The sequence below is a fragment of the Kitasatospora sp. NPDC052868 genome, assembly GCF_044547105.1.
Classification (GTDB): domain Bacteria; phylum Actinomycetota; class Actinomycetes; order Streptomycetales; family Streptomycetaceae; genus Kitasatospora.
The window spans coordinates 138,644-195,269 of record NZ_JBITZW010000002.1; the positions used below are offsets into that span (position 1 = coordinate 138,644).

General features: G+C 74.7%; 49 protein-coding genes (2 of these 49 cut by a window edge). 21 read left to right on the forward strand and 28 right to left on the reverse strand.

All coding sequences use genetic code 11. The features are described 5' to 3' along the window. Positions 1-741 carry the 3' portion of a nitric oxide synthase oxygenase gene (locus tag ACIGZJ_RS04255; protein WP_396455847.1) on the forward strand. Its footprint begins 474 nt before the window's first position, so 741 of the gene's 1,215 nt are visible here — the last part of the coding sequence; its start codon lies beyond the left edge, outside the window; the stop codon is at positions 739-741. On the opposite strand, the gene ACIGZJ_RS04260 is transcribed toward ACIGZJ_RS04255, so the two are convergent. Further along, positions 684-1,382, reverse strand: a complete 699-nt coding sequence (locus ACIGZJ_RS04260; protein ID WP_396455848.1) for a TetR/AcrR family transcriptional regulator C-terminal domain-containing protein — start codon at positions 1,380-1,382, stop codon at positions 684-686. The two genes, ACIGZJ_RS04255 and ACIGZJ_RS04260, sit on opposite strands and share 58 nt — an antisense overlap. A 122-nt stretch (positions 1,383-1,504) precedes the next feature. Here ACIGZJ_RS04260 and ACIGZJ_RS04265 point away from each other — a divergent pair, with 122 nt between their 5' ends. The 4 genes from ACIGZJ_RS04265 (at position 1,505) to ACIGZJ_RS04280 (ending at position 6,211) form a co-directional block, all read left to right on the forward strand. Continuing rightward, entirely contained in the window at positions 1,505-2,653 is a 1,149-nt protein-coding gene (locus tag ACIGZJ_RS04265; RefSeq protein ID WP_396455849.1) for an acyl-CoA dehydrogenase family protein, read from the forward strand. A 31-nt stretch (positions 2,654-2,684) separates the two neighbouring features. Next, a complete protein-coding gene (locus ACIGZJ_RS04270; RefSeq protein ID WP_396455850.1) occupies positions 2,685-3,872 on the forward strand; it encodes a thiolase family protein in 1,188 nt (395 codons plus the stop codon). Positions 3,873-3,891: 19 nt separating this feature from the next. Then, positions 3,892-4,650: a beta-ketoacyl-ACP reductase gene (locus ACIGZJ_RS04275; RefSeq protein WP_396455851.1), complete on the forward strand. Its 759-nt coding sequence runs from the start codon at positions 3,892-3,894 to the stop codon at positions 4,648-4,650. A gap of 196 nt (positions 4,651-4,846) precedes the next feature. After that, positions 4,847-6,211: a S8 family serine peptidase gene (locus tag ACIGZJ_RS04280; RefSeq protein WP_396455852.1), complete on the forward strand. Its 1,365-nt coding sequence runs from the start codon at positions 4,847-4,849 to the stop codon at positions 6,209-6,211. Positions 6,212-6,313: 102 nt separating this feature from the next. Here ACIGZJ_RS04280 and ACIGZJ_RS04285 read toward each other — a convergent pair whose 3' ends face one another. Continuing rightward, entirely contained in the window at positions 6,314-8,440 is a 2,127-nt protein-coding gene (locus ACIGZJ_RS04285; protein ID WP_396455853.1) for a hypothetical protein, read from the reverse strand. 186 nt (positions 8,441-8,626) lie between these two features. On the opposite strand from ACIGZJ_RS04285, the gene ACIGZJ_RS04290 reads away from it, so the two are divergent. Further along, the gene (locus tag ACIGZJ_RS04290) at positions 8,627-9,196 is read left to right on the forward strand and encodes an HAD domain-containing protein (protein WP_396455854.1); all 570 of its coding nucleotides are present in this window, start codon (positions 8,627-8,629) and stop codon (positions 9,194-9,196) included. A gap of 389 nt (positions 9,197-9,585) precedes the next feature. Here ACIGZJ_RS04290 and ACIGZJ_RS04295 read toward each other — a convergent pair whose 3' ends face one another. Continuing rightward, a complete protein-coding gene (locus ACIGZJ_RS04295) occupies positions 9,586-10,542 on the reverse strand; it encodes a hypothetical protein (protein ID WP_396455855.1) in 957 nt (318 codons plus the stop codon). 65 nt (positions 10,543-10,607) lie between these two features. On the opposite strand from ACIGZJ_RS04295, the gene ACIGZJ_RS04300 reads away from it, so the two are divergent. Further along, complete coding sequence (locus tag ACIGZJ_RS04300) at positions 10,608-11,270, forward strand: TetR/AcrR family transcriptional regulator (RefSeq protein ID WP_396455856.1); 663 nt, start codon at positions 10,608-10,610, stop codon at positions 11,268-11,270. A 62-nt stretch (positions 11,271-11,332) separates the two neighbouring features. On the opposite strand, the gene ACIGZJ_RS04305 is transcribed toward ACIGZJ_RS04300, so the two are convergent. The 14 genes from ACIGZJ_RS04305 to ACIGZJ_RS04370 all read right to left on the reverse strand — a co-directional run bounded on the left by ACIGZJ_RS04305 (position 11,333) and on the right by ACIGZJ_RS04370 (position 25,913). Next, a complete protein-coding gene (locus tag ACIGZJ_RS04305) occupies positions 11,333-11,767 on the reverse strand; it encodes a VOC family protein (RefSeq protein WP_396455857.1) in 435 nt (144 codons plus the stop codon). Between the two features lie 135 nt (positions 11,768-11,902). Continuing rightward, positions 11,903-15,643 carry a BTAD domain-containing putative transcriptional regulator gene (locus tag ACIGZJ_RS04310; protein WP_396455858.1) on the reverse strand — a complete coding sequence of 1,247 codons (3,741 nt, stop codon included), beginning with the start codon at positions 15,641-15,643 and terminating at the stop codon, positions 11,903-11,905. Further along, entirely contained in the window at positions 15,643-16,038 is a 396-nt protein-coding gene (locus ACIGZJ_RS04315; RefSeq protein WP_396455859.1) for a hypothetical protein, read from the reverse strand. The genes ACIGZJ_RS04310 and ACIGZJ_RS04315 overlap by 1 nt, the downstream gene beginning before the upstream one ends. A 256-nt stretch (positions 16,039-16,294) precedes the next feature. Continuing rightward, entirely contained in the window at positions 16,295-16,699 is a 405-nt protein-coding gene (locus ACIGZJ_RS04320; protein WP_396455860.1) for a TadE family protein, read from the reverse strand. A gap of 113 nt (positions 16,700-16,812) precedes the next feature. After that, positions 16,813-17,250, reverse strand: coding sequence for a TadE/TadG family type IV pilus assembly protein (locus tag ACIGZJ_RS04325; protein ID WP_396455861.1), 438 nt, complete (start codon positions 17,248-17,250; stop codon positions 16,813-16,815). Between the two features lie 35 nt (positions 17,251-17,285). After that, positions 17,286-17,609: a hypothetical protein gene (locus tag ACIGZJ_RS04330; protein WP_387946017.1), complete on the reverse strand. Its 324-nt coding sequence runs from the start codon at positions 17,607-17,609 to the stop codon at positions 17,286-17,288. A 54-nt stretch (positions 17,610-17,663) separates the two neighbouring features. Further along, a complete protein-coding gene (locus ACIGZJ_RS04335) occupies positions 17,664-18,545 on the reverse strand; it encodes a hypothetical protein (protein WP_396455862.1) in 882 nt (293 codons plus the stop codon). Continuing rightward, complete coding sequence (locus tag ACIGZJ_RS04340; protein WP_396455863.1) at positions 18,542-19,522, reverse strand: type II secretion system F family protein; 981 nt, start codon at positions 19,520-19,522, stop codon at positions 18,542-18,544. Before ACIGZJ_RS04340 ends, ACIGZJ_RS04335 begins: the two co-directional genes overlap by 4 nt. After that, positions 19,519-21,132 carry a CpaF family protein gene (locus ACIGZJ_RS04345; RefSeq protein ID WP_396455864.1) on the reverse strand — a complete coding sequence of 538 codons (1,614 nt, stop codon included), beginning with the start codon at positions 21,130-21,132 and terminating at the stop codon, positions 19,519-19,521. Before ACIGZJ_RS04345 ends, ACIGZJ_RS04340 begins: the two co-directional genes overlap by 4 nt. Beyond that, entirely contained in the window at positions 21,122-22,444 is a 1,323-nt protein-coding gene (locus ACIGZJ_RS04350) for a hypothetical protein (protein WP_396455865.1), read from the reverse strand. The genes ACIGZJ_RS04345 and ACIGZJ_RS04350 overlap by 11 nt, the downstream gene beginning before the upstream one ends. A gap of 1 nt (position 22,445) precedes the next feature. Further along, positions 22,446-23,207, reverse strand: a complete 762-nt coding sequence (locus ACIGZJ_RS04355) for an SAF domain-containing protein (protein ID WP_396455866.1) — start codon at positions 23,205-23,207, stop codon at positions 22,446-22,448. Between the two features lie 157 nt (positions 23,208-23,364). After that, positions 23,365-24,306: a hypothetical protein gene (locus ACIGZJ_RS04360; protein WP_396455867.1), complete on the reverse strand. Its 942-nt coding sequence runs from the start codon at positions 24,304-24,306 to the stop codon at positions 23,365-23,367. Continuing rightward, entirely contained in the window at positions 24,300-24,860 is a 561-nt protein-coding gene (locus tag ACIGZJ_RS04365; RefSeq protein WP_396455868.1) for a hypothetical protein, read from the reverse strand. The genes ACIGZJ_RS04360 and ACIGZJ_RS04365 overlap by 7 nt, the downstream gene beginning before the upstream one ends. Positions 24,861-25,061: 201 nt before the next feature. After that, the gene (locus ACIGZJ_RS04370) at positions 25,062-25,913 is read right to left on the reverse strand and encodes a hypothetical protein (RefSeq protein ID WP_396455869.1); all 852 of its coding nucleotides are present in this window, start codon (positions 25,911-25,913) and stop codon (positions 25,062-25,064) included. Between the two features lie 285 nt (positions 25,914-26,198). Here ACIGZJ_RS04370 and ACIGZJ_RS04375 point away from each other — a divergent pair, with 285 nt between their 5' ends. From ACIGZJ_RS04375 to ACIGZJ_RS04385, 3 genes are all read left to right on the forward strand, one after another. Further along, positions 26,199-26,630 carry a pyridoxamine 5'-phosphate oxidase family protein gene (locus tag ACIGZJ_RS04375; RefSeq protein WP_396455870.1) on the forward strand — a complete coding sequence of 144 codons (432 nt, stop codon included), beginning with the start codon at positions 26,199-26,201 and terminating at the stop codon, positions 26,628-26,630. A 101-nt stretch (positions 26,631-26,731) separates the two neighbouring features. Continuing rightward, positions 26,732-27,184 carry a MaoC family dehydratase gene (locus ACIGZJ_RS04380; RefSeq protein WP_396455871.1) on the forward strand — a complete coding sequence of 151 codons (453 nt, stop codon included), beginning with the start codon at positions 26,732-26,734 and terminating at the stop codon, positions 27,182-27,184. A 290-nt stretch (positions 27,185-27,474) separates the two neighbouring features. Then, positions 27,475-28,665, forward strand: coding sequence for an MBL fold metallo-hydrolase (locus tag ACIGZJ_RS04385; RefSeq protein WP_396456225.1), 1,191 nt, complete (start codon positions 27,475-27,477; stop codon positions 28,663-28,665). 75 nt (positions 28,666-28,740) lie between these two features. Here ACIGZJ_RS04385 and ACIGZJ_RS04390 read toward each other — a convergent pair whose 3' ends face one another. Both ACIGZJ_RS04390 and ACIGZJ_RS04395 read right to left on the reverse strand, forming a co-directional pair. Beyond that, a complete protein-coding gene (locus tag ACIGZJ_RS04390; RefSeq protein ID WP_396455872.1) occupies positions 28,741-31,431 on the reverse strand; it encodes a DUF6493 family protein in 2,691 nt (896 codons plus the stop codon). After that, entirely contained in the window at positions 31,428-32,807 is a 1,380-nt protein-coding gene (locus ACIGZJ_RS04395) for an SWIM zinc finger family protein (protein WP_396455873.1), read from the reverse strand. The genes ACIGZJ_RS04390 and ACIGZJ_RS04395 overlap by 4 nt, the downstream gene beginning before the upstream one ends. Before the next feature lie 135 nt (positions 32,808-32,942). Here ACIGZJ_RS04395 and ACIGZJ_RS04400 point away from each other — a divergent pair, with 135 nt between their 5' ends. The 4 genes from ACIGZJ_RS04400 to ACIGZJ_RS04415 all read left to right on the forward strand — a co-directional run bounded on the left by ACIGZJ_RS04400 (position 32,943) and on the right by ACIGZJ_RS04415 (position 36,756). Continuing rightward, positions 32,943-33,857: an acyl-CoA thioesterase gene (locus ACIGZJ_RS04400; RefSeq protein WP_396455874.1), complete on the forward strand. Its 915-nt coding sequence runs from the start codon at positions 32,943-32,945 to the stop codon at positions 33,855-33,857. A 93-nt stretch (positions 33,858-33,950) separates the two neighbouring features. Further along, positions 33,951-34,601: a TetR/AcrR family transcriptional regulator gene (locus ACIGZJ_RS04405; protein WP_392931300.1), complete on the forward strand. Its 651-nt coding sequence runs from the start codon at positions 33,951-33,953 to the stop codon at positions 34,599-34,601. Positions 34,602-34,799: 198 nt separating this feature from the next. Continuing rightward, entirely contained in the window at positions 34,800-36,437 is a 1,638-nt protein-coding gene (locus ACIGZJ_RS04410; protein ID WP_396455875.1) for a BCCT family transporter, read from the forward strand. 139 nt (positions 36,438-36,576) lie between these two features. Further along, complete coding sequence (locus ACIGZJ_RS04415; protein WP_392931304.1) at positions 36,577-36,756, forward strand: hypothetical protein; 180 nt, start codon at positions 36,577-36,579, stop codon at positions 36,754-36,756. 148 nt (positions 36,757-36,904) lie between these two features. On the opposite strand, the gene ACIGZJ_RS04420 is transcribed toward ACIGZJ_RS04415, so the two are convergent. Next, a complete protein-coding gene (locus ACIGZJ_RS04420; RefSeq protein ID WP_396455876.1) occupies positions 36,905-38,623 on the reverse strand; it encodes a DUF2398 family protein in 1,719 nt (572 codons plus the stop codon). 228 nt (positions 38,624-38,851) lie between these two features. On the opposite strand from ACIGZJ_RS04420, the gene ACIGZJ_RS04425 reads away from it, so the two are divergent. Next, a complete protein-coding gene (locus ACIGZJ_RS04425) occupies positions 38,852-39,616 on the forward strand; it encodes a lysoplasmalogenase (RefSeq protein ID WP_396455877.1) in 765 nt (254 codons plus the stop codon). 71 nt (positions 39,617-39,687) lie between these two features. On the opposite strand, the gene ACIGZJ_RS04430 is transcribed toward ACIGZJ_RS04425, so the two are convergent. The 7 genes from ACIGZJ_RS04430 to ACIGZJ_RS04460 form a co-directional block, all read right to left on the reverse strand. After that, positions 39,688-40,305: a hypothetical protein gene (locus tag ACIGZJ_RS04430; protein ID WP_396455878.1), complete on the reverse strand. Its 618-nt coding sequence runs from the start codon at positions 40,303-40,305 to the stop codon at positions 39,688-39,690. A gap of 154 nt (positions 40,306-40,459) precedes the next feature. After that, positions 40,460-41,263 (reverse strand): exodeoxyribonuclease III, encoded by an 804-nt coding sequence (locus ACIGZJ_RS04435; RefSeq protein WP_396455879.1) that lies wholly within the window; start codon positions 41,261-41,263, stop codon positions 40,460-40,462. A 113-nt stretch (positions 41,264-41,376) separates the two neighbouring features. Next, positions 41,377-43,164 carry a gamma-glutamyltransferase gene (gene ggt, locus ACIGZJ_RS04440; RefSeq protein ID WP_396455880.1) on the reverse strand — a complete coding sequence of 596 codons (1,788 nt, stop codon included), beginning with the start codon at positions 43,162-43,164 and terminating at the stop codon, positions 41,377-41,379. Positions 43,165-43,303: 139 nt separating this feature from the next. Further along, on the reverse strand, positions 43,304-44,365 hold the full coding sequence (locus tag ACIGZJ_RS04445) for an ROK family glucokinase (protein ID WP_396456226.1): 1,062 nt from the start codon (positions 44,363-44,365) through the stop codon (positions 43,304-43,306). A 41-nt stretch (positions 44,366-44,406) separates the two neighbouring features. After that, positions 44,407-45,270, reverse strand: coding sequence for an ATP-binding cassette domain-containing protein (locus ACIGZJ_RS04450; RefSeq protein ID WP_396455881.1), 864 nt, complete (start codon positions 45,268-45,270; stop codon positions 44,407-44,409). Further along, positions 45,267-46,295, reverse strand: a complete 1,029-nt coding sequence (locus tag ACIGZJ_RS04455; protein WP_392931317.1) for an ABC transporter permease — start codon at positions 46,293-46,295, stop codon at positions 45,267-45,269. Before ACIGZJ_RS04455 ends, ACIGZJ_RS04450 begins: the two co-directional genes overlap by 4 nt. After that, positions 46,292-47,311 (reverse strand): sugar ABC transporter substrate-binding protein, encoded by a 1,020-nt coding sequence (locus tag ACIGZJ_RS04460; protein WP_396455882.1) that lies wholly within the window; start codon positions 47,309-47,311, stop codon positions 46,292-46,294. The genes ACIGZJ_RS04455 and ACIGZJ_RS04460 overlap by 4 nt, the downstream gene beginning before the upstream one ends. A 366-nt stretch (positions 47,312-47,677) precedes the next feature. Between ACIGZJ_RS04460 and ACIGZJ_RS04465 the strand changes: the two genes are divergently transcribed. Then, the gene (locus tag ACIGZJ_RS04465) at positions 47,678-48,781 is read left to right on the forward strand and encodes an alpha/beta hydrolase (protein WP_396455883.1); all 1,104 of its coding nucleotides are present in this window, start codon (positions 47,678-47,680) and stop codon (positions 48,779-48,781) included. Between the two features lie 103 nt (positions 48,782-48,884). Here the strand turns inward: ACIGZJ_RS04465 and ACIGZJ_RS04470 are convergent, their stop codons facing one another. Beyond that, positions 48,885-50,477 carry a PucR family transcriptional regulator gene (locus tag ACIGZJ_RS04470; RefSeq protein WP_396455884.1) on the reverse strand — a complete coding sequence of 531 codons (1,593 nt, stop codon included), beginning with the start codon at positions 50,475-50,477 and terminating at the stop codon, positions 48,885-48,887. A 425-nt stretch (positions 50,478-50,902) separates the two neighbouring features. Here ACIGZJ_RS04470 and ACIGZJ_RS04475 point away from each other — a divergent pair, with 425 nt between their 5' ends. The 5 genes from ACIGZJ_RS04475 to ACIGZJ_RS04495 all read left to right on the forward strand — a co-directional run. Then, on the forward strand, positions 50,903-51,790 hold the full coding sequence (locus ACIGZJ_RS04475) for an FAD binding domain-containing protein (protein ID WP_396455885.1): 888 nt from the start codon (positions 50,903-50,905) through the stop codon (positions 51,788-51,790). Continuing rightward, complete coding sequence (locus tag ACIGZJ_RS04480) at positions 51,787-52,275, forward strand: (2Fe-2S)-binding protein (protein ID WP_387945959.1); 489 nt, start codon at positions 51,787-51,789, stop codon at positions 52,273-52,275. Before ACIGZJ_RS04475 ends, ACIGZJ_RS04480 begins: the two co-directional genes overlap by 4 nt. Continuing rightward, positions 52,272-54,644: a xanthine dehydrogenase subunit D gene (pucD, locus tag ACIGZJ_RS04485; RefSeq protein WP_396455886.1), complete on the forward strand. Its 2,373-nt coding sequence runs from the start codon at positions 52,272-52,274 to the stop codon at positions 54,642-54,644. Before ACIGZJ_RS04480 ends, pucD begins: the two co-directional genes overlap by 4 nt. A 321-nt stretch (positions 54,645-54,965) precedes the next feature. Further along, on the forward strand, positions 54,966-56,456 hold the full coding sequence (locus ACIGZJ_RS04490) for an NCS2 family permease (RefSeq protein ID WP_396455887.1): 1,491 nt from the start codon (positions 54,966-54,968) through the stop codon (positions 56,454-56,456). A 135-nt stretch (positions 56,457-56,591) separates the two neighbouring features. Then, positions 56,592-56,626: the start of an XdhC family protein gene (locus tag ACIGZJ_RS04495; protein ID WP_396455888.1), read on the forward strand. It continues 1,156 nt past the right edge of the window; the window shows 35 of its 1,191 coding nt (coding positions 1-35); the start codon lies at positions 56,592-56,594; its stop codon lies off the right edge, out of view.

Genomic DNA, 56,626 nt, shown 5'->3' on the forward strand with positions numbered 1-56,626 from the left:
CCGGGCCGCCCGGCCGCCCGCATCCTCAACCAGCAGCTCGTCCGCTACGCCGGACACCCCGTCGAGGGCGGCTTCGTCGGGGACCCGGCCGGCGCCGCCCTGGCCGCCCGCTCCCGGGACCTCGGGTGGAAGTGCGGCGAGGAGCGGTTCGAGGTGCTGCCGCTGCTGGTCCAGGAGCGCCCGGGAGCCCGGCCGCAGTGGTACGAGCTGCCGGACGACACCACGCTGGAGGTCGAGCTGACCCACCCCGACCACCCCTGGTTCGCCCGGCTGGGGCTGCGCTGGTACGCGGTGCCGGCGATCAGCGACATGACGCTGGAGATCGGCGGGGTGCACTACCCCACCGCACCCTTCAACGGCTGGTACATGGGCACCGAGATCGGCGCCCGCAACCTCGCCGACGCCGACCGCTACGACATGCTGGCGGAGGTCGCCGAGCGGCTCGGCCTGGACACCTCCAGCGACCGCACGCTCTGGCGGGACCGGGCGCTGGTGGAGCTGAACGTGGCGGTGCTGCACTCCTTCCAGGAGGCCGGGGTGACCATGGCCGACCACCACACCGAGTCGGAGCGGTTCCTGCGGCACGTGGCCCAGGAGAGGCGGCTCGGCCGGGACACCCCCGCCGACTGGAGCTGGATCGTGCCCCCGGTCTCCGGCGGGCTCACCCCCGTCTACCACCGGTACTACGACCCGGTGGACCCTTCGCTGCGCCCGGCCTTCACGGCCCGCTCGCCCTGGTGAGCCCCGGGGACGGTGCGTTCGTAGCGTAGGGCGAGGCCGTCGAGGAGCGCCTCGAGCCCGGTCTCGAAGGCGCCCTCGTCGATCGCGCCGCGGTGCTCGGCCAGCCGGTGCGCCTCGCCGAGGTGCGGGTAGTCGGCGGCGTCGTAGAGCCCGGCGTCCTCGGGGAAGCCCGCGGCGAACGAGGCGAGCGCCGAGCCGGTGACGAAGTACCGCATCAGCGCGCCGATCCGGGTGGCCTGCCCGCGCGGCCAGCCGGCCTGGACGAGGCAGCCGAAGACGGCGTCGGCCAGGCGCAGCGCGTTCGGCCGCCGCCCGGGGCCCTGGGCGAGCACCGGGACGATGTTGGGGTGGGCGGCCAGCGCGGCGCGGTAGGAGCGGGCCCAGTCGCGCAGGGCCTGCGGCCAGGGTGCGGCGGCGTCCGCGAACATCGACAGGTCGACCTCGCCCATCACGCTGTCCACCACGGCGTCCAGCAGCTCGTCCTTGGTGGCGAAGTGGTTGTAGAGGGAGGGCCCGCTGACCGAGAGCCCGGTGGCGAGCCGGCGGGTGGAGAGGGCGTCCAGGCCCTCGGCGTCGATGAGTTGCAGAGCGGCCGTGACGATGCGCTCGCGGCTGAGCAGGGGGGTGCGCGGGCGGGCCATCGTCGCGGTTCCTCCGGTCGAGTGGGGTGTGGACCGATTCTGGCAGGCGCCTCTTCCCAGTGCGGCCCGGTCGGCGCTACAGTCCCGGTAAAACTTGCAGCGCTAGTTTAATCGAGGCCGCCATGGATCTGGAGCTGTCCGAAGAACAGGCCGCCGTCCGCGAGCTCGCGGCGGGGTTCACCGACCGCGAGATCGCGCCCCACGCCGCCGCCTGGGACCGCGCCGAGTCCGTCGACCGCGCGATCGTCGGCAAGCTCGGCAAGGTGGGCTTCCTCGGCCTGACCATCCCCGAGGAGTACGGCGGCAGCGGCGGCGACCACCTCGCGTACTGCCTGGTCCTGGAGGAGCTGGGCCGGGGTGACTCCGCCGTGCGCGGCATCGTCTCGGTCTCGCTCGGCCTGGTCGCCAAGTCCGTCAACGCCTACGGCAGCGAGGAGCAGAAGCGCCACTGGCTGCCCCGGCTCACCTCCGGCGAGGCGCTCGGCTGCTTCGCGCTCACCGAGCCCGGCACCGGCTCGGACGCCGCCAACCTCACCACCCGGGCGGTCCGGGACGGCGCGCACTGGCTGATCAGCGGCGCCAAGATGTTCATCACCAACGGGACGTGGGCCGACGTCGCCCTGGTCTTCGCCCGGACCGGGGAGGAGGGCCACCGGGGGATCACCGCCTTCCTCGTCCCCACCGACCTGCCCGGCTTCACCCGGACGGAGATCCACGGCAAGCTCGGCCTGCGCGGCCAGGCCACCGCCGAACTCGCCTTCGACGGCGTCCGGGTGCCCGACTCCGCCCGGCTCGGCCCCGAGGGCAAGGGCTTCGGCGTCGCGATGGCCGCGCTCGCCAAGGGCCGGATGTCGGTCGCCGCGGGCTGCGTCGGGATCGCCCGGGCCTGCCTGGAGGCCGCCGTCCGCTACGCGGGAGAGCGCGAGCAGTTCGGCCGGCCGATCGCCTCGCACCAGCTGGTGCAGGAGCTGCTCTCCGACATCGCGGTCGACGTCGAGGCCGCCCGGCTGCTCACCTGGCGGGTCGCCGACCACATCGAGCGCGGCCTGCCGTTCGCCACCGAGTCCTCGGTGGCCAAGCTCTTCGCGAGCGAGGCCGCCGTGCGGGCCGCCAACAACGCGCTCCAGGTGTTCGGCGGCTACGGCTTCATCGACGAGTACCCGGTCGGCAAGTACCTGCGCGATGCGCGGGTGATGACCCTCTACGAGGGCACCAGCCAGATCCACAAACTGCTCATCGGGCGTTCGCTCACCGGCGTCAACGCCTTCTGACCGCCCCTCATCGGATAAGGAGCCCGACGACGTGCGTCCTGTCTACTTCGCCGCAGCCCGCCGCACACCCATCGGCCGGCTGCGCGGAGCGCTCGCCACGGTCCGCCCGGACGACCTCTCGGCCACCGTGCTGCGCGCCCTGGTCGCCGACCTGCCCACCCTCGACCCCGCCCGGATCGACGACGTCTACTGGGGCGCCGCCAACCAGGCCGGCGAGGACAACCGCAACGCCGCCCGGATGGCCGTGCTGCTCGCGGGCCTGCCCGACACCGTGCCCGGCGCCACCGTCAACCGCCTCTGCGCCTCCGGGCTGGAGGCCGTCACCATGGCCGCCCGGGCGATCGGCTCGGGCGAGGCGGACGTCGTCCTGGCCGGCGGCTGCGAGTCGATGACCCGCGCGCCGTTCGTCCTCCCCCGCCCCGACGAGGCGCTGCCGCACCGGATCGAGACGTACGACACCCGGCTCGGCTGGCGGCTCACCAACCCCCGGATGGCCGAGCTGCACGGCGTCCTCGCCATGGGCGAGACCGCCGAGGAGGTCGCCACCCGGTACGGCATCGGCCGCGAGCGCCAGGACGCCTTCGCGCTGCGCAGCCACCAGCTGGCCGCGGCCGCCCGCAAGGACGGGCTCTTCGACGCCGAGCTGATCCCGGTCGAGCGGCCCGACGGTGTGACGGTCCGCCAGGACGAGGGCATCCGCGAGGACTCCAGCCTGGAGAAGCTGGCCCGGCTGAAGCCGGCGTTCCGCCAGGGCGGCACGGTGACGGCGGGCAACGCCTCCCCGATGAACGACGGCGCGGCCGGCCTGGTGCTGGTCAGCGAGGAGGCGCTGGGCGACCTCGGGCTCCAGCCGCTCGGCCGGTACGTCGCGGGTGCCTCGGCCGGGGTGCACCCGGACGTGATGGGCATCGGCCCCGTCCCGGCGACCCGCAAGGCGCTGGGCCGGGCCGGCTGGTCGCTCTCCGACCTGGCGGAGGCCGAGCTCAACGAGGCCTTCGCCGCCCAGGTGCTCGCCGCCGTCGACCAGCTCGGGATCGACCCCGACCTGGTCAACCCGACCGGCGGGGCGATCGCCCTGGGCCACCCGCTGGGCGGCTCCGGCGCCCGGATCCTCACCACCCTGCTGCACCGGATGCGCCGTACCGGCGGCCGGCGCGGGCTGGCCGCCATGTGCGTGGGCGTCGGGCAGGGCACCGCCGTCCTCGTCGAGAACGTCTGATCCCCTCCAAGGAGCTGCTGTGACTCGTTTTTCAGGCAAGGTCGCCGTCGTCACCGGTGCGGCGCAGGGCATCGGCGCGGCCACCGCGCGGCTGCTGGCGCAGGAGGGCGCGGCCGTCGCGGTGGTCGACCTGACCGCCGAGCGGGCCGCCGGGACGGTCGAGGAGATCACCGCCAAGGGCGGGACCGCCCGCGCGTACGGCTGCGACGTGGCCGACTACGACGCGGTGGAGGCGGTCTTCGCCGAGGTCGCCCGCGACCTCGGCGGGGTGCACGTCCTGGTGAACAACGCCGGGATCACCCGGGACAACCTCTTCTTCAAGATGCCGAAGTCCGACTGGGACACGGTGCTGACGGTCAACCTGACCAGCGCCTACAACTGCAGCCACGTCGCGCAGAAGTACATGGTGGCGCAGAGGTACGGCAAGATCGTCTCGCTCAGCTCGCGCTCGGCCCTCGGCAACCGGGGCCAGGCCAACTACGCCGCCGCGAAGGCCGGCATCCAGGGGCTGACCGCCACCCTGGCGATCGAGCTGGGCCCGTTCAACATCAACGTCAACGCCGTCGCCCCCGGGTACATCGCCACACCCATGACGGCCGCCACGGCCGAGCGGGTCGGCGCCACGGCGGAGGACCACCAGACGGAGGTCGCCGCCCGGACGCCGCTGCGGCGGGTGGGCCAGCCGGAGGAGATCGCCTCCGTCGTGGTCTTCCTGGCCAGCGAGGACGCCTCGTACGTCAGCGGGCAGACCCTGTACGTCAACGGTGGGGCGCGCTGAAACACGACTGACGTTTCGTCAGACCATCGGCCCAGGCGGGGGGTTACCTTCGCCTGGGCCGGCCTTTACCTTTTCCCGTGGCCAGGCATGACCATGCCGACGGTACCAAATGACTATGGCATGATCATGCGGCACTCGATGGGATGGCCGGACCACCCGACCTGACCAGGTCGGGCCCTGCGTCCCAAGGAGTCCCATGGGCAGCTCCGCGCCCCTGCGCGCCCTGACCCTGCTCGCCGCCGGGGCCACCGCCCTGACGGCCGGCACCGTCGCCGTGCCCGTCGTCGGCACCGCCTCCGCCACCGCGCAGCCGGCGGCCGCCGTCCACGTCCGCCCCGCCTCCAGCGGCCACGTCAGCGCCATCGGGCGGACCGCGCCACTGCCCACCTCGCAGTGCGTCAGCGACATCGGCATCCACTGCTACTCGCCGCTCCAGTACCGGACCGCCTACAACCTGGACCCGCTCTACAAGGAGGGCATCACCGGCAAGGGCCGCACGATCGTCATCGTCGACTCCTTCGGCTCGCCGACCATCCAGCACGACCTGGAGACCTTCGACAAGCAGTGGGGCATCCCGGACACCCAGGTCGAGGTGGTCAAGTGGGGCGACGTCCCCGTCTTCGACCCCACCAACCCCGACCACACCGGCTGGGCCGGCGAGACCACCCTCGACGTCGAGTACGCCCACGCCATCGCCCCCGACGCCCACATCATCCTGGTCGAGACGGGCGTCGCCGAGACCGAGGGCACCACCGGCCTGCCCGAGATGATGGACGCCGAGAAGGCCCTCATCAAGGCCGGGCGCGCCGACGTCATCTCGCAGAGCTTCGGGGCCACCGAGAACACCTTCCCCGGCTTCGACAAGGGCGACTTCAAGTCGCTCACCGACCTGCGCTACGCCTTCAAGGAGGCCGCCGCCCACGACGTCACCGTGCTGGCCGCCTCCGGCGACGCGGGGGCCACCGACTCGCAGGCCAACGGCGAGGACCTGTACCCGTACAAGGTCAACTCCTGGCCCTCCTCCGACCCGCTGGTCACCTCCATCGGCGGCACCCAGCTCAGCCTGGACGACGCGGGCCGGCGGACCGCGCCCGACAAGGTCTGGCACGACAAGTACGGGGCGGGCGGCGGCGGGGTCTCCGGCGTCTTCGAGCGCCCCTGGTACCAGGCGGGCGTCGCCTCCGCCACGGGCAACCACCGCGGCACGCCCGACATCAGCATGAGCGCGGCGGTCGACGGCGGCGCCTGGACGTACGAGTCCTACGACCCGACCTCCGCCGGGTGGCACATCACCGGCGGCACCAGCGAGGCGACCCCGATCTTCTCCGGCGTCGTCGCGCTCGCCGACCAGCTCGCCGGCCACCGCCTCGGCCAGCTCAACTGGCGCCTCTACGGGCTGAACCTGCTGCCCTCGCAGTGGAGCGGCCTGGTCGACGTGACCACCGGCGACAACTCCTGGGACACCGTGACCGGCTACCAGGCCGGCAAGGGCTACGACCTCGCCAGCGGCCTCGGCACCATCGACGGCGCCCGCTTCGTCCACGCGGTGGCGGGGCGGTAGCACGGGTTGAGGTGAGGAGCAGGAAGTCGGCCGGGCCGACTTCCTGCTCCTTCGGCGTTCCGCCGTCGGGCGGGGGTGGCCGGCGGGTGCGGTCTGCGCTCGTCAGGCGTGGTCGGCGCCCGCCGCGGCGAGCTGGGCCAGGTAGCGCTCGGCGGCGCGGAGCTTGCGGCCGTCGGAGCCCGGGAGGTAGGCGCGGAGCTCGATGATCTCCGGGGCGATCCGGATGGCCTCCGCACGGTCCTTGATCGCGCGCCAGCACGCCTCGGCGTTGGTGGCCGCCTGCTGGGTCTCCGGGTGGTCCGGGCCCTGCGAGCGCAGCAGGGTGAGGGCCACCTCGCGGTAGATGTCCGCCGCCTCGGTCACCCGGCCGGCGAGGCGGGAGACGTGCGCCCGGACCTGCCTGACCTGGAGCACGGGGGCGGAGAAGGCGCCGTGCTCGGCGATCGCCTCCAGTTCGAGCGCGAAGGCGAGGTCGGTGGCGGCGGCGTGGTCCCCGGCGTCGGCGCTGCGGACGATCCGGCCGATCACCTCGCGGTAGTCGGCCCGGGGCGGCGTGGCGGGGGGGTCGTCGGTGGCGGCCTCGGTGGGGGTGTCGGTGGCGGCCGCTGCGTCGGCCTCGACGGGGGCGGGGGTTGCGTCGGCCGGGGTCGCGTCAGACGGTTCGTCGGCGGGCCCGGTGGCGGCCGGGTCGGCGTCGCTCGGCTCGGCAGCGGGCACGGCGTCGGTCGGGACGGCGTCCACGGGCTCGGCGGCCGTCGGCTCGGGGACGGGGGGTGCGGGCGCGGCAGGTGCAGCGGGCGCCGCCTCGGCCGCGTCCTGGAGGGCCTCGGGCACGGCATCCACCGGCACCGCGTCCGCCGGCACGGCGTCGAACGGCAACGCGTCCACCGGGCTGGTCTTGGCCAGCCTGACGCCGGCGGAGGCCGCCGCCCGCCAGGCGTACGCCTTCAGCAGACTGACCGGCCGGGCCGGAGGCGGCGGGGTCGGCGGGACGGCCGCCTTCAGCAGGCTGACCGGGCCGAGCAGCGCCGCGGCCACCGGCGCCGCCGCTGCCGCTGCCGAAGGCGTCGGCGTCGGCGCGGGCACGGACTCGGACCCGAACGCGGCCGCGGGGGCCGGCACGAACGCGGGCGCGGCTGCCGGGGCCGGCACGGGGGCCGCGTCCGCCATCGGCATCCCCGCCGGGGCCGCCGGCTTGTCGAGCGTGACGGCGGGCCGGCCCGGCGCGGGGTGCGGCGCCGCGGGCCGGGGCAGCACGGCGGGCGGGCGACGGCCCTCGAACGGGACGGAGTCCAGCAGCGGGCCCTCGGAGCGGCGTGCGGTGTTGCGGAAGAACGGGCGGTCCGGCGCATGGGTGGCCAGGATGGCCACGTCGGGCCGCAGCACCGAGTACACCTGCTGGCGCAGCTGCTCCGGCGTCAGGACGGCGTCCACGCCGGGCCTCCCGCCGTGCAGGGCCTCGATCAGCGCACGGGTGAAGGTGCCGATCTGCTCCGGGTCCGGGCTGACCACCGCCCAGAGCGGCAGTCCGTCGGTGAGCGGTGAGACGGGGCTCTGGAGGAACGGCCAGGCGTTCTGATCGGCACTCAGGTCGGCGATGACCAGGGTCGGCCAGTCGGCGGGCCGGTGGCGCAGCTCGGCGGCCACGGACTGCCAGGGCAGGCCGTCCTGCCGGACGCTGCCGGGCTTGGAGTCACGGAGGGTGAGGTGGAGCTGGCCGCTGCGCTTGTCCGCGACCAGGTGGCCGCCGAGGTGGACGAGCAGCGGTCCGGGGTGGCGGGCGGCCGCCCGCAGGTGGGCGAGGACGGTGTGCGGGTCGCTGGCGCCGGGCAGGTGGACGGCGTCCACGGCGTCGGCCGCGAGCAGGACCTGCGGTGAGACGGCGGCGAGCATCGCGGACAGCACCGGCGCCTGGGTGGGGCCTCCACGGCCCCAGGTGCGGCGGCCGGAGTTGCCGTAGCCGCCCTCGACGACGAGGATCCGCCCGCGCGGCCCGCCCGGTCCGAGTCCGCCGGGGGCGCTCACCCCGTGGGCGGGCGTGGCACCGGGCACGGTGAACGGCGGCGGTGTCGCCGCGGGCGGCGGGGCCACCAGGGGGATCCCGGTGACGGTCCATCCGGTCGGCGGTGCGACGGGCACGGCCGGGGGCTCGTACAGCGCGGCGGGGCCGGGGCTGTGCTCCTCGTACGGGTTGCCCGGCGGCCCCGGCGGCGGCACGGCATCCGCCACGGGTTCCGGACTCCCGGGGACCGCCGTAGCCTCCGCCATCTCTGGTCACCGCCCCGCCCCGCCGCTGAACGGCGTCTGATGCCCTTGCCCCGTGGTGCCGTCCACCACGTCTGTTTCCGCCACCCTACGAGATCCCGGCGCACCCGATCCAGGCCGGGTCGGCCCGACGGCCGCTACCGTACAGCGATGACGGATGCCGCACCGCCTCTTCTCTTCCTCGATGTCGACGGACCGCTCATCCCGTTCGGGGCGACACGCCATCAGTTCCCGAACGGGTACCCGACCTATCGGACGGCCGGCGGGCCGCCGGGAGCCGACCGCAATCCGCTGCTGGACCGGATCGATCCGGCCCACGGCCCCCGGCTGCGGGCCCTGCGGTGCGAACTGGTCTGGGCCACCACCTGGCTCTCCTCGGCGAACGAGGTCGTCGCACCGCGGCTCGGCCTGCCGCCGCTGCCCGTGCTGGACCTGCCGGACCGGACGGCGGAGCAGGAGGCCGCGGACGAACGGGCCGGGATCCACTGGAAGACCCGCGCCCTGCTCGACCGGGCGGCCGGACGCCCGTTCGCCTGGGTCGACGACGAGATCACCACCGCCGACCGGTCCTGGGTCGCGGCACACCACCCGGGCCCGGCCCTGCTCCACCGCGTCGACCCCCGAACCGGCCTCACCGACGCCGACTTCGCCGCCCTCCACACCTGGCGCACCACCCTGCCGGACCACGGCGGTGGGCGGGGGCCGGGCGGTCAGGCGTAGTCGGCCACCGGCTGCACGAGCCCGGCCCCACCCCGGTGGGGCCCCCGGAGGTAGCCCTCCGGAGGCGTGGGAAGGGCCTGCACACAGACGTCGCGGCCAGCGGCACGAACACCTCGCGCCCGTCGGCGGCCGCCTCCTCGATCAGGTCCAGCAGGTGCGACCAGGCCGGCGCCGAGGTGTCCTGCCGCTCGCCGTGAAAGCCCACCCGCCGCCGGCTGCTCACCTCGTACTGGTCGAAGCAGGTGCAGACGTCCCGGGACAGCGCGCTGCCGGCCGGGGCCGGGTCTGGTTCGTTCGCCATGCCGCACACGATACGGAGACCGGACCGGGAGGCCACCTCCACCCGTCGACAGGCGCCCACCGGAGCGAGGTCCAGGGGGGCCCGCTGGTCAGACCGTCAGCTCCCCGATCAGTCGGCGGTAGGTGTCGAAGGCGGGCTTGGGGGTGTAGTCGTCCCGCAGGAGGCCGAAGCGGTCGAACAGGCCGGTGCCCGCGCTGTCGGCGTCGCGCAGGTCGAAGAAGGAGTACCCGGTGAGGTTGAGCTCCTCGCGGAGTCCGGCCACCGCGCGGATCACGGTCTCGACGACCTCGGCCTGGCGCTGCTCGGTGCGGTCCGGTCCGGTGGGCCAGCCGTTCTCGCAGATCCGGATGGGCACCTCGCGGCCGATGCCGGCCTTCGGGAGGCTGGTGTCGCGGAAGGCGGTGACCACCGCGGCCACCGCGCCGGGCAGTCGGTCCGCCGGCTGGGGGTGGAAGACGTCGGGGAAGAAGTCCAGGCCGACGTAGTCCAGGGAACGGTGGAAGCGGTCGTCGGCCAGCGCGCCGAGGTCCGGCCAGAAGGTGTCGGCGGGGTCGAAGGTCGGCACCGCGTTGAAGCCGACGGCGATGTCGTGGCCGCAGGCCCGGGCCTCCTCCTTGGCCGCGATGACGCCCTGGACCAGGGCCCGGCGCACGTTCGGCATGCTGCCGTCGAGGGCCGGGAGGTCCAGGTTGGGCTCCTCGCAGAGTTGGAGCGTCGCCAGGTGCGGGCCGTCGGTCCGCACGGCGGCCCGGACGAAGTCCAGCCAGCCGTCGAGTTCGTCGCCCGGCTCGCGGAACGTGAGCACCAGGTCGAGCCTGCGGCCTTCGCCGAGGTAGCGCACGGGGTCGGCCGGGGTGGCGCGGGTGTCCGGGCCGTCGCCTGCCGGGTAGGGGCGGTAGGCGCGGACCAGCAGGGCCGGGGCATCGCCCTGGAGCCGACGCAGCGCGGCGGTGATCCCCTCCGGCCGGTCGGGGCTGACGGGGTGCACGATGCCGGTGTCGCTGCCCAGGGCGGCGCCCGGGTAGATCCCGAAGGTGAAGGTCATGGATCCCACCCTAGACGAAATTTTTGGTGTCACACCAATTTTGCTGCGACCCTATGATTCAGGCCATGGGACTCCGTGAGCTCAAGAAGCAGCAGACCCGGGCCACCCTCGCCGACACGGCGACCGGGCTCTTCCTCCAGCGCGGCTTCGACCAGGTCACCGTGGCCGAGGTCGCCCGGGCCGCCGGGGTGTCCGTGAACACGGTCTTCAACTACTTCCCCACCAAGGAGGACCTGTTCTTCGACCGGCAGAGCGAGGTGGAGGAGCAGCTCGCCGAGCTCGTCCGCACCCGGCCGACGGGCCGCTCCGCGGCCGGCGCCGTCCGCGACGGGCTGCTGGCGGCGCTCGAACGCGACGAGCCGACCCTCGGGCTGAACGACCAGGCGAAGCCGTTCTGGCAGGTGGTCGCCGACAGCCCCGCCCTCCAGGCCCGCGGCCGCGAGATCGCCGAACGCTCCGAGGCCGCGCTCGCGGCGGCCCTCGCCGAGGAGACCGGGGCCGCCCCGGAGGACCCGCTGCCCCGACTGCTCGCCGGGGCCATCGCCGGGGCCTACCGGGCGACCACCCACGAGATCCACCGCCGGGTGGTCGCGGGCGAGCCGGCGGAGGAGATCAGGCGCTCCGTCCTCCTCGCCACCCGGCAGGCCTTCGACCTGCTGCAGTCAGGACTCGACGGCTATCCGCCCCCCGCTGACCCGCGCCCGGGCCTCGGCCCGGGCGCCGCATGACGTCCACGATGCGGCGCCCGGCCCGGGCGGAGGTCGGGGTGCGCCCCCGCCCCGGGCCGGCTTCAGACCGAGGCTGCGGCGATGCAGAACTCGTTGCCCTCCGGGTCGGCCATCACGACGTGATGCCCGTCGAACACCTCCAGGACGGCCCCGCCCGCCTTCACCAGCCGCTCGGACTCCGCCTTGATCCGCGCCCACCGCTCATCGGGACCACCGTGCCCCGGCACCCGGACGTCGATATGAAGCCGGTTCTTCGCCGTCTTCGGTTCGGACACCGTGAGGATGGAGAGTCGGGGGCCGACGCCGTCGGGATCGCAGAGCCACGCCCCGCCGTCCGCGGAGTCGTCCTCCGGCAGGTCGAACTGCGCGAGCCACTCCTCGCGCGTCTTGAAGGGCGCAGGCGGCGGCTCGTCGATGTAGCCCAGTGCCGTCTTCCAGAAATCGGCGAGGAGCCGTGCGTTCGCGCAATCCAGGGTCAGATCGATTTTGGCTGCCATGACGGGACGGTACTGCCGACCTCTGACAGCCACCGACCGTCACCACGGCTCGCGATCCACCGGGTGCGCTCGGACGGCGCAAATGATCCGCCGACAGTGCTCACGGGGTTGAGGAACCTCCTCCCGGGCCGATGGTCACGCCCCCGACAGGAGGTCGCGGAGCAGGGCCACGGTGTCGGCGTCGAGTTCGCGGCCGGTGCGGCGGCTGAGGGCGTCGAGGCGGTTGACGGCCCGCAGCAGCTGGTCGCGGGCGCCGGCCGAGGCGTAGGCGTAGAAGAGGTCGCGGTGCAGGAGTTCGACGTCCGGGGCGACGGCGAGGCCGCGGAAGACGGCGGCCTCGGCGCTGCGGTGGTCGCCGTACTGGAGTCGGCGGGCGGCGAGTTCGTGGGCGGTGTCGACGATCGCGGCGATCATGTCCTGCCGCTCGGCCTCGGCCCAGCCGTACGCGGCGGGCGGCGCCTCCGCGAACGGTGCTCCCCGGACCAGGGCGAGGGCGTGGGCGAGGGCCGCGTCGGCGGTGGCGCTGGTGCTGCGCATGCCGCGGCGGTAGAGGCCGCGGAACTCGTCCCAGTCGCAGGTCACGGTCGGGGCGAAGGAGTAGCCCTCGGCGGTGTCGGTGGGCAGGAAGGCCCGGCCCTCGGGTGAGGTGCCGAACCAGGCTGCCAGGTCGCCGAGTTTGCCGGGCAGCGGGCTGGTGGCGTCGGCGGCGGTGGGGTGCGGGTCGAGGTGGGCCGCGCCGGGGTGCAGGTCGTGGTCCAGCGCGGTGTGGTCTGCGCCCGGGCGCAGCGCCAGGTAGGCGGCGAGCTCGGTGAGCCGGGGAAGCGCGGCGGGTTCGGCCGTGCCGCCGGCTCCGACCACGTCGACCGGGCCGAGCAGTCGGATGCGGGGGGCGGTGCGGACGGCGTGCGCCTCCGGGGAGCGGAGGATCGCGAGCAGGTCGTCGCAGTCGGTGCGGCCGGAGGTGGTGCGGGCCACCGGGGCGGCGGCCGGGCCGGGCTCGGGCTCGGCGGCCGGCTCCGGGCGGGCGGGGATCCGCGGGTCGGCACCGGTGGGCGCGGGCGCCGCATCGTGCGTCGGCGCGGGCTCCGGTACCGCAACCGGCACCGGCTCGACGGCGGGCGCCGGCTCGGTCGGGGCCGCCGGCGGGAGGGGCTGGACGGGGACGACCACCTCGGCGCCCGTGGGCAGCCGCAGGTTCTGGGTGGTCTCGTCCAGGTCGGCCTCCGGCTCCTCCTCCGGCCGAGTCTGCGGCTGCGGCTGCGGCTGCGGCTCGGCCTGCACCAGGGGGTGGCTCGCGTGCCGGCCGAGGCCGTTGACGAGGTAGCGGCCGGGCCCCGGCATGGCCGGCGCGGCCGGGTCGGTGCCCGCGAACGGGCTGACGCCGGTGCCGATCACCCGGGCCAACAGCCGCGGACCGGCCGCCTCCGCGCCGTCCGGGCCGTCTGCGGGGCGCTCCCCCGGGGCGCCGACGGCGGCCAGCACCGGGACGGGCGCGGGGAGTTCGGCCGGTTCGAGGTCGATGCCGGGGCCGTCCAGGGTCCAGGCGGGGGCCGGGTGCTGGGTGGTGTCGTCGGCGGCCCGGAGCAGCTCGGTGACCTGCTCGTACTGCGAGCCGGTCAGGCGCTGCAGCTTCAGGGTGAGGTGCAGGCCGGGGATGGTGGCCGGGCCGGTGCTGGGCAGGGTCCAGCGGGCGACCGGACCGGTGCCGCGCTCGGGCGCGCGGGTGATCACGGCGACGCAGGTCCGGGGGCGGGCGTCGAGCAGCCGGCCGAGCTCGGCGGGGATGTCGCCGCCCGGCTGGTGGGCGCAGAGCACGATCTCCGGGACCCAGGACTCGTCGGCCTCGCCCCGGCTGCGTGCGTCCCGCGGGCTGGCGGCGTCGGCGGCGACCAGCGTGGCGCGGGCCTTGGCGGTGCGCGGGCCGAGGGCGGTGAGGGCGGCCTCCAGGGTGGTGTGGCGGTGGACCCGCTCGGCGGCGGGACCGCTGATCGGCAACTCCTCGGCGAGGTCGACCAGGTGCAGGTGCAGGCGGTCGGCGAGCGGGCTGTGGGCCAGCTCTATGGCCAGGGTGCGCATCACGTCGCGGGCGTCGTCGGGGTGCCCGGAGAGGTGGAGCAGCCGGACGGTCTCCAGGTCGGCCAGGACCACCGAGCCGTCGGGTGCCGAGCCGAGGGTGACCAGCGCCGGGTAGGGCGCGGCGGTCTTCCGGGCCTGGGCGGGCGAGAGCAGGTCGCCGGAGTCGGCGGCGCACCACCAGACGTTGGGGGCGTGGGCGGCGCGGAACGGCGCGATCGGCGCGGCCGGGCCGGAGAGGTGGAGCTCGATCGTGCGGCCGGGGGTCAGCCGGGCGGCAACGATGGCGGGCAGCCGCTTGCCGCCCCGGACGGTGTTGCGGGCCATCGTGCGCAGGGCGCGGTCGAGCAGGTCGAGGCCGCTGTCGTCCTGGCGGGCCTTGAGCTCGGCCTCGAAGGCGGCGGCCGGGGTGGCGGGCAGGGCGATGCGGTGGCGCGGGCGGCGGGCGCGCAGCTGGGTGCCGCGCTTGTGGGCGACGGTGCCGACCATCATCGCGGCGAGCAGGACGCCGACGGTGGAGGCGGCGAGGGCGACGGTGTAGTCGTCGCTCGGGGCGTCCTGCGCGTGCGCGGCCGGGGCCGGCGCGTGGGCGGCGGGGGCCTGGGTGGCGGGCGCGGGGGCCTTCGTGGCGGGCGCCGGGGTGGCGGGTGCCGGGGTGGCCGGTGGCGCAGGCGCCTGGCCGACCGGCGGCTCGGGAGCAGGTACCGGCTCCGGAGCGGGAGCAGGCGCAGGCGTCGGCGCAGGCGCAGGCGCGGCCGCCCCCGGCAGCGTCAGCACCATCCCCGGGACCACCACATCCGGATCGGTGAGCGTCTCCCCGTCCGGCGCCGCGGCGCCCCGGTTCGCCTCGAAGAGCTGCGGCCACGCCTCGGCGTCCCCCAACTCCCGCTGGGCGATGGCCGACAGGCTGTCACCGGCGCCGACCGTCACGGTCGTGTGCCCGCCGGCGGAAGTCCCCGACTGGGGGACCGGTGCGGGCGCCGGGGCGGGAGCCGGCGCCGCGTCCACCTTCGCGTCGCCCGGCATCAGCAGCTCCCAACCGGGCTGGATCGGCCGGTCCGCATCGAAGCGGACACCCGAACCGTCCATCACCCGGCCGTCGTTGAGCTTGGCGATCTCCACCCACCGCTCGCCCGAGCCGAGTTGGCGCTCGGCGATGGACCAGAGGCTGTCGGCCGGCCGGCTGTCCCGCACGGTGTACGCGGGCTGCTGGTCGGCGGCGGGCGCCACGGCGGGCGCGGCCTGCGCGGCGGGCAGCGCGGCCCGCTGCGCCCCGATCGTCAACTGGGCCGGGGCGGAGGCGGACTGGGCCCGGTCCGGGGCGGCCGCGAAGGCCGAACCGGCCACCGGCAGCAGCGCGATCACCGAACCGACCAGGCCCGCCGCGACCCGCTGGCTCCAGCCGAACGCCGGGATCCGGCGGGCGATCCGCCCGCGCAGCTGCGCCGGGATCTCCAGCAGCACGGAGGCCGCGAAGCACAGCCAGCCGAGCCAGCCGACCACCACCAGCAGCCAGAGGAACAGCCGCCCGTCGTCCGGGCTGGTCAGCAACTGCCCGAGGCCGTCGGGTGCGAGCTCGCCCATCGCGGCGACCGCCCGGGTGCCGTACAGCAGCAGTGCGGGGACGCCGGCCAGCAGGCCGAGCAGGGTGACCAGTGCCGCGAGCGCGGTGATCACCGAGCCGCCCCGGCGGCCCCGGCGCGGCGGCAGCGGTGCCGACCGTCGGTCGGCTCCCGGGGAGGCGGGCGTGCCGTGCGCCGAACGTCGGGCGCGGGCTTGGTCCTTGGCGCGTGGCGCGGCCATCAGTCGGTCTCCGGTTTCTCGACTCCGTGGACGAGGGTGGCGCTGCCCTTGCCCTTCACCTTCCGCTTGCCGAGCTCGCCCAGCAGGACCGGCTTGTAGTCGGCCGTCACCGTGACGGTGACGACCGTGCCGTCCGGGGAGAACTGGACGTCGTCGACCGCCAGACCGTAGGCCCGTTCGTACTGGCCCAGGTAGCTGTTGACGGCGTCCTTGGCGTACTGCTCCTTGACCTTGTACCCCTCGCCCTGGAGCACGGCCGCCTCGTCGAGCTGCTGGCCGACCACCCGGGCGGCCTCCAGCGCGACGCCGTCGGTCCGCTCGGCCACCCGCAGGCGGCCGCCGGCGTCGACCACGAGGGCGATGACGAGGACCAGGAAGGCGGCACAGATCGCCACGAAGATCGCGATCGATCCCCGGTCCGACCGTCCGCGGCGCCCTCGGGAACGGCGGACGCCGCCGCCGGGCCCTGCAAGCCGTGCGCACCCCATCGCGCCCCCTCCCCTACCGCCGTCTCCCCCGGCTGCCCCGCCCGGGGCCGTTCCGTCGTCCGATCGGCGTCCCCCGACGCCCTCCGCTTGCGTCTCCCCCGCCCGGGCCGCCCCCAACCCCCGCCCCGGGCACCTCGTCACCGCCGGCCGCGCCACCCCGCCGTCACCGCCCCCGGTAACGGTCGACCACCGAGACGAACCGCCCGGTGAGGGTCTTCGTCACCGGCAGGTTCGGCCCGGCCACCAGGTCCGACAGCGAGACCGTGCAGCTGACCCGCACGGTGATGGTGGCCAGGTCGCCGGTCCCGGTGTGCAGCACCCCGTCCTCGGCCGCGACGTCCAACCTGCCACAGTCGACGCCCTGTTGGGCGAGGACCTCCCGGGCGGCCCGCTCCGCCACCGCGTCCGCGGCCGTCGCGTCCACGCTGCGGGCCAGCGAGACCGTCCGGGCCGAGGAGCGGGCGGCCGCCTCCACCGCGGAGGCCGTGGTCTGCACCCGGCCGGCCGCGATGGCGAGCAGGATCAGCGTGACGACGGCCGGAGCGACGATCGCCGCCTCGATCGCCACCCCGCCGCCGTCCCGCCCGCGGCCGGACCGCGTGAACCGGCCGGACCGCACCGACCGGACCGACCGCACCGCACGCGGCAGCCGGCCGGACCGCCGACGCGGCCCCGGCCCGTTCACGGCGCACCCGAAGACGGCACACCCGCAGGCGCCCCCGCCGACTTCGACGGACCCGGCCTCGGCGTCGACACGACCGGCGGCACGAACCGCTCCCGCGGCGCCTGCGCGGACTGCGTGATGGTGATGCCGGAGATGCCGGGGACCAGCATCGCCGACCGCACACTCACCGTGACCCGGATCAGCTCCGGCGTACTGCCGGCCGTGCCGACCTCGAAGTCCCGCCCGCCCTGCCGCCGGAGGAAGTCCTCGGCCTGCCCGACCGCCGCGGCGTTCTTGACCGCGTCACCGGCGTTCCCCTGCATCCGGCCCGCGTCCACGCCCTCGCGGGCGGCGGTGAGCGCGAGTTGGCGGCTGTACCACCACATCGAGCCCTGGACGACGAGCAGCACGAGCAGGAGCACGACCGGGAAGACGATGGCCAGGCTCAGGCTCATCGTCCCTCGGTCGCCACGGCGACGGGGTCGGTACGTCACGAGCCGCTCGCACCGCCCGCCGCGGCGCCACCGGCGGCGGCACCGCCCGCCGCGCCCGCACCCGGCAGGTTCGGATCCTGGTCGACCTTCTTCACGACCTTGTCCTTCAGCGTGTACAGCGCCACCGCCACGGCCCCGGCGACGAAGACCAGCGCGATGATGGCCAGGGCGAGTTCGATGCTGATCGCACCCCGGTCACCGCGGGCCCGGGCGGCCCGCAGGCGGCCCATCCGGAAGGTGAAGAGCAGCAGCGCGAACTGCACGGGCAGCAGGACAGGTCGAAGGAACCTGCCTGCCAGGTCTTTCAGGTGGACGGTCATCAGGACTCCCGGGAGATGGTGTGGTGACAGCTGCTCGCGACGTCCGCTGCCGGACTAGCCGTTGAGCATCTGGTGGAGCGCGGGGAAGACGATCAGGGCGGTCATCAGCAAGGTCAGGGCGGCCCCCGGCGCGACCATCCGCTCGCTGTCCGCGTTGGCCCGGGCCAGGTCCTCGGCCAGCAGCTCGCCGCGCAGGCCCTTGGCGCGGGCCCGCAGTGTGTCGTACACGGCCGCGCCGTCGGTGCCGGAGAGCCGCATGATGTCGGCGACGTCCTGCAGCGGGGTGAGGCCGAGCTCGGCGGCGAGCGCGTCCAGGCCGGCCCAGGGCGGCAGCCGGTCGGTGGCGGCGCGGTCCAGGGCGTCCCGGATCCGGCGGAACACCGTGCCGCGCCCGACCGAGGCGGCCCGGCGCAGCGCCTCGGCGGGCCCGCAGTCGGCGGCCCGCTCCAGCGCGACGAGTTCCAGGTAGGCGGCGATGCCGTGCAGGTACTCGGTCCTGGCCTCCTTGGCCTCACCGCGCACGATGGCGTCCGGGACGAACCAGAACAGCCCGGCCAGCAGCGGTCCGACCACCAGCGGCAGCGCGAACGGCAGTCCGACGTCCAGCAGCAGCGCCATCGCGGCCAGGTAGGCCGGCAGGACGAGGCCGATGACGGCGAACAGCAGCTTGTGCGCCATGAACCGGGCCGGGGTACGGCCGATCAGCGACAGTTCGCGCTGCGGGATGCGCACCCCGCGCAGGGCGAGGGAGCGCTCGCCGATCCGGTCGAACCAGCGCGGCCGCTCGTCCGGGTCGGGCTCCCGCTCGGCGGGCGTGCGGTGCAGCCGGTCCAGGGCCTGGCCCAGGTCGGGTGGCGCGGGCCGGAGTTCGGATATCAGCAGGGCGACGCCGCCGGCCGCGAGGGCGCCGGCCAGCACGGACCAGGGGGAGATCATCGGACCTCCCCGAGGCCGAGGAGGCGCTCGCCCTCGGCGGAGCCGTCGAGGCCCTCCCCGGGCGCGGACCGGCGGCCGGTGCGGCTGCGCCGGTCGGCCTCCAGCAGCCGGGGTACCGGCGGGTGCGAGGCGAGCCCGCGCATCCAGGCGATCACCGCGACGAACAGCGCGGCGACCACGGCGAGCACGACCTGCCCGAGCACCGTGCTGTACGGCCGGGTGTAGTCGGTGTTGAACGAGCCGATGACCACGACCAGCACGATGATGCCGACCAGCCAGCGGATGGTGGTGCGGTGCTTGGCCCGGTCGGCCTCGATGATGCGGCGCTGGCGGACCTCCTCGCGGACCGAGTCCGCCATGTCGGACAGGGCCCGGGCGAGGCCCGGCCCGCTGTCCCCGGAGCGCAGCAGCAGTGCGGCGAGCACCTTGTCGGCGGTGGCGTCGGCGAGGCTGTCGGCGAAGGCGCGCAGCGCCTCCTCGGGCCGCCAGCGGGCCTGCAGCCGGGCGGCCAGCTCGCCGATCTCCTCCTCCAGGGCCGCGGGGGCGGTGCGGCGGCTGGTGACGATGGCCTGGTTGAGGCCGACGCCGAGCAGCAGCACGTCCGCGATGCGCTGGGTCCACTCGGAGAGCGCCTCCAGCCGCTCGATCCGGTGGGTGTCCGGGCGGGTGGTGTCGAACAGCCAGGGCAGGCCGAAGACCCCGAGCGGCACCAGCAGCGCGGTGAGCGGGATCCCGGTGAACAGCCAGCCCAGCGGCGCGCCGACCAGGGTCAGCGGGAGCTGGACCCGGCGCAGCCGCACCACCCGGGCGGGGGCGGTGCCGGGCGCGCCGTACCAGAACACGTGGGCGCGGCCGGTCAGCGGGCTGCCGGTCCGGTCCTCGTCCTCGCCCGTGTCCTCGCTGCCGCGGGCCCAGGCCACCAGGGCGACCAGGCCGGTCGCCACCAGCAGCCCGCACAGGGCGTAGAGCAGCATCATCGCGCGCCACCGCCGATCCGCAGCTGGAGCGGCCCTGTCCAACTCCCGTACCGGGAGCCGAGCAGCGCGGCGTCGAAGCCGGCCCGGCGCAGGTCGTCCAGGCAGTTCGGCGGGGTGTGCGGGACGGCGCGCGGCTCGCCGATTTCGGGGCGCGGGCCGAAGACGGTGTTCAGCGCCGGCCGGCCGCTCTCGCCGAGGCCGGCCACCTCCAGGACGTGCGAGACGAAGCGGTGCCGGCGGCCGCCGACGGCGGTCTCGTCGACCATCGCCACGTGCACGATCAGGTCGACGGCGTTGGCGGTGAGCCGGTAGGCGAGGGCGTCGGTCATGTGCGAGCCGTACTCCAGGCAGAGTTCGGCGATCCGGTCGACCACCATGTGCGGGCCGCGGGCGTGCAGGGTGCACATCGAGCCGCCCTCGCCGTTGGTCATCACCCGCAGCATCGGGACGACCTCGCCGGAGCGGACCTCGCCGACGATGATCCGGGAGAGGGTCATCCGCAGTGCCGCGGGGATGAGGTCGCCGATGGTCAGCTCGCCCGCGATCCGGCCGTCGACGCGCTCGCCGTTGCCCTCCCGGGCCTCCATCGGGACGACCTGGCGCAGGTGGCCGAGGGTGTGCAGCCAGAGTTCGAACTCCGACTCCAGGGTGCCGATCCGCTCGTCCGGCGGGATCTCGGCGGCCATCGCGCGCAGCAGGCTGGTCTTGCCGACGCCCTGGGTGCCGGTGATCATCACGTTCTTCCTGGCCCGGATCGCCGCGGCCAGGAAGGCGGCCAGGGTGGAGTCCAGGGTGCCGAGTTGGACCATTTCGGGGAGGGTCGCCGAGGCCACCCGGTGGCGGCGGATCGCCACGTAGGGCCGCGGGGTGACCTCGGTGAGCGCCTGGAGGCGCATGCCGCCCTCCAGGCGCAGGGCGAGCGTCGGGCTGGCGGTGGAGAGGCTGCGCTCGCCGCCGCCGTGCTGGCGGGCCAGGTCCTGGAGCAGTTCGACGAGTTCGGCGTCGCTGTCGGCCACCGGCGGTACCTGGCGCAGGGGTTGGTGCACCCGGGAGACCCAGACGTCGTCGCAGCCGTTGATCAGGATGTTCTCGATCTCCGGGTCGTCCAGGTAGGGCTGGAGCCGCCCGGCGCGGAACAGCAGGTCGAAGACGGCCTCGGCGAGCGCGCGGTCCTGCTCGCGGGTGGGCGGGATCCCGTGGGTCTGCGCGTAGGCGTCCGACCAGCGGGCGACGGCCTCCTCGATCAGCGCCCGGCCGCGCTGGCGGCGGGTGGCGCGGTCCGGCTCGGCGCCGGACGCGGCGGTCAACCGGGTGATCTGCTGGTGCAGTTCGGCGGCGACCTGGCGCTTGAGCTCGCGCGCCACCTGCGGGTCGACGGCCGGCCGGGTGCCGGCGCCGCGCCGGTCGAGCGAGGGGAGCTGGGAGGGGACGGCGGTGGGGGTCGCGGAGCCGCCCTGGTAGGCGGGCGCGGCGGGCGCGACCGGGCCCGGGGTGACCGGCCCGGGCTGGACCGCCGGCGAACCGACCGGCTGGGACATCGGCTGGGCCGCGGTCCACGGCAGCCCGGCCGGGTCGGCCGCCGGGTGCTGATGCAGGGGGCTACCGCGCACGGAGCACCTCCCCGTAGGTGATGTGCGACTGCTGCGGATGGCCGTACTGCGGCACCCCGTCGGGGTCGGCCGGCGGGCCCGGCTGGACCTGGCCGGCCCCGGGAGCGACCCCGGGCGCGGTCGGCTGGACGTGCGCGGGGAACGGCGAGGGCGCGGCCGGTTGGACGTGCGCCGGGAACGGCGCGGCCTGCTGCACGTGCGCCGGGAAGGGCGCGGGGGCGGCCGGCTGCGGAGCCAGCCCGGCGAGCGGCGCCACCGGCCCGGTGGTGATCACCGGCGGGACAGGCTGCGGCGGCGCGTACGCGAACGGCTGCCCCTCGGGGGCCGCCGCGGGCGCGCCGAAGCCGGAGCCCGGGCCGGGCCCCCCGAAGCCGGGGCCGGGGCCGGGGCCCCCAAGGCCCGCCGTGCCCGGTTCCTGGACGCCGAAGCCCTGGCCGACCGACCCCGGGGCAACAGGAGTCGGAGCAACGGGCCCCGGAGCAACGGGAGCCGGAGCGATCGGCACCGGAGCGGGCGCGGCCGAGGGCGCCAGCCGCTGCCGCCGGCGCCGCACCAGCAGCTGGACCTCGTCCGCCGCCGACCGGGCGGTCCGCATCAGCTCCGAGCGGATGAACCGCCGGTCGGAGCTGTCCCCGCCGTCCGACAGCACTCGAGCCGTCCGCGCCGCGTGCGGCAGCAGCCCGAGCACCGGAAGCCCGAACTCCCGCGACACCTCGGCCGCCGAGTACGGCCCCTCGGCGATCAGCAGCAGCCCGAGCGCGTCCGCGCCGGTGCCCGCCGCCGCCAGGTCCTCGGTCAGCGCGGCCAGCCGGGGGCGGACCGCGCTCAGCCCGCGCAGGGTGGTCCGCACGGTCACCGCGACCACGTCCGCCCGGCGCGCCAGGACGGCGCTGACCCCGGTGGCGCCGGAGCGCCCGAGGTCCAGGACCACGTCGTAGCCCTGCTGCTCCAGCCCGTGCAGCACCTCCATCAGCGGCTCCCAGGTGTAGGCGAGCCCGGGGGCCTGGGTGGGGTCGGTCAGTCCGGGCAGCAGCAGCCGCTCGGCGTTCCCCTCGGGCGAGAGGTCGATCAGCTGCTCCCAGAGCGCCTGGGCGAGCAGCCCGCGCCGGTCGGCGACGGCGAGGTTGCGCAGCCCGTAGACCGCCTCGACCCGGCCCTCCAGCGCGCCGGCGAGCACCGCGCCGCCGTCCGGGTCGCATTCCACCAGCAGGATGCGGCGCCCGGGCTGCAGCGGCCAGGCCAGCAGCAGCGCCAGCGCCGTCGTGGTCGCGCCCGGTGCGCCCGGGCCCCCGACCACCGCGATGACAGCCATCTCAGGCCCCACCCACCCCGCTCGGCGACGCGGACCCGGCCGGAGCCGCCGCCCCGGAGGGCGCACCCGACGGTGCCGCCGCGCCGGAGGCCGCACCCGAGGCCGCACCCGAAGGCGCCGCCGAGGGGGCGGCGGCGGCCCGCGGCGCCAGCACCACCTGGATCCGCCCGCTGGCCACCCAGGCGGCCAGCCGGGCCGCGTCCGCGGCGGGCACCGCCACGTCCACCACCTGGCTGCCGTCGGTGTCCACCCGCCCGACCGCGGTGACCACGGCGCCCATCGACTCGGGCCGACCGGTGTCCGGCGTGAAGACCACGACGATCTGGACCCCGGGCAGCAGCCTGGTCGCCGGCAGCTGGGTGCGCTTGGCGGACACGCCCACCACCAGCTGGCCCGGCTGGACGGTCAGGCTCCTCGCCAGGTCGCCGGTCACCACCAGCGCCCCGCGCTTGAGGTCGGTGGTGGCCCGCATCCCGATCGCGCCGTCCCGGTCCGCGGCCGACAGCGGTTTGAGCACCGGGTCGCTGGCGATCCGCGCCACCACCAGGTCGGCGTCGGTGATCACCTGCCCGTACGGCACGTCCCGGGCCATCGCCAGCACCGCGACCCGCTGTCCGGTGCTGTTGTAGAGCACCGCCCCGCCGAGTCCGCCGGCGGCTATCAGGGCCACGGCCATCGCCAGCACCGCGGGCCGGCGCCGCCGTGCCCGCAGCGTCCGGCCGGGCGCGTGCGGCGCCCCGCGCCCGGGTTTCTGCTCGGGCACCGGTGCGGACGCGCCCGCGGATCCGGTCGTGCCGGACCCCGGCGTCGCAAACGTACGGTTCTCCACCGGGCTCCGGCCTTTCCACGTCGATCGGTTGGGTGCGGGCCGCGCTGCGTCCGGCCCTGCGGTTCGGCGGACGACTGCGCCCGCCCGTCGGTCAGTTGAGGACCTGCACCTCGGCCACTCGGACCTCCAGCGGGGTCGACAGGATCATCGGCAGCGGGTCGATCCGCTGGGTGCCGCCGGTCACGGTGACATCGGCCCGCCAGTACACCGTGACGCTCCCGGCGAAGCTGCCGCCCGGCACGGTGCCGGAGCCGGTGTCGAACCGGTGCGAGCAGTCCGGCGACTTGCGGGCGCCGTACGAGGGGTCGTACGGCGTCCCGGCGCTCGCGCAGGTCTCCTCGTGCCCGTCACCGAGGTCCCAGACCACCTTGAGCAGCTTGGGGGTGACCGTCACCGTGAGGGTGTTGCCCCGCACCGTGACCGGGGCGGGCACCGCCGGGCCCTTCGACTGGTCCAGCCAGAGCCAGACCGGTACGCCGACCACCGCCGCGCCCTTCGGCGCGATGCCGGGGACGGGGTCGGGGAAGTCGATCTTGTCCTTGGCCTCCTTGGCGAGCGCCACCGGGTCGTCCGGCGGCGGCCCGGCGGGGGCCTGGGCGAAGAACCTGGGCTCGGTCGTGCCCAACCCGTCCTCGGTGAACTTGCAGCTCACGTTGTAGACCGCGCCGTCGGACGGCTTGTGCCCCTCCCAGGCCGGATCCCCGGCCTCCGGCTGCGGGCTGAGGTACCGGTAGTAGCAGCCGGTCGCGTTGCTGAACCAGCCCGCCTCCGGGTCGTGGCAGGGCCAGTCCTTCCCGTTCCAGCTGCAGACCTGCGGGCCGCCGCCCCCGCCACCGCCGGTACCGCCGCCCCCGTTCGGCGGCGGTGCGGTCGCCGGATCCTTGACCTTGTCGCAGATCGACTTCACCTCGCAGTGGTTGACCGTCCCGCCGCCGGGCGTCGGTTCGTCCGCCATCGCGGGCACCGCCGCCGATAACAGCAGTCCGGCGACGAACAGTGAACGGATCAGGATTCGGGACTCGAATTTCAGCATGTCCGGCCCACCTCGCGCTTGAAGTCGTAGATCAGCCACCTGGCTTCGGACTTTCGCAGGGACGCCGTCGCGATGTAGCGCGACAGCCGTTGCACGGGATCCTTTGTCGCTTGCGTGCCGGCATCCGCCTGGTGCCAGCCCGTCACATCGAGGCAGTCCTCGACCACGGCGGTCTGCGGGTTCGCCTTCAGATCAAGGGTCTTCACCACGGGGGAATTGCGGGGCCCGCCGATCATCACCAGTTTGGCGGCATGCAGCCCCTGGAGGTCGACGAGCACCCCGCTGAGCGCCTGGCCGGAGGAGTAGGCCTCCAGGGCGGACCCGTCCGAGTCGACCCGGCCGAACGCCTCGACCTGGGCCTGCCACCAGTCCTGATACGTCCTCAGCGCCGACCTGGCGGCGGCCCCCTCGGGGCCGTCGGTCGGCGCGATCCCGACGTTTGAGGAACCACCCGAAGGTGTTACCGGAGTCATCACCGCAACACTGGGCGCAGCCGTCCCCAGACGATCGACGGAACCGGCGCCACCACTGCTCGCACAAGCGCTCAGCAGCATCGCCAAAACCACCCCGCCGACCCCAACCGCCCCAGGGCGCAACACATTTCCGCGCTGCCGCATCGCCCCACCTCGTCGCGACCGACCCCGTCCGTGGCCCGTGGTCGCCAGAAGAATTCCGCCGTCCCGCCAATGTTGCCGCGAGAGCATCGATTCTTCGCCAACCCGCCCCTTCACGGCAACACCTCGGGCCCCCTGACCTTACGCGGAAGGCGGATCCGTCGGGGCACTTTCCCGCCACAGAACGGCCAACAGTTCTTCGGAAAGCGACAATCCGGCCAATGCGCCCCGTACGGCGGCCCGATTGCGCATCAACAGGCGCCCGCCGTGCGGCGGAACGAGCAGGCGCGCGCCGGTCGGGCCGGGGCCGCCGGCCGCCGCCGGGTCGCCGCCGCCCAGCCGGGCGGCCACCGCGGGTTGCAGGTCGAGCGGCGCCACGGCGGCCGGGGCGCCCGGAATCCCCTGCTCCAGAACGGCGGTGAGGGCCCGGCTGAACGATCCGCCGCCACCGGGCAGCACGTCGTCCCGGCCGCGTCTACCGGGGGTGTAGCGGCCGACCCTCCCCCAGAGCGGGACTCGCGAGTACCCGAGCAGCTCCCCCGCGCCGTCCTCGCGTTCGAGCGCCGCCCAGGTGTCCCGGTCGGCGACGGCGTCGACCAGCAGCAGCGCCTCCTCCTGGTCGCCGTGGACCATCGCGCTGACCACCCAGTCCCAGGCGAGCCCCCGCCGGTAGGCGTTGTCGGCGGTACTGCCGCCGGTGACCAGCGCCAGCCGCCGCCCGCGCGGGTCGGCGACCAGCTGGCCGAGCAGGCAGACCACCAGCCACCGGCCGGGCCGGCGGGCCGCCTCGCGCACCTCGGTGAGCATGGTGTTGGCGTCGGCGGCCGGATCGACCACCGTGACCCGGCAGCCGGCCGAGCCCGCGTCGAAGCACATCCCGGGCAGCACGTCGGCCAGCAGCCGGGCGCCGTCCGCCGCCGCCGCCGAGCCGCCGAAGCCGCGGTCGGGCCCGCCGTCCGCCCCGACCACCACCAGATCGACCCCGCTGATCATCCGTACGCCCCCTTCCTACCGGCCCCGGCGCACCGGAACCGCCTGCCGCCCACACCGCGCGCCGCCACCGGGGCGCCCGCTCGGGACGCCCGGCCCGGACGCCCGGTACCCGCCGGACAAGCTACCGCCCCGGGCCGTCACCGGCCGGGCTCCGGCCAGGTCCGCGGCCGGTTCGCCCCGACCGGTCCGCCGGTGGCCGGCAGCCGGTGCGACGGCCTCCCGTCCCCCCGCTCAGGGACCATGGGCCCTATCGGCCCGCACCGGCGCGGGAGGACGATCGGACCCATGGACCGTGAAGAGCACGTGGAGACCCTGGGCGAGGCCGAGTGCCTGCGGCTGCTCAGCACCGTGCCCGTCGGGCGCGTGGTGTACACCGAACACGCACTGCCCGCCGTGCTGCCGGTCTCCTTCCAGGTCGCGGCGGACGGGCGGCTGCTGCTCGCGGTGCGCCGGGCCGGCACGACCGCGCGCTGCCTGGACGGCACGGTCGTCGCCTTCCAGGCCGACCTGCTGGACCCGGTCACCCGGACCGGGTGGAGCGTGCTGGTGCACGGCCGGGCGGACGTGGTGCGCGACGCGGACCAGTACCGGCGGGTGCTGCGCTCCGGGCTGCGGCCCTGGGTCGGCGACCCGGACCCGATGTTCGTCGCGCTGGTACCCGAGCTGGTCGGCGGCCGCCGGCTCCTCCCGCTCGGCCGCCGGGTGCAGCACTCCTGAACCCGCCGGGGCGCCCGGGACGCGACGGGGCCCCTGACAGGTGACCGGCGAGTAGGCATACTCTGCCGGAGTCCCGCAGTCCCCGCCCCCAGGAGCGCACCTTGACGACCTTCGCCTCCCTCGCCGACCTGACCGCCGCCGTCGGCACCGAGCTCGGCACCAGCGCGTGGCACACCGTCGACCAGGCCAGGATCGACCTGTTCGCCGAGGCCACCGGGGACCACCAGTGGATCCACGTCGACCCGGAGCGGGCGAAGGAGAGCCGGTTCGGCTCGACCATCGCGCACGGCTATCTGACGCTGTCGATGATCCCGGTGCTGGCGAAGGAGTGCTACACCGTCGAGGGCGTGCGGATGGCGCTGAACTACGGCTCGGAGAAGGTGCGCTTCCCCGCGCCCGTCCCGGTCGGCACGGCGATCCGGGCGACGGCCGAGCTGCTCTCCGCCACCGACGTCCCCGGCGGCGTCCAGGCGGTCGTCCGGTTCACCATCACCAGCGCGGAGAGCGCCAAGCCCCACTGCGTCGCCGAGGCGATCACCCGCTTCTACGCCTGAGCCCACCTTCCACGCCTGGGCCCACCTTCCACGCCTGAGCCCTCCGGACCTGGTGACAGGCCCCGCCGTACGCCGAACGGCCCGCGCAGGGCCTCCCACCAGGTCCGGACGGCCCACAGCGAGTAACCTCCGACGAGATGGTTGTCGTACCAGACCGGACCGCACCACCGGCGGTACGCACCTCGGCATGCCCGGTAGCCGTAACCGTCCTTGGAGGTGCCGTGCCCCGCCCCGCTCCGTGGTATTCCCGCGTCGCCGGTCTGACCTCGCAGTTCTCCACTCCCCCGGGCCTGGCCGGCCTCCGGCGCTCCGTCTGGCACCGGGTCAGGACGGACGCCTTCGGGGCCGAGCCCCGGGGCGAGCGGCTGTCCCGGATCCACCGCTCCCCGCAGTTCGCCGACGGCGCCTTCCGCAACCCGCTGCCCACCCGCCGACTGGTCTACGAGCGCACGCCCCTGGAGATCACCCGGGCCCAGCTGACCTCGAACCGGACCCGCCGCAACCCCACCGCCGCCGTGCCGCTGCACCGGCTGCTCCCGGTCGAGCTGGCCGCGCCGCCCGCCTCCGGACTGCGGTTGACCTGGCTGGGCCACGCCACCGTGCTGGCCGAGATCGAGGGCCGCCGGGTGCTGTTCGACCCGGTCTGGGGCGAGCGCTGCTCGCCGTTCGGCTGGACCGGCCCCAAGCGGCTGCACCCGGTGCCGCTGCCGCTCGGCGAACTCGGGCCGGTGGACGTGGTGGTGGTCTCGCACGACCACTACGACCACCTGGACATGGCCACCGTCCGCGCGCTGGCCGGCACCGGCGCCGTGTTCGCCGTGCCGCTCGGCGTCGGCGCCCACCTGGAGCATTGGGGCGTACCGGCCGACCGGATCGTCGAGCTGGACTGGTGGGAGTCGGCCGAGGTCGCCGGGCTGACCCTGACCGCCACCCCGGCCCGGCACTACTGCTCGCGCGGACCGCGCACCAGCGCCCTGTTCCTCTGGGCCTCCTGGGTGGTGGCCGGGGCCGAGCACCGGGTCTTCCACAGCGGGGACACCGGCTACTTCCCCGGTTTCGCCGAGATCGGCCGCCGGCTCGGCCCCTTCGACGCGACGATGATGCAGGTCGGCGCCTACAGCGACTTCTGGCCCGAGGTGCACATGACCCCCGAGGAGGGGGTCCGGGCCCACCTCGACCTCGGCGGGGAGCTGCTGCTGCCGATCCACTGGTGCACCTTCAACCTGGCGCCGCACCCCTGGGAGGAGCCCGCCGAACGCGCGGTCGCCGCCGCCCAGGCGCTCGGCGCGCGGCTGGCGGCGCCCCGGCCCGGCAAGCCGTTCGAACCGGCCGACCCGCCGCCGCTGCGGCTCTGGTGGCGGGCCGTCGCGGCGCTGCCCCCGGGCCCGGAGCTGCTCGTCCCCGACGGCCCGGCCAAGGCCGCGGGCGGCCCCGCCACCCGGCCGCAGGCGGCCGCCGAGGACGGCGGCGTCACGGTCTGACCACGCGTGACCCGGCCCGGCGCTCGCCGGCAACCACCCGCGAGCGCCGCGCCCGGTCCGGCCGAGGGCCGGTCTTCAGCCCGCCAGCACGTCCCGCAGTGCCCGCGCCTCCTTGACCAGGCGGCTGGAGCCCGCACGGGCCGCCACCCGCGCCACCTCCTCGACCGGGCCGCGCGCCCCGGTCCGCCGGGCACAGTCCGCGGCCACCGCGACCACGTCCCCCAGGCCCCGCGGCGCCGGGTCGAGCACCAGCAGCCCGGGCAGCGCCGGGGCCAGCACCGACCAGACCGTGCCGTACGCGCCGGTCTGCGCCGCCGCGGCCAGCGCCTGGCCCAGTCGCGAGGGCAGCACCGTACCCGCGGCCACCAGCGCCGCCAGCTCCCGGCCGAGCAGGCCCCCGTCCAGATCCCCGCGCGCGGCGAGCACCAGCAGCGCGTCCACCGCCGCCGTCCGGTCCTCGGGGAAGCGCGCACCCAGCCCGTACGCCACCACCAGGTGCACCGCGAGCCCGGCCGGACCGCCGGCCTCGGCGAGGACGGGCAGCATCCCGGTCGCACCTCGCCGCTCGCGGTCGGCGGAGTCGGCGAACCAGTCCAGCCAGCGGGCCGCCAGCTCCTCCCGGTGGTGCGGGAGCATCGCGGCCCAGTGCACGGTGGGCTGCCACTCCCACTGGTCCTGCTTGCGGGCCCGGGCGACGCTCGGCTCGGTCCCCTCCAGCAGGCCCCGGAAGACGGCGTCCAGCCGCTCGCCGGCCGGGCCCGCGGGCCCGGAGCCGATCCCCGGCTGGGCGACGGCGACCCGGTTCAGGGCCTCCCACCAGCGGTTCCAGAAGGGGTGGCGGTCGTCGGCGCCCGGGCCGGGCGCGAAGACGACCCGCTCCGAGGGCTGGCCGGGCAGCCCGCCCCGGGCCAGCCAGTGCGCCACCCGGCGCCCGGCCGGGGAGGCGAGCCGCCCCGCCGCGGCGAGCGCCTCGGCGTCGGCGGTCGGCGCGAGCCGCAGCAGGGCGGCCTGCAGATCCATCTCGCCCGGCGCCACCCCCGCCTCCTCGTACCGGGCCAGCCGCCCGACCAGCGCGGACGCCTCCACCGCGCCGGTCGCATCGGTGGGGGTGGCCAGCAGCAGCGGCGGACAGTCGGTGCCGATCCGCTCGGCCGCCTCCACCAGCCGGGCGCCCAGCACGTGGCCGTACGCCGTGTTGTTCGCACCGCGCAGCGCGGGCCGGCCCTTGCGCCGGAGCACGCCCTTGCGGTGGTGCGGGTCCACCTGCCCGGTGACGGTGAGTGCGACGTACAGGACGTCCCGGGGCCCGCAGTCGTGCCAGCGCCCGGTCTCGCTCCAGTGCTGCACCCGCAGCACCGGCTCCAGCGCCGTGGCGAGCGCCGCCCGGTCGAGTCGGGCGTGCCGCACCAGGCCGTCCAGGACGCGCTCGAAGTCCGCGACGTCCGGCTCGTACCCCGCCAGCAGCGCGGACAACTCCTCCGCGACCTCGGCCGGCGTGGCGATCGGCTCCGCCAGCGGACGCGGGACGGGCACCGGCGGCAGCAGCTCGCTCCACCCGGTGTCCGGGTCGTCGCCGCCGACCGGGGCGCCGAACAGCCCGGCGGCGCGGGCGTGGTGGGCCGGGTTCAGCCCCTCGGCGGCGAACCGCAGCTCGGGCAGCACGGCCGGGCCGGCCGCCCCGAGGTGACGGGCCACCACGTTCAGCGCCCGCTCCTGGAGGGCGGTGTCCGGGTGGCCGAAGGCCTCGGCGGCGGCCAGCACCACCGGGCCGGCGCGCTCCGGCGAGCGCCTCGCGGCCTTCTCCAGCCAGCCCAGCTGCGCCCGGACCAGCTTCTTCTCCGTCCGGAACAGCACCACCGCGGAGGCCTCGACCACCACCTCGGGCTCGACCAGCGCGGCCTCGTCCAGCCCGGCGAGCACCTCCTGGGCATGGCCGGCCACCACCGAGACGCCGTCCAGCAGCGCGAGCAGGCTGCGGACGTGCCCGGCGTACTCCCCGGGCCCGGGGGCGAGCTCCCGCAGCATCGCGAGGAAGAGCCGCTGGTCGACCGGGCGGCCGCCGCGCACCAGCCGGGCGAGGCAGCGGTCGATCAGCTCGGCGCGGTCCAGCTCGCCGCTCGCGGCCAGCCCGGCGACCGCCTCGGCCCAGACGTCCCCCGGCCGGTCCGACCACCGGAACTCCAACAGCGAGCCGATGTCGGCCAGTTCGAACACCCGGGGCAGCAGCACCGGCCGGAAGGCGTCGGCGCGCAGCCGCTCCAGCAGCGTCGCGCGCGCACCGCCCCGGCCGCCGTCGCCCTGGACGAGCCGGCGCAGCCACTCGGTGACGAAGGCGTCGGACTCGGGCACCGGGCAGCCCGTCCGCCGCACCACCTGTTCGATCAGCGGGTAGAGCTCCCAGCTCCAGCCCTGCGGGGAGCGCTGGGCGAGCCGGGCGGCCACGTCGGTCTGCCACTCGACCGGCTGCGCCGCCACCACCTCGGCGAGCGCGGGGTGGCGCGCCCAGGAGCGCTCCGCGAAGTCCCGCCCGCCGATCCAGGCGGCGGCCGCGGCCGGCCCCGTGTGGCAGCCGGCACCGGCGACCAGCAGGGCCCCGCTCTGCCGGTCCGCCGCCTTCGACCACTCGCCCCGGAGCTGCTTGCGCAGCTCCTTCAGCTCCACCAGGCAGGCCCGCCGCTCGGCCGGGCCGAGCGCCGCGGCCAGGGCGGGCACCTGCGGTGTCCGCCCCTCCCGGACGGCCTGCAGCAGCTCCTCGACCGCGCTCATCGGCCGGCCTCCGTCCCGTTGTGGGCCTCGCGGACCATACCGACCGCCAGTGCGTGCTTGCACGGGCCGCGCCCGCCCCGGTACTTGGCCCACCACAGGCAGGTGCAGGCCGCCCGGCCCGCGGCGTCCGTCCGCACCCGCTGGACGTGGTCGTCCACCGTGACGGTGGCGAGGGCGCCGCCCTCCTCCAGCCGTACCGCTCCCGCCGCGACCAGCGCGCGGGCGGCCCGCAGCCGCGGGTTGTGCGCCTCGGCGCGGCCGGCGTCGTAGGGCAGCTGGCGGTGGAAGTAGGCGGCCTCCGCCGTGTCGTAGCCGATCTGCCCGGCCGTGCCGAGCCTGGTCAGCGCGGCCCGGACCCGCTCCGGGGGGAGCCCGGACTGCTCGGCCAGCTCGGCGGTGTCGATCCTCGGCTCCCAGGCGAGCAGCACGCCGACCAGCTCGGCGTCCTGCTCGGCCGTGCCGGTGGCCAGCGCGCCGAGCACCCCGCCCTCGCCGGAGAAGCCCCGGGAGGCGTCGGGCGAGAGGGTGAGGGTGAGCCGCATGCCCGGCAGCACCACCTCCCAGGCCGAGGCCTCCGATCCGTCGCCCGCCACCGGCCCGTACACCCGCAGCGCCAGCGCGTGGCGCAGCACCCGGTGCAGGGCGGCCAGCCGCTCCGGGCCGAGCAGCCGGATCGCGCCGGGCACCGGCCGGGTGGTGGGTCGCAGCGTCCGTCCGGCCGGGACGACCCACCCCGATGCGCCGGGGCGGGCGGTGCCGCGCGGCAGCGAGCGCAGGAAGCGGACGGCCTCGGCGGCGGGCAGCTCGGCCCGCAGGTCGAAGCCGGCGGCGGTGACCTGGGTCTCGGCGAAGCCGCGCAGCCAGCGCTCGGGCAGCGGGACCTTGCGCTCGACGACGGGCCCGTCGAAGGTGGTGACCTCCAGGGCGTCCGGTCCGACGGCCAGGTGCAGCGGGTCGGCCGGGCCGATCCGGGTGAGCGCCTCGCGCAGCGGGTTGTTGACGTCGACGTTGGTGGTGCCGTGGCCGATGTCGTCGCCGTCGAGCCCGGCCTCCAGCACGTCCAGGCGGGCGTAGACGCCGCAGCAGCCGGAGAAGGACTCGAAGCGCAGCCGGTCCCCGTTGGCGGTGACCACCGGGTCGAGCGAGGCGCGCAGCCTGGGCTGGTGGTAGCGGGCGGCGGCGACGTCGGCGACGGCGAGCAGCCCGGCGGCGGCCGGCGCCGGGTCGGCCAGGAAGCCCGCGAAGAAGCGCGGGTTGGCGACCGCCCCCAGCGGGGTGGCGCCGCCGGAGGTCTCCAGGGCGAGGCGGGGGCCGTCGGCTCCGTCGAGGACGGCGGACGGGCGCAGATAGGCGTACGCGTGTGCGGCTTGCGTCATGCCGAGCACGCTAGGTGACCGCACTGACAGTGCGTCCGGCCGCCGCAGGACTGAAACAGGTTCTATTGCGCGGAATACCGTCCGGGGTTACCCACGTCACACCGGTGGACCGTTGGCTTCTGCCACTATGGGCCGGTGAACGAGCTGACCCATCAGGAGACTCGGGCCACCGCCACCGGTGGCCCGTTCGCCGAGCTGCTGCGGATCGACCGGTTGGACGGGAACACGTTCCGGGGCCGCTGCCACGCCGGCGCCCCGATGCGCGCGTTCGGCGGCCAGGTCGCCGCGCAGGCGCTGACCGCGGCCGGGCGCACGGTCGGCGAGGGCCGCTCGGTGCACTCGCTACACGGCTACTTCCTGCTCCCCGGCGATCCGACCCGGCCGATCCGCTACGAGGTGGAGCGGCTGCGCGAGGGCCTGTCGTACGCCACCCGCCGGGTGACGGCCGTCCAGGGCGAGGAGGCGATCTTCACCCTGTCCGCCTCCTTCAAGCGCTCCGAGCCCGCCACCGACCGGCACCGGGAGATGCCCCCGGTGCCCGGCCCGGACGGGCTCCCGGACGCCTTCGCGCGCTGGGACGACGCCGCCCGCGGGGACGACCGGGCCCGGTTCGAGGGGTTCCGCGCCCTGGAGCTGCGCTTCGTCCCGCCGGACGCCCCCGGGCTGCCCCCGGCCGTGCCGGGCATGCCGCAGCAGTTCGTCTGGCTGCGCACCGGCTCCCCGCTGCCCGCCGGGGATCCGCTGGTGCACGTCTGCGCACTCACGTACCTGTCGGACCTGACGCTGGCCTCGACCGCCGGGCTGCACCTGCAGCCCAACTTCTTCCACCGCACCCAGCCGCCGCGGCTGATCCTCGCCTCACTGGACCACTCGATGTGGTTCCACCGCCCGTTCCGGGCCGACGAGTGGCTGCTGTTCGCCCAGCGCAGCCCGTCCGCCGCGGACGGCCGGGGGCTGTCGCTCGGCGAGTTCTACGACCGGGACGGCCTGCTGGTGGCCTCGGCGGTCCAGGAGGCCCTGGTCCGCGAACGGCCTCCCCGCCCCCGTTGACGGGTGCCCGCCGCACCGGTGGCCGGTACGCGAACAACGGGAGGCCGGTCGGCGTCATACTCCTGAGCGGTCCCGAGCCGTATCATGGTGCGGGTGACCAAGGTTGACCTGTCACCACGGCCGGTGGAGACGATGTCTCCGCGTCAGCTCGAACGCCGCGAGTCCCTGATCGCGGCCGCGCTCGCCCTGGTGAACGAGATCGGCGTCGAGCGGCTGCAGATGAAGCAGGTCTGCGAGCGGTCCGGAGTCGCCCTGGGGACGGCGTATCGCTACTTCTCCTCCAAGGACCACCTGTTGGCCGCGGCGATCGCCGAGTGGCACCGGCTGCTGCTGGCCGACCTGGTGGCGGAGCTGCGTGGGCCGCGGGCGGGGCTGGGGGCCACCGACCGGGTGGTGCGCTTCGTCCGGGGCGGCATGCGGGCCTATCAGCGCCAGCCCGAACTGGCCCGGCTGAGAGTGGCCGTCGCGGCGTCCACCGATCCCTTCGCGAGCGAGGCCCTGCAGGGCATGGCCCGTGCCGACAGCACCGCGCTCCAGGCGGTGATGGCCGAAGTCCCGGCCGCCGCGAGCGATCTGGTGCGGCACATCGTCGGCCATGCCTGGCAGGGCGAGCTGACCGCCTGGGTGACCGGCCGGACCACCCTGGGGGACGCCCGGCGGCGGCTGGAGGACGTGGTGCGGCTGGTGCTGACCCCGTACGAGACGCCGCACCCGGCGCCGTACGAGGTCCGGCCGACCAGCTGAGCCGACCGGCCCGGGCGACCGACCGGGCCGTACGGCGCGCGGTTCGGCGCCGTCCGACGGTCCGGCACGCCCTGCCGCCTCCTCGCCGCTCCCCGGCGTGCCCTCCCCTCTCCGCGCACGGGGACTGGACATAGTGCGACATGTATCCATTTCTTGATCATGCCGCCGACCGTCCAGTACGCCGTGAGAGGTACCCCCATGAGCAGTCCGCCGCCGGGCCCTGACGAACCCGCAGCGACCCTCCCCGCCGACCGGGCGGTCTTCGGGATCAGCGCCGTGCTGGTGCTGGCGGTGGTCGCCTGGGGGGTCTTCGCCCAGGACTCCCTCGGCGACGCCTCCAGCACCGCGCTGGCCTGGGTACTGCACAACTTCGGCTGGCTGTTCGTGGTCGCCGCCGACGTCTTCCTCGTCCTCACCGTCCTGCTCGCCTTCAGCCGCTTCGGCCGGATCCGGCTCGGCCGCGACGACGACCAGCCCGAGTTCTCCACCCTCGCCTGGGTCGCGATGATGTTCAGCGCCGGCATGGGCATCGGCCTGATGTTCTACGGCGTCGGCGAGCCGCTCCAGCTGTTCGCCGCCCCGCAGCCCGGCTCCGGCCTCGAACCGCAGAGCCCGGCCGCCGCCCAGAGCGCGCTGGAGTTCTCGCTCTTCCACTGGACGCTGCACCCGTGGGCGATCTACGCCGTGGCCGGCCTGGCCCTCGCCTACACCACCTTCCGCAAGGGCCGGGGCAACCGGCTCTCCGCCGCGTTCGTCCCGCTGATCGGGCAGCGCGGCGCGGACGGCTGGGCCGGGCGGGCGATCGACCTGCTCGCCGTGTTCGCCACCGTCTTCGGTTCGGCCACCAGCCTCGGCCTCGGCGCCCTCCAGGTCGCGGACGGCCTCGGCTACATCTCCTCGGTGCGCAACACCGAGAACGCCCAGCTGGTCATCATCGGCTCGCTGACCGCCGCCTTCGTGCTGTCCGCCTTCTCCGGCGTGCACAAGGGCGTCAAGTGGCTGTCCACCGCGAACGTCGTGCTGGCCTCGGTGATCATGGTCTACGTCTTCCTGGTCGGCCCGTCGGTCTTCGTGCTGGACGCGATCCCCTCCAGCGTCGGCGGCTACCTCTCCGACCTGGTCGCCATGTCCACCCAGACCGGCGCCTTCACCGACGAGAGCTGGCTCGGCACCTGGACGATCTTCTACTGGGCGTGGTGGCTCTCCTGGGCGCCCTTCGTCGGCACCTTCATCGCGCGGATCTCGCGCGGCCGCACCATCCGGCAGTTCCTGCTCGGCGTCCTGCTGGTGCCCAGCGGCGCCACGGTGATCTGGTTCTGCGTGATGGGCGGGACGGCGATCCGGCTGGACTCCACCGGCGCGGCCGACCTGGTCGCCACCATCCCGCAGGGCGCCGAGGCCTCGCTCTTCGAGATGCTCGACGCGCTGCCGCTCGGTTCGGTGACCAGCGTGGTGGCGGTCCTGCTGGTGATGACCTTCTTCATCACCAGCGCCGACTCCGCCTCGCTCGTCCTCGGCTCGCTCTCCAGCCGGGGCTCGCTGCACCCCCGCACCTGGCTGGTGGTGGTCTGGGGCGTCCTGATGGGCGGGGTGGCCGCCGCGCTGCTGCTGGCGGGCGGGCTCACCGCGCTGCAGAACGCCACCATCCTGGTCGCGCTGCCGTTCGTCGTGGTGATGCTGCTGCTCTGCGTCGCCCTGGTGAAGGAGCTGCGCGGGGACCCGGCGGCCGGACCCTCCCGCCTCCACCCCGCACACGGCCTGCGGGACGCCGTCCGGGTCGCCGTCGGCGAGGCGATGGCCGACGCCGGCCGGGGCCCGCGCCCGCCGTCCGGGTGAACCACCGCACCCGAAGCACCCTGTCCGGGCACCGCTCCACCCGGGGCGGGGCCCGGCCCGCACAATCCGACGCCCACGCCCCATCCGGACTTCACCCGTGCGTAGCGACCGTTAACGCCGCCCTGGAACGCTCTCTGACATGAACGCCAACCCTCCGGCGACCCTCGAGGATCCGCGCTTCCCGCTCCCCCAGCGCCACCGCCGTTTCCTCGCCGTCGCCGCCGTGCTCGCCTCCGTCGCCCTCGGCACCCTGGGCGTCGGCGCCACCGTGGAGACCGTCCGACACGACACGGTGGCGACGGCCACCGCCGGACGGTGAACTGACCCGGGCCGCGACGGCCCTCATTGCCCGCACCCTCGCCCGTCCCCCGGCACCGCAGTCCGGCCGTCCAGGCCCCGGATGCGGTGCTTTTCGGTGTTCCGGGCCAGCCGCTCGGGTCGGAGCCCCCGGCCGGGGGCTCAGCGCGTCAGACCCGCTGCTGGGTGAGCGGGCCCGGCTGGCCGGGGACGGCCGGCGGCCCGGGGCGGGAGTGGCGGCCGGTGCCGGGGGCCGGGAGGAGGTCCGCGGCCGGGGCGTAGCGGGCCGCGGGGGCCCGCAGCAGCCAGCCCGGCGGGCGGGTGCCGAGCGGCGCGCGGGTGATCAGGCCCATCCGGTGCAGAAGGTCGAGGGCGTCGCGCCGCAGCGCCGTCCGGTCGGCGAGGTAGTCGCGGCGCCAGCCGGCCGGGAGGCCGTACTCGTCGGCGATGTCCCCGAGCACGCCGTCTATCAGCGCGTCCGGGATCGACACGTCCGTGCCGGCGCTCTCCCCCGGCAGCGGGCGGACCTCCTCGACCAGGCGCTCGACCAGCAGCAGGGTGGCCTGGGCGAGCATGCCGGTGCCGGGCAGGGCCAGATCGGTGAGCTCGTCCGCGGGGTCGAGCAGGGCGACGCCCTCGGCCCGCAGCTCGGCCTCCAGGCCGAGGAAGTCGGCGAGGGCGGCCGGCCCGGTGTGGCGGTGGCGGTCCAGCCAGCTCCGCTGGTCCGCGGTGAGGTCGGCGCCGAGGACGGCCGGGGTCTCGGCGAGGCGGCGGCGGACGGCGATCGCGGGCTCGGCCTCGGCGGCCCGGCGGATCAGGTCGGCGGCGTCGTCCGCGAGGGCGGGCGGACCGGCCGGGACGGCGCGGGCGAGCTCCCGGTCCACGGTCAGGACGGCCGCCGGGTCGGCCTGGGCCGGGGCCTCGGTGAGGACCTGCCAGTCGGCCAGGGCCGCGAGCGCGGCGGCCAGCTCGGCCGGGTCGGCGGCCAGCCCGGGGGCGGCGGCGATCATCGCCGCCAGCAGCCGGCCGAGCGGCAGCTCCTCGGGGGCGTCGACCAGCAGCGCCAGCGCGAGCGCGAGTTGGGCGTAGGCGCCGGGCGTGAACGGGGCTCCGGTGCCGGGGTGTTCGAGCCGGCGGGCGCCGCCGGGGCCGAGGCCGGCCTTGCAGAGCCGGGCGTGCCAGGGGCCGACCACCAGCCGGTAGCCGAGCAGGGTGTCGAACCGCTCGGTCAGCCAGTCCCGGTGACGGCGGATCAGCGGGAACCCGTCGGCGTGCGACCCGGCGGCGGTGACCAGCGGATGGGCCAGCAGCAGCCGGGCGGCGATCCGGCGCTCGGCCGCGGCGGAACGGTCCTGCGGACAGCCGGCGGCCCGGGAGCGCTCGGGCTTGCGGTGCCGGCCCGGCCTGCCCGGGGTGGCGTCCGGGAGAGCGGCGTCCGGGGCGTCCGCGTCCCGCCGGGCCCGGCGCACACCGCGCACCGGGCGGGCCTCCCGCAGCCGCAGCACGGCCGGGGCGTGCGCGGTCGGCCCGTGCCACCAGCTGACCTCGGCGTCGGCCGGGCCGGCCCCCGGCTCGGCCAGGACGCCGAAGTGGCGGGCGGGGTAGAGGCCGAAGGAGGCGGCGCACAGGTCGTCGGCGGTGCCCGGGGAGGCCTCGGCGAACCAGTGGGCCAGCCGCAGCAGCCCCGGGTCGGGCGACAGCCCCTCGGCCGGCCCGTCCGCCGACGGCCGACCGGGCTCCGGCCGGGCGCCCTCCTGCGGACCGTCAGGGCGGATGCCGCGCACGGCGATGCCGGCGTCGGTGGTCCCCCGCCGCGCCCCGCCCTCGCGCCCGTCCGACGTGCCACCGGCCACCCGCGTGGTGCCGGTCGCGTACTCCTGCTGCTCCATGTCGTGGACCAGACTAGACGCTGGGCGCCGCCGCCGGTGGCAGTGCCCGGGGCCCGGGGCCGATCGGCCGGCCTCCGGGCCGTCCCGGTGCGGCGGCCGGCCGCCCGCCCCCGACGCTACGCGCCGGTAACAAACCCTTCCCCCACCGGGTACGGTCGCCTATCGTGCCGAGCACCGGCCCGCCGGCCGCCGCGCCCGCCCACCCGACCCCCCGGAGGACACCGCCGCATGAGTATCCGTACGACCACCCGCGCCGTCCTGGGCGGGCGCCTGCGCTCCGCCACCGGGCTGCTCACCGGCTTCGCCGCGACCTCGGCGGCCCACCTGGGCGCGATCCTCACCGACTCGCCCGTCCTGCGGCACGCCACCAAGCCCGCCCTGATGCCGCTGCTGGCCGCACACAGCGTCACCGCCGCCGCCACGGCCGCCCAGGAGGCCCCGAAGCTGCTGGCGCCCGCGCTGCTGCTGAGCGCCGGCGGGGACGTCCTGCTCCAGCTCGGCAACGACCCCGCGTTCCTGGCGGGCATGGGCTCCTTCGCGGCGGCGCACGTCTGCTACGTGACGATGTTCGTCCAGCGGGGCGCGCTCACCGACCGGCGGCGGGCGGCCGTGGTCGCGGTGGCGTACGCGACGGCCTGGGCGGCGATGGTCGGTCAGCTCTGGCCGGACCTCGGGGATCTGCGGGTCCCGGTGGCCGGCTACAGCCTGCTGCTCACCTCCACCGCCGTCACCTCGGCGGGCCTCGGCTGGCGGACGGGGCTGGGCGGGGCGCTGTTCCTGCTCTCCGACACCCTGATCGCCACCAAGCTGGCGAAGTGGCGGGAGCTGCCGGGCCATCAGTTCTGGATCATGGCCACCTACATCCTGGCCCAGTACCTGCTCTCCACCGGCCTCCTGAGGGCCCTGCGCGAGGAGGAGTCCGCCACCGGGGCGGCCGCCTGGCCGGACCGTGAGCCGTCCCCCGGGCGGAGCACCCGGCCGGCCATCGCCTGACACGCCTGCGCCGCCGGACCAGTGGTCCGGCGGCGCAGGAGGGTCAAGCGGATGACGCGGGTGGAGCGGGCTCAGACGGACCCGGCCCCGCCGCGGCGCCGCAGCAGCCAGAAGCCGCCGATCCCGCCCGCGACCAGCGCCACGCCACCGGCCAGCTCGGCCGGGTTGGCGGCGACCGAGCCGCCCAGACCGGTCTTCACCGCGCCGTGCGGGGCGACCTGCTGACTGCCCGCACCGGACTGCCCGAGCGAGCCGGCCCACTCCCCGGCCGCCTGGCCCCACTCGCCGAGGCTCCCGGTGGGCGAGGAGGACGAGGAGGAGGACGAGGCGGCGACGGTCGTCACGGTCACGCTGGTCGAGAAGGCGCCGCCGTCGGGGCAGGTGCCGTCGACCTTGCTGGCACCGCCGTCCCTGCTCGCCAGCCGGGCTGAGCCGGTGTGCTTGCCGTCCGAGCCGAGGGTGAGGGTGGCCGGACCGCCCTCGAAGGCCGCGGAGCTGGCGGTGATGGTCTTGGCGTTGGGCTTGTCGGACTTCTCACAGGAGACCGTGACCGTCACGGTCTGGCCCGGTGCGGCCTGGGACGGGCTGACCGTGGCGGCGCCGTCCTTGGCCAGCGCGAGGGGGGCCGTCAGGCCGGTCAGCACCGTCGCGCCGATCAGGGCGGCGGCGGCCGTACGCATGGAGCGCATACCCGAACCTCCGGGATTCTCGGGCGCAGCCGGGGACTCCGATGTCCTCGTGATCGAACAACTACACCCAGTCACTCACCGACAGTAGGCACGCACCCCCCGCCCGGCCACCGCTCGGGACCGTTCGGGGGACGGGGGCCGTGTCCGACCGGGCTCAGAGGTCCAGGTCGACCACGACCGGCGCGTGGTCGGAGGTGCCCTTGCCCTTGCGGGCCTCGCGGTCGACGTAGCTGTCCGTCACCGCGTCGGCGAAGGGCTTGTTGGCGTAGGTGAGGTCGATCCGCATGCCCCGGTTCTTGGGGAAGGCCAGCTGGCGGTAGTCCCAGTAGGTGTAGGGGCGGTCGTACTTGAGCGGGCGGGGCACGACGTCCTGGAGGCCGGCCTCGCCGAGGGCGGCCAGGGCGGCGCGCTCGGCGGGGGTGACGTGGGTCAGGCCCTCGAAGGCGGCGAGGTCGAAGACGTCCTCGTCGGTGGGCGCGATGTTGAAGTCGCCGAGCACGGCGAACGGCCGCTCCCCCGCGGCGTCCTCCAGCGAGGCCTGGCGCAGGGCCTCCAGCCACTCCAGCTTGTAGCGGTAGTGGGCGTGGTCGACCTCGCGGCCGTTGGGCACGTAGACCGACCAGACCCGGACCGGCCCGCAGGTGGCGGCGATGGCGCGCGGCTCGACGTCGGGCAGCAGGGCGTCGTCGGCGAGGTAGCCGGGCTGGCCCGGGAGGTCGCGCACCACGTCGTCCAGGCCGATCCGGGAGACGATCGCGACGCCGTTCCACCGGCCGGTGCCGTGGGCGGCCGTCTCGTAGCCCAGCTCGCGCACCGGCTCGTACGGGAAGGCGCCCCCGGCGCACTTGAGCTCCTGGAGGCAGAGCACGTCCGGCTTGGCGCTCTCCAGCCACTCCAGGAGTTTGGGCAGCCGCGCGGTGACGGAGTTGATGTTCCAGGTGGCGATGCGGACGGTCACGGCGGGTGGCCTTCCCGGTGGTGCGGACAGGGGCACGGGCGAGGGTGGGCGGCCCCGCAAGGCCGGGAGCGCCCACCCCGAATCTACCGCCGCGCACCGACAAACCGGTCGGCTCAGGGGGCGGGCCGCACCACCGCGGCCGCGCCGCCGCCGCGCCGCACCGGCTCGGCGGCCGCCACCCAGCGGCCGTCCGACAGCCGCTCGACGCCGGTCGCGGCGCCGATCTCGGGCGTACTCGCGAAGGCGTGGCCGAGCGCCTCCAGCCGCGCCCGCTCGGGCAGCGCGAGGAAGCCGGGCTCGGCCTGGGTGGCCGCGGTGTTGCGCTGGCTGGCGCGCGGCGCGGCGATCGCCTGCTCCAGGCTCAGACCGCGGTCGAGCCGGCCGAGCAGCACCTGGAGGGTGGTGGTGATGATGGTCGCGCCGCCGGGCGAGCCGGCCGCGAGGACGGGCTCGCCGTCGCGCAGCACGATGGTCGGCGAGAGCGAGGAGCGCGGGCGCTTGCCGGGCCCCGGCAGGTTGGGGTCGGGCACCCCGGGGACGAGCGGGGTGAAGCTGAAGTCGGTCAGCTCGTTGTTGAGCAGGAAGCCCCGGCCGGGCACGGTGATGCCGCTGCCGCCGGTCTGCTCCAGGGTCAGCGTGTAGGAGACGATGTTGCCCCACCGGTCGGCGACGGTGAGGTGGCTGGTGCTCAGCCCCTCGTACGGCTCGGGCGCCGCGGCGCCCGTGTTCGCGCAGTCGACCGGGTGGCGCGGGTCGCCGGGGGCGAGCGGGCTGGTGAGCGCGCGGTCGGGGCTGATCAGGCAGGCCCGGGAGGCGGCGTACCGCGGGGAGAGCAGCTCCTTGGCGGGCACGTCGTTGAAGGCCGGGTCGCCGACCCAGCGGTTGCGGTCGGCGAAGGAGATCCGGGAGGCCTCCAGGAAGTGGTGGTAGTACTGCGTGGTGTCCAGGGCGGACAGCTCGCCGTCCTCCAGGATGCCCAGCGCCTCGCCGACGGTGGTGCCGCCGGAGCTGGAGGGGGCGATCGAGTAGATGTCGTAGTCGCGGTAGGCGACGTGGGTGGGCTGCTGGCGGCGGACCTGGTAGGCGGCCAGGTCCGCGGCGTCCACCCGGCCCGGGCGGGCGTTGCGCCCGGAGGCCGGGTCGACCGGCGGGTGCTGGACGGTCCGGACGATGTCGGCGCCGAGGCCGCCCTGGTAGAGCGCCCTGGTGCCCTCCCGGCCCAGCTGCCGGTAGGTGGCCGCGAGGTCGGGGTTGCGGAAGGTGGAGCCGACCTCGGGCAGTCTGCCGCCGGGCAGGAAGAGGCTGCGGGTGGCGGGGAAGTCCTTGAACCGGTCCTGGTTGAGCGCGGTCTGGTCCTGGAAGGTCCGGTCGACCGTGAACCCCTGCTCGGCGATCCGCTCGGCGGGCTTCAGCGCGTCGGCGAACGAGCGCCTGCCCCACGCCTGGACGGCCGTCTCCCAGGTCGCCGGGGATCCGGGCACCCCGACCGAGAGCCCGCTGGTGACGGCGTCCGCGAACGCCAGCGGCTTGCCGTCCTCCAGGAACAGCCCCTCGTCGGCCGTCCGGGAGGCCGTCTCCCGGCCGTCGATGGTGTGGACCCGGCCGCTGTCGTGGTCGTAGTAGACGAAGTACCCGCCCCCGCCGATGCCGGCCGAGTACGGCTCCGTCACGCCGAGCGCCGCCGCCACGGCCACCGCCGCGTCCACCGCGTTGCCGCCCTTGCGCAGCACCTCGATCCCCGCGGCCGTGGCATCGGCGTCCACGCTGGCCACGGCGCCGCCCCAGCCCACCGCCTCGGGCGTCTTCGGCGGCGGCCCCGCCGCCCCGGCCGGCCCGGCGGCCGAACAGACCAGCGCGGTGGCGAGCAACAGCGGCGGGGCGATACGGGCCAGAGCTCTCATCCGAGGGCCTCCTGAGTCGACGTCAACTCCGTTGTTTCACAGGAGGCATGGACCGGACAACAGGGCCTCGCGGCTACCAACGGGTAGTTGACACACCGCCCGGCCCGCCGGGAGCGGGAGGGCCGACCGGCACCAGCCCCTACGGCACGCTGCGCTCCACCCGGCGGCGCTTGATGGTGCGGAAGCGGCGGGCGACCTGGCGGGCGAGGTCGGCGGCGCCGACCAGGCCGGCCTCGTTGCCGAGGGCCGCGTGCACGATGGCGGCCTCGGGCCGGAACCCGCGGCCGGTGAGGGTGCGGCGGAAGGTGTCGCGGGCGGGGGCGAGGAGGAGGTCCCCGGCCTCGGAGACCCCGCCGCCGATCACGAACCGGCCCGGGTCGAGCGCGGCCGCCAGGTTGGCGATGCCGACGCCGAGCCAGGTGCCGACCTCGTAGAGCAGCTCGGTGGCGGTCGGGTCGCCGGCCTGGGCCGCCTCGGTGACCAGCGGGCCGGTGATGCCCTCGACCGCGCCGCCGGCCCTGGCCAGCAGCGGCTGCACCACCGGCGACTCCTCGGCGACCAGCTCGCGCGCGTCCCGCACCAGGGCGTTGCCCGAGGAGTACTGCTCCCAGCAGCCGCGGTTGCCGCACGGGCAGCGGTGCCCGCCGGGCACCACCTGCATGTGCCCGAACTCGCCGCCCAGGCCGTACTTGCCCCGGTCGACGTAGCCGTCGCGGACGACGGCCCCGCCGATGCCGGTGCCGAGGGTGAGCATCACCATGTGGTCCTCGCCGCGCCCGGCGCCGAACCGCCACTCGGCCCAGGCGGCCGCGTTGGCGTCGTTCTCGACGATCACCGGGAACCGCAGCCGCTCGCTGAGCGCCTGCTGGAGCGGCTCGTTGCGCCAGTTCAGGTGCGGCGCGAAGAGCACCTTGGAGCGCTCGGCGTCCACCCAGCCGGCCGCGCCGATGCCCACCGCGTGGACGTCGTGCCGGTCGGCGAGCCGGAGCACCAGCTCGACGATGACGTCCTCGACCACCTTGGCGCTCTTGCTCTTGTCCGGGGTGTCGGTGCGCAGCTTCTCCAGGATCCGGCCCTCGCCGTCCACGACGCCCGCGACCACCTTGGTGCCGCCGATGTCGACGCCGATGGTGGGCAGCCGCAGGATGCCCGCGGGCAGGGCGCGGCGGCGGCGCTCGGCGCGCGGGCCGAGGCCGAGCAGGTTGGGCAGGACGGCCGGCCGGGTGGTGCCATGCGGGCTGGTCACGGCTGCGGGCGCTCCTTCGGATCGGTGGAGGGGTCGGGACGGCCCAGTTCGTGCGAGAGCTCGGCGAGGTCGGAGCCGCCGGCCATCTCGGTGGTGAGCTGTTCGAGGCCGATCTCCGCCCGGGGGTGGCTGCCGGCCATCCGTCCCCGCTTCAGCAGGGTGAAGTGGTCGCCGACCAGGTGGGCGTGGTGCGGGTTGTGGGTGATCAGGACGACTCCGAGCCCGGCGTCGCGGGCGGCGGTGACGTACTTGAGCACCACGCCGGACTGCTTGACGCCGAGGGCGGCGGTCGGCTCGTCGAGGATCAGGACGCGCGCCCCGAAGTGGACGGCCCGGGCGATCGCCACGCACTGGCGCTGGCCGCCGGAGAGGGTGCCGATCGGGCGGTCCACGTCGTGCAGGTCGATCCCCATCCGGGCGAGCGCCTCCCGCGTGGTGGCGCGCATCCCGTCGGCGTCCAGCCGGAGCCCGCCCCAGCGGCGGTGGCCCTGTTCGGAGCCGAGGAAGAAGTTGCGCCAGACCGGCATCAGCGGCACCACGGCGAGGTCCTGGTAGACGGTGGCGATGCCGAGGTCGAGGGCCTGGCGCGGGGAGTCGAGCCGGACCTCCTCGCCGCCGACGGTGTAGCGGCCCTCGTCGTGCTGGTGCAGCCCGGCGATGATCTTGATCAGGGTGGACTTGCCGGCGCCGTTGTCGCCCAGCACGCAGCTGATCTCGCCGGCGTGCAGGGTGAGCGAGACGTCCTGGAGCGCCCGGACGGTGCCGTAGGTCTTGCCCACGCCCTCCAGGGAGAGCAGTTCGGCACCCGGCTCCGGGTGCCCGCCGGCGACCGGCCCGTCGGTCGGGAGCGGCCCGTTCATCGCGGCCCCCGCTCGGCCCGGCCCTTGACCCAGGAGTTCAGCAGGGCGGCCAGCAGCAGCATGGCGCCCAGGAAGAACTTGAACCAGTCGGGGTTCCACTGGGCGTAGATGATGCCCTTGCTGACCATGCCGAAGATCAGCGCGCCGAGCGCGGAGCCGACCACCGAGCCGTAGCCGCCGGTGATCAGGCAGCCTCCGATGACGGCCGCCACGATGTAGATCAGCTCGTTGCCGACGCCCTCGCCGGACTGCACGGTGTCGAAGGAGAACAGCAGGTGCTGGCCGAGCACCCAGGCGCAGAAGCCGACCCCGAGGTAGAGCACCGTCTTCGTCCGGGCCACCGGCACGCCGACCGCCCGGGCCGCGGCCGCGTCCCCGCCGACGGCGAAGACCCAGTTGCCGAAGCGGGTGCGCAGCAGCACCCAGCTGCCGGCCGCCAGCAGGCCGAGCCACCACCAGACGGTGGCCTTGATCGTCAGCCCGCCGACGGTGACCTCGGAGGCGAACAGCCAGCGGCAGGAGGCGAAGCCCTCCATGTCGGAGATCGGCTTGGTGGAGACGGTGCCGGAGACCAGCTTGGTGACGCCGAGGTTGGCGCCGGTGAGCATCAGGAAGGTGCCCAGGGTGACGATGAAGCTGGGCAGCCTGGTGCGGCCGAGCATCCAGCCGTTGAATCCGCCGACGGCCAGCGTGACCAGCAGCGACACCAGGACGCCGACCCAGGTCACGGCGGTCAGCTGGTAGCTGACCATGGACGAGGTGAGCGCGGCGGTGGTGACCAGCACGCCGGCCGAGAGGTCGAACTCGCCGCCGATCATCAGCAGCGAGACCGGTACCGCCATGATCCCGATGGTGGAGGCCGCGTACAGCACGGTGCCCAGCGAGGAGACCCGCAGGAAGGGCTCGGCGACGGCGGCGAAGACCAGGAACACCGCGACGGCGGCGATCAGCGCGCCGAGTTCGGGGCGGGCGAGGAGCCGCCGCAGGGCCGCCGGGCGGTCCTGGGCGAGGACGTCGGTGCTCAACGCGTCCCCCTCGCGACGTACTCGGCGAGCGCGTCCGCGTTCTCCTTGGTGAGGATCTGCGGGCCGGTGAGCACGGGCTTGCCGCCGCCGAGCATGTCCAGGTTGGAGCGGTAGAGCCAGAGCAGGTCGACGCCCTCGTAGCCCTGGAGGTAGGGCTGCTGGTCGACGGCGAAGCCGACGCTGCCGGACTTGAGGCCGGCCACCACCTGCGTGCCCAGGTCGAAGGTGTCGAGCTCGACGGTGCGGCGGGCGTCCTGGATCGCCTGCAGACCGGTGGCGGCCATCGGGCCGGAGAGGGTGAGCACGGTGTCGATGCCCGGGTCGGCCTGGAGCTTGGCGGAGACCGAGGCGCGGGCGTCGGGCATGTTGACGCCGTCCACGTAGAGCACCTGGAACGAGCCGGCGGCCTTGGACTGGGCGCCGGAGCAGCGCTGCTCCTGCCCGACGTTGCCCTGCTCGTGGATCACGCAGAGCACGTTCCTGCGCCCGCGCGAGGCGAGCTCGGCGCCGGCCGCCTGGCCGGCGGTGGTCTCGTCCTGGCCGATGTGGGTGAGCGCGCCGAACCGGGCGGAGTACTCCTGGCCGGAGTTGATGGTGATCACCGGGATGCCGGCGGCCTTGGCCTTGCCGAGCACGTCGCCGAGCGCGTCGCCCTTGGCGAGGGTGACCAGCAGGCCGTCCACCTTCTGGTCGATGGCCGCCTGGACGAGCTGGACCTGGTTCTGGGTCTGCGCGTCGTTGGAGTACAGGAAGGTGATGTTGTCCTTGGCCGCTGCCTGCTCGGCGCCCTTGCGCACGGTGTCCCAGAAGGCGTCGCCGGCACCCGCGTGGGTCACCATGGCGACCTTCCAGCGGGGGGTGGTGACGGCGGCTCCGGCGGCCGCGGCGGCCTTGTCGCGGGCCTGCTCGGCGCGGAGGCCGCCGGTGCTGCTGCAGCCGGCCACGGCGGCCAGCAGCACCAGGGCGGCGCAGGCCGGCCGGAGCCGGCGGTAAGGGCGAAAGCGGGTTGTGCTCATCCCCATAGTCTCGCTGCCCGCCGCACGGGCTCTTGCACCGCCTCGCCCGCCGCCGCGGTCCGTACGGGCGGTATCGTGCCCGCGGGGGCGATCCTGGGAGTTCGCTGGGCATCGCGCCCGGCCGAAGTCCGGATGACGGCCGCCCAGATGGCAGACTATGTCCGACCCGAAAAGGGATCATCACGGAAACGTGATGTTCCTCTCAGGTTCCGCACAGATTCGGACGGCAACCGACCCCCGTTCCAGACCGTCTGATGCCATTGGAGTGCGTTCCGGGCGAGTGGGGCCCGGGGCGGCTTGCAACCCGGATACGAGAACTTGATGCAACTGGTAGGTACGCCATTCTTCGTCTGCACGGTGATCCTCGTGCCGATCTCCATCGCGGTGGCGATGCTGCTCTGGGGCAAGGTGCGAGGCCCCGAGCCGGTGCGGATCCTGTCCAGGCTTGCCATGATCGTGTTCTGCCAGGTCACCGCCGTGGTGATGGTCTTCGTCATGGTCAACAACGCCAACCTGATCTACGGCAGCTGGGACGACCTGCTCGGCACCGGTAACCACGTCCGGGCCGTGCCCTCCGTCCCGCCGGCGGAGCCCGCGGCGCCGGGCGGTGCGGCCGGCACCCCGGCACCCGCCGGTGACGCCAAGCCGCCCGCGAAGGCGCTGCAGTCCTTCAAGGGCGTGGACGACCCCAAGGTGCCGAACGACGTCCAGAAGACCGAGCTCAAGGGCCAGCTGTCCGGGGTGGACGGCGAGGTGCTGGTCTGGCTGCCGCCGCAGTACCACGACCCGGCGTTCAAGGACCGCAAATTCCCGGTCGTCGAGCTGATCCCGGGCTTCCCCGGCTCGTCCTCCACCTGGTACGGCACGCTGAAGGTCTCCGAGCAGCTGAAGCCGCTGATGCAGCAGGGCAAGGTGGCGCCGTTCATCCTGGTCTCGCCGCGCACCCTGCTGCTGGGCAACAGCACCGACGCCGGCTGCACCGACGTGCCCGGCAAGGTCAACGCCGACACCTGGCTGACCCGGGACGTCCCGCAGATGGTGCTGGACAACTTCCGCGCCGACCCGTCGCCGGACCGCTGGGGGGTCGCCGGCTACTCGGCCGGCGCCCACTGCGCCACCAAGCTGTCCCTGGCCCACCCCAACCGCTACCGGGCCGGTGTCAGCCTCTCCGGCTACAACGACCCGGCGGTCGAGAAGGACTCGCTGGTCGGCAAGGACGCGAAGCTGCGCGAGGCCAACAACCCGGTCAACATCGTGAAGAGCGCCGCCCAGCCGCCGAAGGTCGCCCTGTACATCAGCGGCAACAAGGGCGACGGCTACGAGGACGGCCAGGCCATCGCGGCGGTCGCCAAGGCCCCGACCACCATCCAGGTCCAGGAGACCACCGGGCCGCACTCCAGCGACGTCTGGAAGAACATGGTGCCGGGCGTCTTCGAGTGGCTCACCTCGGTCATCCCGGCCCAGCCGTAACGGGGCACGCCGTACGGAGCAGTGCCACCGGGCCCGCCGCGCAGTCGCGCGGCGGGCCCGTGCACAGGTCGGAACAGGTCGGAACAGAACGGAGCAGGCCGGCTCAGGCCAGTTCGAGCGCCAGGTAGAAGTCCACCCGGTCCTCCAGCCGGGAGAGGTCCCGGCCCGTCAGTTCCTCGATACGGCCGATCCGGTACCGCAGCGTGTTGACGTGGACGTGCAGCTGAGCGGCACAGCGGGTCCAGGAGCCGTCCGAGCGCAGGAACGCCTCCAGCGTGCGGACCAGGTCCGCCTGGTGCTCGATGTCGTAGGCGATCACCTTGTCCAGCAGCCGGCTGCGGAAGGCCCGGCGGACCTCGTCGGGGACGGCCGCCAGCAGCAGCACGTGCGAGGCCAGCTCCTCCGGACCGGCCACGCAGACCCGGCCGACCCGGGCGGCGGCGATCCGGCGGGCGTGCCGGGCCTCCTCCAGGGCGCCGCGCAGGCCGCCCGCCTCGGAGGCGGGGGCGGAGACGCCGAGGGTGATCCGGCCCTCCGAGCCGAGGCCGGCCTCCAGCGGCGCGAGCAGCTCGCGCAGGGTGTCGGCGGGCACCGAGCTGTCGAAGGCGGGCATCACCACCACGGCGCCGGTGCCGGCCCCGGCCACCAGGGCGCGGTCGGTGGTCCCGTTGAGAGCTTCCTCCAGGATTGAGCGCACCACCCCCTCGGGTAGGCCCGTCCCCTCGGCGCTGAGCACCAGCCAGGAGCCGTCCGGGGTCTGCGTCTTGGGCTCGGGGCTCTCGTAGCGGGCGGCCATCGCACTGGAGGCGTAGAGGGTGCGGCTGATCTCGGCCGGGTCGGCGTCGCGCTGAAGCAGGGTCAGCACCTCGTCGGCGAGGCGGCGGCGCAGCCGGCGGCCCTCGTCGCGGCGGTGGCGCTCGGCGGCGACCAGCCGGGCCAGGTTCTCGGCGAGCTGCTGGCGCTTGCCGGTCCACTCGGTGACGTCGCCGGCCACCGCGAGCACCCAGTCGGCGAGCGGCGCCTCGGTGTCGGCCAGCGCGGGGGCGGGCAGCAGCGAGTACGAGCCGGTGGCCAGCCTGGCCCGGTGCGGGGGGCGGCGGCGCTGGCGCTGGGCGCCGAGGTGGGCGCGGACGAGCTGGTCGCGGTCCTCGGCGGAGAGCCGGTCGGCGGGACCGGCGATCACCGCGCCGGTCGGGGTGAGCACCCAGCAGTCGAGGTCGAGGTCGCCGCCGAGCAGGTCGAGGACGGCGTCCAGGCCGCCGCCGCCGGCCGCGGAGACCAGCAGCCGGTGGCGGTCGACCAGGGCGGCCAGGTCGGCGGCGCGGTCGGCGGAGACCTGGCGGCCGATGAACTCGGTGACCGTGCCGAAGGCGATGTCGTCGGGTACGGCCAACAGGGGCATCCGGTGGCGCCGACACGCCTCGACCAGGTCCTCGGGGACGGGCCCGACCTCGGCCTCGCCGGCCGCGAGGGCGACGGCGCCGCCGGCCACGATGGTGCGCACGAAGCGCTCGGAGTCGGCCGGCGCGGTGCGCCAGAGCATGCCGGTGAGCACCAGCTCACCGCCGTGCAGGTAGCGCCCCGGGTCGTGCAGGTCGGTGGTCATGACGCCGCTGACCTGCCGGTCCAGCTCGTCCTCGGCCGCGAGCAGGCGCAGTCTCGGGGCGCCGGGGGCGAGCAGGTCACGGACACGCATCCGCGGACTCCTAACGGGCTGGGGTGAGGGTGGGGGTGCCCGAGCACGCGGTCCGGGGGTCACAGTGTGCCCGAACATCCGTCCTCGGTGTTACGTACCGACCGGCACCCGGATCACGGGCCCGTAGCTTGGGAATCACAGCCGGATTACGGTCGTAGATGGCGCCCGGTCCACAGCTGGGCTGCGAGATTGTCGTCCTTAGAGGAACGTACAGGATGGCGGGCGGGACCACAGCCGGGGCTTCATGCCATCGGTGACTGCCAGTGGGCCCCGTCACAGCGGTTCACTGGCAAACACGCCGCCGGACACAGACCGGTGACCAGGATCCGACGCCAAGGCAACGAAGCGGTTTGCGTGGTCCGAACACCGGGTTCCGGGCACTGTGCCCACCCGCCCGGCAGGCGACGACTTGAGGAGACACCCGCATGGAGTTCCTTCGGCCCGCTAGCTGGGACGAGGCACTCGCGGTGAAGGCTGAGTACCCGACCGCGCTGCCCATCTCGGGCGGTACGGACGTCATGGTCGAGATGAACTTCGACGTGCACCGGCCATCCGCGATTCTCGACCTGAACCGCATCACCGAGCTCACCGAATGGTCGAACGACGGCGACGTCGTCCGGCTCGGTGCCTCCGTCCCGTACACCCGGATCATCAACGAGCTGTCCGGTCCGCTGCCGGGCCTCGCGCTGGCCTCCCACACGGTCGGCTCCCCGCAGATCCGCAACCGCGGCGGCGTGGGCGGCAACCTCGGTGGCGCCTCGCCCGCCGGCGACGCGCACCCCGCGCTGCTGGCGGCCGGCCGGGACGTCTTCGTGGAGGCCGCATCCGTGCGCGGCACCCGGATGATCCCGATCGACGAGTTCTACGTCGGCGTCAAGCGCAACTCGCTCCAGCAGGACGAGCTGATCCGCGCGGTGCACATCCCGGTCGCGGACGGGCCCCAGCAGTTCTCCAAGATCGGCACCCGCAACGCCATGGTGATCGCGGTCTGCGCCTTCGGTTTCGCCCTTCACCCGAAGAACGGCACCGTCGGCACCGGCATCGGCTCGGCCGCCCCCACGCCGCGCCGCGCCGTGGAGGCCGAGGAGTACCTGCAGGGCGTGCTCGCCGAGCGCGGCCTGTGGGAGTCCGGCGAGCTGCTGGGCGCCGAGGTGATCCAGAAGTTCGGCGAACTGGTGAAGGCCGCCGCCTCCCCGATCGACGACGTCCGCGGCACGGCCGACTACCGCCGGCACTCGCTGGCCGTGATGGCCCGCCGCACGCTCACCTGGACGTGGAACGACTACAGCAAGCAGATCAGGAGCGCGGCATGAGGGTCACTTTCACCGCCAACGGAAAGCCCGTCGAGGCGGACGACGTCTGGGAGGGCGAGAGCCTCCTGTACGTGCTGCGCGAGCGGGTCGGCCTGCCGGGTTCGAAGAACGCCTGCGAGCAGGGCGAGTGCGGCTCCTGCACGGTCTACCTGGACGGCACCCCGGTCTGTTCCTGTCTGGTCGCGGCCGGCCAGGTGCAGGACCGGGACGTGCGCACCGTCGAGGGCCTGGCCGACGAGGGCGGCGAGCTGGGCCTCGTCCAGCAGGCCTTCGTCGACGCCGGCGCCGTGCAGTGCGGCTTCTGCACCCCCGGCCTGCTGGTGCAGACCGACGCGCTGCTGGAGCAGGACGCCCAGCCGAGCGACAACGACATCCGCGAGGCGCTCTCCGGCAACCTGTGCCGCTGCACGGGCTACGAGAAGATCATGGACGCGGTGCGGCTGGCTTCCGCCCGCAAGTGCGCTGGTAAGGGGCTTGGAGCATGAGCACTCGCACCATCCAGGGGCAGAAGAACCTGCAGAACATCAACCAGGCCAGCAAGGACGGCATCGGCGGCTCGCCGCTGCGCCCGGACGGCAACCTGAAGGTCAGGGGCGAGTTCGCCTACTCGTCCGACATGTGGCACGAGGACATGCTCTGGGGTATGGCGCTGCGCTCGCCGCACCCCCGCGCCAACATCCTCTCGGTGGACATCTCCGAGGCCCTGAAGGTCCCCGGCGTGTACGCGGTCCTCACCCACGACGACATCCCGGGCTCGAAGTTCTACGGCCTGGAGATCCAGGACCAGCCGGCCCTGGCGATCGACAAGGTCCGCTACCACGGTGAGGCGATCGCGCTGGTCGCGGCCGACCACCCGGAGACGGCCCGCCGCGCGGTGAAGAAGATCAAGGTCGAGTACGAGGTGCTCACCCCGATCACCACCGAGGAGCAGTGCCTCGACCCGCAGACGTACGGCTACGTGCACGAGCCGCACGAGTACAAGTCGCACGGCTATGACAACATCTGCCACGAGCAGAAGCTGGTCTCCGGCCTGGGCGTGACGGACGAGGTCCGCGCGCTGGCGGACGTCATCGTCAGTGGCGACTACGAGGTCGGCATGCAGGACCAGGCCTTCCTCGGCCCGGAGTCCGGCCTGGCGGTGCCCGCCGAGGACGGCGGCATCGACCTCTACATCGCCACCCAGTGGCTGCACGTGGACCGCCAGCAGATGGCGCCCGTGCTGGCCCTGCCGGAGGAGAAGGTCCGCCTCACCCTGGCCGGCGTCGGCGGTGCGTTCGGCGGCCGCGAGGACCTGTCGATGCAGATCCACGCCTGCCTGCTGGCGCAGCACACCGGCAAGCCGGTCAAGATCGTCTACGCCCGGGACGAGTCATTCTTCGGCCATGTGCACCGCCACCCGGCCCGGATGCACTACGAGCACGGCGCCACCCGCGACGGCAGGCTGGTCTTCGCCGACTGCCGGATCGTGCTGGACGGCGGCGCGTACGCCTCCGCCTCGCCCGCCGTCGTCGGCAACGCGGCCTCGCTCGGACACGGCCCGTACGTGATCCCGAACGTGAAGATGCACGCCATCGCGCTCTACAGCAACAACCCGTCCTGCGGGGCGATGCGCGGATTCGGCGCCGTCCAGGCCGCGTTCGGCTACGAGACGCAGATGGACAAGCTGGCCGCCGAGCTGGGCATGGACCCGGTCGAGCTGCGCCAGCTCAACGCGATGTCCGAGGGCGACTTCATGCCCACCGGCCAGCAGATCGACTCGCCGGCCCCGGTCGCCGAGCTGCTGCGGCGGGTCAAGGACATGCCGCTGCCGCCGCCGCTGGACCTGGCGAACCTGGACGTCCGCCAGATCCCGGGCGCGCTGTCCAACACCTCGCACGGCGAGGGCATCGTGCGCGGCGTCGGCTACTCGGTCGGCATCAAGAACGTCGGTTTCTCCGAGGGCTTCGACGACTACTCCACCGCGCGGGTGCGCATCGAGGTCATCGGCGGCGAGCCGGTCGCCATGGTGCACACCGCGATGGCCGAGGTCGGCCAGGGCGGCATCACCGTGCACGCCCAGATCGTCCGCACCGAGCTGGGCGTGGAGCAGGTCACCATCCACCCGGCCAACACCGAGGTCGGCTCGGCCGGCTCCACCTCCGCCTCGCGCCAGACGTACATGACCGGCGGTGCGGTGAAGCTCGCCGCCGAGGCGGTCAAGCAGGCCGTGATCGACAAGGGCCGCCGGCGCTACGGCTGGACCCAGACCGATCTGACGCTGGCCGGCGGCAAGGTGGTCTCGGAGTCGGCGGGTTCGCTGATCTCCATCGTCGACCTGCTGGGCGACGACGCGATCGACCTCACCCGTGAGCACCACCACCGCCCGACCGTCCCGTTCGACAAGGAGACCGGGCAGGGCTTCGGCCACGTCCAGTACACCTTCTGCGCCAACCGCGCGGTGGTCGACGTGGACGTCGAGCTGGGCCTGGTCAAGGTGGTCGAGCTGACCGCCGCCCAGGACGTCGGCAAGGCGCTCAACCCGCTCTCGGTGGTCGGCCAGATCCAGGGCGGCTGCACCCAGGCGCTCGGCCTGGCCGTGATGGAGGAGATCATCGTCAAGGACGGGAAGGTGCGCAACGCGTCCTTCACCGACTACCTGATCCCCACCATCCTGGACACCCCGCCGATCCCGGTGGACGTCCTGGAACTGCCCGACCCGCACGCCCCGTACGGGCTGCGCGGTGTCGGCGAGGCCCCGACCGTCTCCGCGACGCCGTCCATCGTGGCCGCCATCCGCAACGCGACCGGCCTGGCGCTCAACCGGATCCCGGTCCGGCCCGAGCACCTGACCACCGAGACGCCCGGCGCCCTGTAGGCCCCGGGCCCGTGAACCTCCCCGGGGCGGCGACAGTCCTCCCGCCGCCCCGGGGCAGCACCACCCGCACCACCCGACGCGGTGAAGAGCACCACCAACGCAATGAAGAGCACCACCCATGCACCAACCGACACGAAGCGAACGCCCCATCCCGCTGCCTCTCCCACGCCGGGGTTCTGCAGCGGTGCGCACCACCTACGCACCGCAGGCACCGCCACAGAGTGCGCCCAGTGAGTCGAGTAGTCCCCCTGTGCCAACTTCGTTGACTGGCTGTCAGGTCGGCTCGCCCACCCCAACCCCCTTTGACACTTGGGAGTGGACATGACCCGGATTCCCACGGAGCCCGGCACCACTGAAGACAGACCCGCCGAGGACGACGCCCCCACGTCGCCCCCGGCCGCCTCCCCGAGGAACGCGCTGGACGCGTACTTCAAGGTCTCCGCACGGGGATCGACCCTCGCGAACGAGCTTCGCGGCGGCCTCACCACCTTCATGGCGATGGCCTACATCGTCCTGCTCAACCCGATCCTGCTCGGCGGCGCCGACAAGACCGGATTCAAGCTCGACCACTCCCAACTGACCACCGCCACCGCGCTGGCCGCGGCCGTCACCACCATCCTCATGGGTGTGATCGGCAACGTCCCGCTGGCGCTGGCCGCCGGTCTCTCGGTCTCCGGCGCGGTCTCCGCGATCGTCGTGCCGAACACCACCTGGCCGCAGGCCATGGGTCTGTGCATCGTCTACGGCCTGCTGATCGTGCTCCTGGTCGTCTCCGGCCTCCGGCAGAAGATCATGGACGGCATCCCGCTGCCGCTCAAGCACGCCATCACCATCGGCATCGGCCTCTTCGTCGCCCTGATCGGCCTGGTCAAGGCCGGCTTCGTGCACCACGGCCCGGACCCGTACGGGCCGCCCGTGTCGCTCGGCCCCAAGGGTGAGCTGGTCGGCTGGCCCGTCCTGATCTTCGCGGTCACCCTCCTGGCGATCTTCGTCCTGCTCGCCCGCAAGGTCCGCGGTGCCATCCTCATCGGCATCGCCGGCGGCACCGCGCTGGCCTTCGTCGTCAACGCCGTGGTCGACCTGCCCGAGCACACCTGGGCCAGCTCGATCCCGGAGTGGCCCGGCAGCCCGGTCGCCGCCCCCGACTTCGGCCTCTTCGGCAAGGTCGACCTGTTCGGCGCCTTCGGCAGCCAGGGCATGGGCGCCATCAGCGCCTCCGTCGCGGTCTTCACCCTCGTCCTGGCCGGCTTCTTCGACGCGATGGCCACCATCATCGGCGTCGGCACCGAGGCGGGTCTCGCCGACAAGCAGGGCCGGATGCCCGGCCTCTCCAAGGCGCTGTTCATCGACGGTGCCGGCGGCGCGGTCGGCGGCCTGGCCGGCGCCTCCGGGCAGACCGTCTTCGTGGAGTCCGCCACCGGCGTCGGGGACGGCGCCCGGACCGGCCTCGCCTCCACCGTCACCGGCGCGCTCTTCGCCCTGATGCTGTTCTTCTCGCCGCTCGCCGGCATCGTCCCGGTCGAGGTCGCCTCCGCCGCCCTCGTCGTCATCGGCTCGATGATGATGAGCCAGGCCCGCCACATCGACTGGTCGGACCGCGAGACAGCCATCCCGGCCTTCCTCACCTGCGTCCTGATGCCGTTCACCTACAACATCACCGCGGGTGTCGCCGCCGGCGTCATCTCCTACGTGACCATCAAGGCCGGCACCGGCAAGTGGCGCGAGCCCGGCGTGCTGATGTGGATCCTGACCGCGGTCTTCGTGGTCTACTTCGCCCTCACCCCGGTCAAGTCCTGGCTGGGCGCCCACTAGGGCGTGTCTGACAATTCGCGCGCGGCGAGAATTGTCAGACACGCCCTGACAGCACCGCCGCCGTACGGGAATCGTTTCCCGTACGGCGGCACCCCCCTTCCGCTCACATCCGCGATCCGTGAGGAGCTCCCCGACATGCAGGACATCGCCGAGCAGCTGCAGGCCTGGCA

Bases quoted from the DNA above. Each gene is read 5' to 3' on its own strand.
- ACIGZJ_RS04415 (WP_392931304.1), top strand. From the start codon at position 36,577: ATGAACGCCAACCCTCCGGCGACCCTCGAGGATCCGCGCTTCCCGCTC.
- ACIGZJ_RS04375 (WP_396455870.1), top strand. From the start codon at position 26,199: ATGGACCGTGAAGAGCACGTGGAGACCCTGGGCGAGGCCGAGTGCCTG.
- ACIGZJ_RS04290 (WP_396455854.1), top strand. From the start codon at position 8,627: ATGACGGATGCCGCACCGCCTCTTCTCTTCCTCGATGTCGACGGACCG.
- ACIGZJ_RS04410 (WP_396455875.1), top strand. From the start codon at position 34,800: ATGAGCAGTCCGCCGCCGGGCCCTGACGAACCCGCAGCGACCCTCCCC.
- ACIGZJ_RS04475 (WP_396455885.1), top strand. From the start codon at position 50,903: ATGGAGTTCCTTCGGCCCGCTAGCTGGGACGAGGCACTCGCGGTGAAG.
- ACIGZJ_RS04310 (WP_396455858.1), bottom strand. From the start codon at position 15,643: ATGGCCGCGCCACGCGCCAAGGACCAAGCCCGCGCCCGACGTTCGGCG.
- ACIGZJ_RS04260 (WP_396455848.1), bottom strand. From the start codon at position 1,382: ATGGCCCGCCCGCGCACCCCCCTGCTCAGCCGCGAGCGCATCGTCACG.
- ACIGZJ_RS04470 (WP_396455884.1), bottom strand. From the start codon at position 50,477: ATGCGTGTCCGTGACCTGCTCGCCCCCGGCGCCCCGAGACTGCGCCTG.
- ACIGZJ_RS04370 (WP_396455869.1), bottom strand. From the start codon at position 25,913: ATGATCAGCGGGGTCGATCTGGTGGTGGTCGGGGCGGACGGCGGGCCC.
- ggt (WP_396455880.1), bottom strand. From the start codon at position 43,164: ATGAGAGCTCTGGCCCGTATCGCCCCGCCGCTGTTGCTCGCCACCGCG.
- ACIGZJ_RS04395 (WP_396455873.1), bottom strand. From the start codon at position 32,807: ATGACGCAAGCCGCACACGCGTACGCCTATCTGCGCCCGTCCGCCGTC.
- ACIGZJ_RS04295 (WP_396455855.1), bottom strand. From the start codon at position 10,542: ATGACCTTCACCTTCGGGATCTACCCGGGCGCCGCCCTGGGCAGCGAC.
- ACIGZJ_RS04330 (WP_387946017.1), bottom strand. From the start codon at position 17,609: ATGACCGTCCACCTGAAAGACCTGGCAGGCAGGTTCCTTCGACCTGTC.
- ACIGZJ_RS04340 (WP_396455863.1), bottom strand. From the start codon at position 19,522: ATGATGCTGCTCTACGCCCTGTGCGGGCTGCTGGTGGCGACCGGCCTG.
- ACIGZJ_RS04425 (WP_396455877.1), top strand. From the start codon at position 38,852: ATGAGTATCCGTACGACCACCCGCGCCGTCCTGGGCGGGCGCCTGCGC.
- ACIGZJ_RS04325 (WP_396455861.1), bottom strand. From the start codon at position 17,250: ATGAGCCTGAGCCTGGCCATCGTCTTCCCGGTCGTGCTCCTGCTCGTG.
- ACIGZJ_RS04460 (WP_396455882.1), bottom strand. From the start codon at position 47,311: ATGAGCACAACCCGCTTTCGCCCTTACCGCCGGCTCCGGCCGGCCTGC.
- ACIGZJ_RS04365 (WP_396455868.1), bottom strand. From the start codon at position 24,860: ATGCTGCTGAGCGCTTGTGCGAGCAGTGGTGGCGCCGGTTCCGTCGAT.
- ACIGZJ_RS04280 (WP_396455852.1), top strand. From the start codon at position 4,847: ATGGGCAGCTCCGCGCCCCTGCGCGCCCTGACCCTGCTCGCCGCCGGG.
- ACIGZJ_RS04490 (WP_396455887.1), top strand. From the start codon at position 54,966: ATGACCCGGATTCCCACGGAGCCCGGCACCACTGAAGACAGACCCGCC.
- ACIGZJ_RS04335 (WP_396455862.1), bottom strand. From the start codon at position 18,545: ATGATCTCCCCCTGGTCCGTGCTGGCCGGCGCCCTCGCGGCCGGCGGC.
- ACIGZJ_RS04300 (WP_396455856.1), top strand. From the start codon at position 10,608: ATGGGACTCCGTGAGCTCAAGAAGCAGCAGACCCGGGCCACCCTCGCC.
- pucD (WP_396455886.1), top strand. From the start codon at position 52,272: ATGAGCACTCGCACCATCCAGGGGCAGAAGAACCTGCAGAACATCAAC.
- ACIGZJ_RS04420 (WP_396455876.1), bottom strand. From the start codon at position 38,623: ATGGAGCAGCAGGAGTACGCGACCGGCACCACGCGGGTGGCCGGTGGC.
- ACIGZJ_RS04360 (WP_396455867.1), bottom strand. From the start codon at position 24,306: ATGCTGAAATTCGAGTCCCGAATCCTGATCCGTTCACTGTTCGTCGCC.
- ACIGZJ_RS04430 (WP_396455878.1), bottom strand. From the start codon at position 40,305: ATGCGCTCCATGCGTACGGCCGCCGCCGCCCTGATCGGCGCGACGGTG.
- ACIGZJ_RS04305 (WP_396455857.1), bottom strand. From the start codon at position 11,767: ATGGCAGCCAAAATCGATCTGACCCTGGATTGCGCGAACGCACGGCTC.
- ACIGZJ_RS04265 (WP_396455849.1), top strand. From the start codon at position 1,505: ATGGATCTGGAGCTGTCCGAAGAACAGGCCGCCGTCCGCGAGCTCGCG.
- ACIGZJ_RS04480 (WP_387945959.1), top strand. From the start codon at position 51,787: ATGAGGGTCACTTTCACCGCCAACGGAAAGCCCGTCGAGGCGGACGAC.
- ACIGZJ_RS04350 (WP_396455865.1), bottom strand. From the start codon at position 22,444: ATGGCTGTCATCGCGGTGGTCGGGGGCCCGGGCGCACCGGGCGCGACC.
- ACIGZJ_RS04450 (WP_396455881.1), bottom strand. From the start codon at position 45,270: ATGAACGGGCCGCTCCCGACCGACGGGCCGGTCGCCGGCGGGCACCCG.
- ACIGZJ_RS04390 (WP_396455872.1), bottom strand. From the start codon at position 31,431: ATGAGCGCGGTCGAGGAGCTGCTGCAGGCCGTCCGGGAGGGGCGGACA.